Below are 54,384 nucleotides of genomic sequence, written 5' to 3'. Positions count from 1 at the left end.
ATGAAGCACGCGGTGGACTCCACCGGCCGGGTGTTGCGCGACAACGTCTGGGGCCCGCAGGAGGAAGACGCGACGCGGCGCGACTTCACCGTCAACGCCATGTACTACGACCCGGAGACGCAGATCGTGGTGGACTACCACGGAGGCATCCAGGACGCCAAGAAGAAGCTGCTGCGCATGATCGGCGACCCGGCCACGCGCTACCGCGAAGACCCGGTGCGCATCATCCGCGCCGTGCGCTTCTCGGCCAAGCTCAATCCTCTGGGTTTCAAGCTCGATGGCAAGACCGGCACGGCCTTGCTGCCCAGCCTGGGCCTGCTGGCCGACGTGCCGCAAAGCCGGCTGTTCGACGAGATGCTCAAGCTGCTGCAGACGGGCCACTCGCTGGCGACCATCGAGCAGCTCAAGACGCTGGGCCTGGCGCGCGGCATCTACCCGTTGCTGGATGTGGTGGTCGAGCGCGCCGATGAGCCCTTCGTCAAGGCCGCGTTGCAGGACACCGACCGGCGTGTCGGCGAAGGCAAGCCGGTGGCGCCCAGCTTCCTGCTGGCCTGCGTGCTGTGGTCCGACGTGCGCGACGGCTGGGCCGAGCGCCTGAACAAGAAGCAGCATCCCTTTCCGGCGCTGCAAGATGCCATCGACGACGTCTTCAACGCGCGCATCGGCGACGTCTCGGGCCGCGGCAAGCTGGCGGCCGACATGCGCGAGACCTGGATGATGCAGCCGCGCTTCGAAAAGCGCACTGGCAACACGCCCCACAGCCTGGTCGAGCAGCCGCGTTTTCGTGCCGCCTTCGACTTCATGCGCCTGCGCGCCGATGTCGGCGAAGTCGACGTGGTGCTGGCCGACTGGTGGCAGGAGTTCAGCCTGGCCAGCGATGCCGGCCGCGAGGACCTGCTGGCGCAGGCCCGCGACGAGCAGGGCAAGGGCCAGCGCCGGGTGCGCGTGCCCAAGCCGCCGGCCGACCGCGTGGCAGCCGACGGTGTGCTGCCGCCCGCCGGCGAGGACGACGGCGCCGACGCTGGTGAAGGCCAGGAGGCCGGGCCTGGCGGTGAAGCGCCGCGCAAGCGCCGCCGGCGCCGCCGCAAGCCCACGGGCGAAGGCGGCGGCAGCCAGCCGGCAGGCGACACGGACGGTCAGTAGCCGCGCGCCATGGGTGAGCCCGTGCTGGCCTATGTCGGCGTCGGCGCCAACCTGGGCGATGCGCAGCAGGCAGTGCGCCAGGCCATTGACGCCCTGGCCGCCTTGCCGGGCTGCCGCCTTGCCGCATGCTCGTCGCTGTATGGCAGCGCGCCGGTCGATTCCAGCGGTCCCGACTACGTGAACGCGGTGGCCGCAGTGGCCACCACATTGGCGCCGCACGCACTGCTGCAGGCCCTGCAAGGCATCGAGCAGGCGGCGGGCCGGCAGCGGCCCTACCGCAATGCGCCGCGCACCCTGGACCTGGACATCCTGCTGTTCGGCGGCGAGCGCATCGCCGATGCCGTGCTCACCGTCCCCCATCCGCGCATGGGCGAGCGGGCCTTTGTGCTGCAACCCCTGGCCGAGATCGCGCCGGACTTGGTGACGCCCCAACAATTGCAGGCCGTGGCCGAGCAACGCGTCCGGCGCATCGCGTGAGCACGCTGGGCTTTGCCGACCTGCTGCGCCAGCGCGGCTTCATGCGCTTCTGGCTTGCCCGCATCGCCAGCGTCATGGGCAGCCAGATGCTGATGGTGGCCATTGGCTGGCAGATGTACGAGCTGACCGGCAGCGCCTGGGACCTGGGCCTGGTGGGACTGCTGCAGTTCGCGCCGGCCCTGGTACTGACTCTGCCCGGCGGCCACCTGGCCGACCGCCTTCCGCGCGCGCGCATCACGGCGGCCTGCATCGCCCTTTCCACCGGTGTGGTGGTGGTGCTGGGTGCCGCCACCTGGCGGGGCTGGGCCAACCGCGAACTGCTGCTGGCCATGTCCGTCCTGCTCGGTGCGGTGCGGGCCTTCCAGATGCCGGCGCAGCAGGCGCTGCTGCCCCTGCTCGTGCCCCGCCTCCTGCTGGCGCGCGCCACGGCCTTCGGTTCGGCTGGCCTGCAGGCCGCCGTCATCGCCGGCCCGGCCCTGGGCGGCCTGCTCTTCGTCGGCGGCACGGAGGCGGTCTACGCGGTCTGCGCCACGCTGTTTTGCGTGGCCTTCGCCCTGATGCTGGGCCTGCGCATCGCCCACGCACCGCCACCGCACGAGCCCGCGTCGATGCGGGTGCTGCTGGCCGGCGTGCGCTTCATCTGGCAGCGCAAGGCCTTGCTGGGCGCGGTCTCGCTCGATCTCTTTGCCGTGCTGCTGGGCGGCGCCGTCGCCTTGCTGCCGATCTTTGCGCGCGACATCCTGCATGTGGGCGCCTGGGGCCTGGGCCTGCTGCGCTCGGCACCGGCGGTGGGTGCGCTGGCCATGTCGGTGGCGCTCACGCGCTGGCCGATGGAGCGCCGCGTCGGCCACAAGCTGCTGGCCGCCGTCGCGGTGTTCGGCGTCGCCACCATCGTCTTCGGTCTGTCGCCCTGGTTCTGGCTGTCGCTGGTGGCGCTGGCCGTCTCGGGCGCCGCCGACATGGTCAGCGTGGTGGTGCGCCAGACCCTGGTGCAGCTGGAGACACCCGACGCGATGCGTGGCCGCGTCGCCGCGGTCAACTCCATCTTCATCGGCGGCAGCAACCAGCTGGGCGAGTTCGAGTCCGGCGCCACCGCCCAGTGGTGGGGCCCGCGCGTCGCCGTCGTGGTGGGCGGCATCGGCACCATCGTGGTCGCCGCGGCCTGGTTCAGGCTCTTTCCCTCGCTGGCCGGCCGCGACCGCATGCTGCCGCCTCCTGCACTGCCGGTTGAGGAAGAAAAAGTCCTCTAGGCCGCGAAAAAAGGCCTTGGGGTGCTATCGATTGTGTAGCGCCAGGTCCGTTCATTACCCCCCACGTCATTGCCCGCATGACGCCGTTTGCAGACCATGGAGCCATTCACAACGGAGGTTCACATGACTGACACGGGATTGATTGCCATTGCCTGCGGACTGATCATCGGCATGGGCGCCATCGGCGCCTGCCTGGGCATCGGCGTCATGGGGGGACGGTTCATTGATGGCGCTGTGCGCCAGCCCGAAATGATGGAACCACTGCAGACCAAGATGTTCCTGCTGGCCGGCCTGATCGACGCCAACTTCCTGATCGGCGTGGGCGTGGCGATGATGTTCGTCTTCGCCAATCCCTTTGGCTAGAACCAGTCGACCAGGCCGGATTGCAGCGCGTTCTGCGGGTTCGAGCCCGCATCGCGCACCCATTGCAGGGCCTCGTCGGCCGGCAGGCCCAGGGCCTTGAGCACGCAGGCCGCGGCGGTGCCGGTGCGGCCGATGCCGGCGGCGCAGTGCAGCAGCACGGCGTCACCGCGCCGCAAGGCGGCGGCGATCTGCGCCACGTCGCGCCGGAAACCCGCGCCGTCTTCGGGCACACCGTAGTTGCGCGTCGGCAGGTGCAGCCAGCGAAAGGGCACGCGGCCCTCGGACACGGCGGCGTTGTAGGCCGGCGAGAGCTCGGTCATCTCGCTGCGCGGCGTCAGGCACACAACCAGGGCCAGTTTGGCGCGGGCGGCCTGCGCTTCGAAAGCCGGCCAGGGCTCGAGCCGCCCCGGCATTGCGTCCAGCAGCAGGCGGCCGGGCACATTGGCGGGCAGGATGACGTCGCGAAAAGTCATGCTTGGCTCAGGGACGGATGGAGCCGCGCTGCTGCGTGACATCGAATTCGCTGACCGGCGCGGCGCGGTTGCCCCAGGCACTGCGGATGTGGGTCAGCACGGCAGCGACCTCGGCGTCGCTGAGCACCGTGGCATAGGGCGGCATGCCGAAGGGCCGCGGGTTGCCCTCGGTGGCCGGGGCGAAGCCGCCGGCCAGCAGCACCTGCACCAGGTTGGCGGTGGAGTCCATGGTGACGGCGCGGTTGCCCGCCAGCGGCGGGTAGGCATGGGCCACGCCCTGGCCTTGCTCGCCATGGCATTGCGCGCAGTGCTCGCCGTAGAGACGGGCGCCGCGCTGCGCCAGCACCGGCGCCACGGCGGGCGTGGCCTGGGGCGGCGGGGCGGGGGTTTGCGGCAAGGCTTTGAGGAAGACCGCCATCGCCGTCAGGTCGGACGCGCTCATGTGCTGGGTGCTGTTGAGAACCACCTCGGCCATCGGGCCCAGCACGGCGCCGCCGGGCGCCACGCCGGTGCGCAGCAACTGGGCGATGTGGGCCGTCTCCCAGCTGGCCACGCCGGCTTCGCTGGGCGAGGCCAGCGAGGGCGCGTACCAGTTCTGCATGGGAATCAGCCCACCGGACAGGTCCATGGTGTCGCTGTTGGCGCCCAGGGCGTTGCGCGCCGTGTGGCAGGCCGAGCAATGGCCCAGGCCGCGCACCAGGTAGGCGCCGCGGTTCCAGTCAGCGCTCTTGCCGGCCTCGTGCTCGTGCACGCCGGGCTTGAAGTACAGGGCGCGCCACACGCCCAGCGCGGCCTGGGTGCTGTAAGGCCAGCGCAACTGGTGTTCACGGTTGGCGCGCTCCACCGGCGCCAGGCTGCGCAGGTAGTCGAACAGCGCGTCCGAATCGGCACGCGTGACCTGGGTGTAGTTGGGATAGGGGAAGACCGGGTAGAGCAGGCGCCCATCCTTGGAGCGGCCATGGTGCAGGGCGCGCCAGAAATGGTCGGCCGACCAGCTGCCGATGCCGGTGCGGGCATCGGGCGTGAGATTGCCCGCATAGACGGTGCCAAACGGCGTCTCCAGGCCGCGGCCGCCGGCATACAGGGGGCCGCCTCGCTCGGTGTGGCAGGCCATGCAGTTGCCGGCGCGTGCCAGGTAGGCGCCGCGCGCCACGCTCTGGGCGGTGGGCGCGGGCGGCGGTGCGTCGTCGATGCGGCCCTCGCCGCGCAGGTTGAGCCAGGCGATCCAGGCGGCGCCCGCTGCCAGGGTGGCCAGCACGGTGAGCAGGGCGCGCTTCATGGCTGCCTCCCGGCGGGCAGCACGGCGCTGCCGCAGGCGATCTGCGGTGGCTGCGCGAGGCGGGCCGCCGGCTTGCTGTCGTCCGGCAGCGGCTGGGCCGCCAGCCAGGCCGAGACGGCGCTCAGATCCTCGGGCGCCAGCTGGCGCGCGATCACCGCCATGCAGTCGGGCGCGTGGGCGCGGCGCTGCCCGGTGGTCCAGGCGCCCAGCTGGGCGTTGAGATAGTCGCGTGGCAGGCCCAGCAGGCCGGGCGTGTTGGGCTGCACGCCGGTCAGCGCCTGGCCGTGGCATTGCACGCAGGCCGGGATCTTGCGCGCCGGGTCGCCGTGCTGGGCGATCTGCTGGCCGCGCTGCAGCTGCGCTGGCGACGCCTTGCTGGCCGCCGGCGGCGGATAGGGCAGGTCCAGGCCGGCGAAGTACTGCGCCATTTCCTGCAGATAGGCATCGGACAGCGGGTCCAGCAGGGCCGTCATCAGGCCGTAGTGGCGCCGGCCGTCGCGAAAGTTCAAAAGCTGGTTGTACAGGTAGCCGGCCGGCTTGCCGGCCAGGCGCGGGTAGAAGCCGTCGGGGCCGGCCCGGCCCTCGCGGCCGTGGCAGGCCGTGCAGGCGAGGGCGCGTTGGGCCATGCTGTCTTCGAAGGGGGCGAAACCGGGTGTCGCGGCAGCCGCGCCCAGGGTGGCGGCGGCGAGAAAAAACGGGATGAGAAACTTCACGCCCGCCATCATGCACTGCCCACGGCGTCCATTTGCGCAGGCGTCCTACAGCTGCGTGCAAGGGAGGGCGGGCCCGGCGCTTTATCATCAGCGCCTTCTATTGAACGATTCCCATGTCCAGTTACCAGGTCCGCCCCGCTGCCATCGCCGACGCAGCCCAAGTCGCCGAAATCCACGCCTCCTCGTCCCAGGCCATCTACAGCGCCGTGCTGCCCGAGCAGCCGGTCGCCATGCCGATGGACAAGCGCAAAACCCTCTGGCGTGAGGCCATCGAGTTCGGCGACCCCCAGGTCCACGTGGTGGTCCAGGGCGCGCAGATCGTCGGTTTTGTCGGCTTCGACCGTTCACGCGATCCCAAGTCCAAGCCCACCACGGGCGAGATCTGGGCGCTGTACGTGCTGCAGGCGCACTGGGACCAGGGCGCCGGCCTGGCCCTGTGGGACGCCGCCCGCGAAGAGCTGATCGAAGAGGGCTGCACCGAAGTGACCATGTGGGTCCCGCTGCGCAACGAGCGCGCCCTGCGGTTCGCCGAGCTGGCCGGCTTCAAGCGCGAGCTCACCACCGCCAAGACCTCGGCCATCGGCGGCGTCAAGATCGAGGAAATCCGTCTCAAGCGCAAGCTCGACTGACGCGCATGGCCTCCAGCTTCTTCGCCCTGCTCGACGACATCGCCACGCTGCTGGACGATGTCTCGGTGATGACCAAGGTGGCGGCCAAGAAGACCGCTGGCGTGCTGGGTGACGACCTGGCGCTCAATGCCCAGCAGGTTTCGGGTGTGCGCGCCGAGCGCGAGCTGCCGGTGGTCTGGGCGGTGGCCAAGGGCTCCTTCGTCAACAAGGCCATCCTGGTGCCGGCGGCGCTGGCCATCAGCGCCATCGCGCCCTGGGCAGTGACGCCGCTGCTGATGGTGGGCGGCGCCTTCCTCTGCTACGAAGGGGTCGAGAAGCTGGCCCACAGGTTTCTGCACAGCAAGGCCGAAGACGACACCCACGACGCGGCCCTGGCCCAGGCGCTGGACAACCCGGTGGTTGATGTGGTGGCACTGGAAAAAGACAAGGTCAAGGGTGCCGTGCGCACCGACTTCATCCTGTCGGCCGAGATCATCGTGATCACCCTGGGCACGGTTGCCGACAAGCCCCTGACCGAGCAGGTCGCGGTGCTGGTGGGCATTGCCATCCTGATGACCGTGGGCGTGTACGGCCTGGTCGGCGCCATCGTCAAGCTTGACGACCTGGGCCTGTACCTGGCCCGCCGTGGCTCGGCGGCCGCGCGCGCCACCGGCGTCTTCATCGTGCGCGCCGCGCCCTGGCTGATGCGCGGCCTGTCGGTGGCCGGCACGGCCGCCATGTTCCTGGTCGGCGGCTCCATCCTGGGCCACGGCTTCGCGCCGCTGCACCATGCGGTCGAGCACTTCACCAGCGCACTGCCCGGTGTCCTGGGCGTGCCGGCCTCGCTGGTGGCCGACGCGCTGATCGGCCTGGTCGCCGGCGCGCTGGTGCTGGGCGCCGTGCTGCTGGTGCAGCGCGCCTTCGGCCGTCGGGCCACAGCGTGAGCGACGCGCAGCCTCTGCTGCACTGGCAGGAGCAGGGCCTGGAGCGCAGCGTGCGCTGGCGCTCCGAGGCTGGCCTGGCGCCGCCCAGGCGCGTGCAACTGGCCGACGACACCCTCAATGCCGACACTGCCTACAAGCTGGCCTGCGAAGGCACGGCCCTGCTCTGGCGCGGCGACTTCCACAACGCGCGCCAGCTGCTGCAGGCGCTGGCCCGCCGCGCTGAGCGCAAACCGCGCAAAGCCGCGCCGGTCCAGGCCCCCGCGCCCGACCAGGCTTTCCACCTGCACCGCCAGGCCCAGGGCCAGCGCGCCCGTGTGCTGGCGATGGTGCTGGTCGAACTGGAGGGCGACTACGGCATCGCCTTGCGGCGCGCGCCCGACCTGCGCCAGGCCTGCAGCGAAGGCTGGGGGCCGGCCGATGGCCAGCCCTGCGTGGCCTCGCTGCGCGAACTGCTGGGCCTGGTGGGCGCCCATGAATGGCGCAAGAAAGGCGTGGAGATCGCTGCGCTGGGCACAGCGCCGGCCAATCGCATCCACGCGCACTATGGCGTGTTCTCGCCGGTGCGCGGCGAGTACCTGGACCTGATCGCCAAAGCGCCGCTGCCCTCGACCGAACTGGCCTTCGACATCGGCACCGGCACCGGCGTCATCGCCGCCGTGCTGGCGCGGCGCGGCGTGCGCCGCACGGTCGCCACCGACCAGGACCCGCGTGCCCTGGCCTGCGCGCGCGAGAACCTGCAGCGCCTGGGCCTCCAGGACAAGGTCGAGGTGCTGCAGGCCGACCTGTTCCCGACCGGCCAGGCGCCGCTGGTGGTCTGCAATCCGCCCTGGTTGCCGGCGCGCCCGAGCTCGCCCATCGAACACGCGGTCTACGACGAGGACAGCCGCATGCTGCGCGGCTTCCTGCAAGGCCTGGCCGCCCACCTGGCGCCCGGCGGCGAAGGCTGGCTCATCCTGTCCGACCTGGCCGAGCACCTGGGCCTGCGCGCGCCCGGCGAGCTGGCGGCTCTGATCGCTGGCGCGGGGCTGAAAGTGCTGGGCCGCAGCGACATCCGGCCGCGCCATCCCAAGGCCTCTGATCCCGGCGATCCGCTGGCCGCTGCCCGCACGCGCGAACGCACCTCGCTGTGGCGACTGGCCGCCGCATGAAGGGACCGTAGGCCCGCGCCTACGGCAGGAAGGGACGGCGGCGGATACAGCTGAGCGGTGGCGCCCGCGACCATGGTTGGACTTTCACAGCCCTGCCATCCGGAGGTCCCATGCCCACCCCGTCCGAGCCCAACGCCTCTTTCGCCCCAGCCCTGGCCGCCTCGGCCGTCGATGCCGCCTCGCGCTGGCTGGACCAGGACAACGACGAAGCCATGCTGGGCTGCGAATGCGCCCATCCCGCGCTGCAGATCGAACGCTGGGGCCAGGAGGGCCAGAGCGCACACGCGCTCAATGCCTGAGCCCCGTGCATTTCGTGACAGGGCTGGTCCTACAGGCTGGTCCGTCATCTCCCCACTCCAGCTCGCCAGTCGCCACCCTAAGGTTGAAACCAGCCGGCAACGCTGCCGGTGGTTCTTCCAACCTGAAGCCCTAGTGGCTTGCACACCAAGGAGTGAAACATGAACGCAACCAAGAAAACCCTCACCACGCTGACCGCCGCCGCGGCCATGGCCATCGGTGGCCTGGCGATCGCCCAGACCGCCGCCACCGACACCGCCCCGGCAGGCGTAGCCGTGGGCAGCAGCACCACGGTGGACAGCAGCGCTTCCACCATGGGCGCGGCACCGGCCGTCGACACGACCACCACGCCGTCCAGCGACACCACCCTGAGCGCGCAGGTGGACCGCAACTAAATCCGCAGCGCAGGACCATGGCATGAGCGACACACCACAGACCAGCGGGCGCGAAGAGCGTTCCGATTTCCTCAACGCACTCCTCAAGGGCGTGCTGCTGGGGGCCGTGGTGCTCGCCATCGTCCTGCCGTGGCGGCTGGGCTACTTCTCGAAGCAGCCCGCTCCCCCATCCCCCGCCGTCGCCACCGCGCCGGCCCCTTCGCAGGCACTGCCACCGACAGTGCCGCCCCCTCCCAAAATCCTGGCCGACTTCGGCCGGGAACCGGCTTCGGATGACGCGCGCCAGGTGGCCAACTGGGCCCTGTACAGCGGCGACAACGCCGGCAAGTCCGTTGTCATCGTCGACAAGCGCCAGGCCAAGGTCTACCTGTTCAGCCCGCAGGGCGAACTCAAGGGCGCGACGCCCGCGCTACTGGGCTTGGCCCATGGCGACCATACCGTGCCGGGCATCGGCGATCTGCCCCTGTCCCAGGTCACGCCCGACATGCGCACCACACCGGCCGGCCGCTTTGTCGCCGAGGCCGGCGTGAACACGCACAACGAGGACATCGTCTGGGTCGATTACAACGCTGCGGTGTCCATGCACCGCGTGCGCCCCCTGGTCAAGGCCGAGCGGCGGCTGGAGCGCCTGGCCTCGGCCACGGCCGATGACAACCGCATCTCCTACGGCTGCATCAACCTGCCGGTGGCGTTCTATGAAAAGGTTCTCAGCCCCACCGTGCGCGGTGGTGGCGGCGCCATCATCTACGTGCTGCCGGAAACCCAGACTGCGGCCGCCCTGTTCGGCTCTTACAACCCACCGGTCACACAGCAGGTCGCCCAGCGCTAAAACCCCACGGCGCGCTTGTTACCGTTACAAATCGTCTGCTGCGGTAACTCCCTGCGCTAGCATGTCCCCAAGCTGAGCCGGGCTCTCCAGCCCGGCTTTTTTCGTGCCTTGCCGGCACGGGCCAATGGGGACTCGGATGGGCTGGACAAGCAGGGCCGCCGCCTTTGCGTGCGCGGCAGGGACAGCGGCGGCGCTCGCGCAGGCGCCGCTGCCGCAAGGGGTTCGCAGTGTCGAGCGCTGGGCTGCACAGGACGCCCATGGCATGCCATTTGCCATCGTCGACAAGCAGCACGCGCGCATCCACGTCTTTGAAGCGGGCGGCCGCCTGCTGGCCAGCAGCGCCGTGCTGCTGGGCGCCGACCGCGGTGACCACTCGGTTCCCGGTGTTGGCCAACGCGCCCAGACCGGCGAGGTGGCGCGCGGCGAGCGCACCACGCCCGCGGGCCGCTTTCTCACGCAGCCGGGGCGCAACCTGCAGGGCGAGCACGTGGTCTGGGTGGATTACGCCTCGGCCTTTGCCATCCACCGCCTGCGCCCTGGCCCGGCCTTGCGCCAGCGCCAGGCGCAGCTGGTTTCCGCCACACCAGACGACAACCGTGCTTCGCTGGGCTGCGTGGTGGTGCCGGTGGCGTTCTACGCCTCCGTGGTGCAGCCCGTGCTCGGGCAACGGCGCGCGGTCGTCTATGTGCTGCCCGAAAGCGGGCAGATCGGCGAGGCTGCGTTCGCGCTGTGAGTGCGCCTGCCCAGGCAGGCGCTGTCCCACATGCGCTGGGGGATGGCACTGACGAGGCCGTTTTGCAGAGCCTCTAGTCTGGAGACAGCTGGCGATTTTGCTGGCGACAACCCTCCCATCCAATATTCAGGAGTCATCGCATGAACGCATCGCACATCAAGGGCCTGCTGGCCGGTCTCGCTGCCGTCGCCGTTGTCGGTACCGCCGTCGCCCAGAGCACGCCGCCCAACAGCAACGTCACCAATCCCGCCGTCGGCGCAGGCCAGCAAAGTTCGCAGGGCACGCCCATGGGAACGACCGGCGTGCAAAGCTCGACCGGCTCCACCGCGGGTTCCACTGCCGCCGCCCCGGCCGGCTCGAGCACAACCTCCAGCTCCACCATGGGCGCGAGCTCGGATACGACCACCACCCCGCGCGCGCAGCGTGCCGACCGCAACTGAGTTGCGACGGGCAATCAAAAAAACCGGGCATTGCCCGGTTTTTTTGTCAGTGCAACGCAGCGGTCAGACCGACTGCCAGTGGTTTTCGGCCACCAGGCAGCCGCTGATGCGCCAGGAACTGTCGGGTTGCTGCTCCAGCGCGAACAGGGCCAGCCAGGACTTGGCGTTGCCGTCGGTGATCTCGACCAGCTGCAGCACGCTGCCTTCATCCGCGTCGGGCTTGTGGAAGCTGACCGAGGCCGGGCGGTAGACCATGGGGTAGGCGCCGCGCACCATGGCCAGGAAGCGGCCCGAACTGCCGATGGCTGCGCGCACCTCGGGCGTCGCGGTCTGGAAGGCGGTTTCGGCATCGTCGTCGGCAAAGGCAGCGATCTGCGCCACGATCACACCGCGCACCTTCTCGGCGTCCGCGTCGTTCATCGGGCCCGCCCCCGCCTGCAGGTGCACCGTGGCGCACAAGGCCGCGGCAAACAAGGTGAAGAAGCGTGTGAAGCGTGTTGGCATCTTGCTCTCCCTGCAGGGTGGTGGATGGAGTGTATGAATCCAGAGTAGGCAAGGGTGGTCCCCAATGCTGTAGGCGCACTGCGCGGCGCACCGTCGGACGCGGTTCAGTCAAACAGCGCCGCGAAGCCGCCTGCCGGCTCGAAGCGGCGGTTGCGGTAGTACAGCCGTGTCGGGCCGGGCAGGGCGCGGCCGGCAACGGAATGCCGGGTGTCGCCGGGATAGCACAGCACGCGCACCTCGTCCTGCACGAAGGCCTCGGGCTGGATCACCGGTGGCGCGCGGCGCCGGGCCTCGTCCATCAGATCCTGCACGCTGGCATGGCGCGCCAGGTGGACCAGGCTCATGATCTGCGGCGGCGCCAGCTCCATGTGCCCGTCCCAGTATTGCTGCAACGCCTGGCGCGCCGACAGCCACGTGCCTTCCGTTGCCTCGTGGTTGTCATGCACCGCCTGCTGGCCGGCCGGCATGGCGGCGACGAAGAAGCGCGTGTCGAAGCGCTTGCGGATCACACCGCCCACCAGGGGCGTGATCCAGCGCGACCATGGGACCAGGGCGCTGGCCTGCAGCTGCAGGTCCAGCAGGGCCAGCACCTCGCCGAAACTGCGGCCCTCGCGCAGCAGGGCCGAAGCACGTGCCGCCTCGGCCGCCTGCGCGCCGTGGGCGAACAGCACGCCGGTTTCCTCGAAGGCCTCGCGCAGCGCCGCCACATACAGGCCGGCGGCAGCCGGCGCTTCCAGTTGCGGCTCTCCCAGTGCGGCATGCAGCGCGTCGGGATGGCAGTCCGTGCGCCCGGCCAACGCGTCCTGCGCGTCCTCGCGGTCCACCTTGCCGCCGGGGAACACATGGGCGCCTCCCAGAACGTCGGACAGGCCATGGCGCTTGACCATGAACACTTGCGGGCCAGGCCTGCCGTCGCGCAGCATCAGCAGCGTGGCGGCAGGCCTGGCCTCGCCCTCGATCGCGTCGTTGTGCGGTACCATGCCTGGAGGCTAGCAGACGCGGGCCGGGCGAGAATGGCGACATGAGCACACCTGATTTTTCCGATGCCATCGCCTGGGCCCAGCAGCACGAGGTCGACTGGCCGCGCGACCCCGCTGCCGATCCGCCGCGCTGGGGCGTGCACCATGTGGACCCGCCGCCCTACAACCGCCTGCGCGGCCTGGTCCATGCGCGCGGCCCGGTGTCGGGCGTGGTCTGGCAGCACGGCAAGGAGCTGGCGGCCTGGGGCGAGCCCGAGCGCGCCGACCTGACCTTCAGCGTGGCCAAGACCTACCTGGCCGTGCTGGCCGGCGTGGCCCAGGCACGCGGCCTGCTGCCGGACGCCGACGAGCCGGTGGTGCGCCGCCTGCCGGGCATCGGCTTCGACGACGCGCACAACCGCCAGGTGACATGGGCCCATCTGCTGGAGCAGACCAGCGAATGGCAAGGCATCTGCCTGGGCATGCCCGACCAGGTCGAGCATTACCGCCGCGTGTCCCACGACCCCAAGCCGCCGCAGGGGCGCAAGGGCGATGCGCGCCCCCTGCAGGCGCCGGGCAGCTACTGGGAATACAACGACGTGCGAATCAACCAGCTGTCGTTGGCGCTGCTGCACCTGTTCGGCCGGCCGCTGCCGCAGGTGCTGCGTGAGGCCGTGATGCAGCCCATCGGCGCCAGCGACAACTGGCAGTGGGTCGGCTACGACGACGCCTGGGTCGAGGTCGGCGGACAGCGCGTGCAGTCAGTGCCGGGCGGCTCGCACTGGGGCGCCGGCCTGTCCATCGGCGCAAGGGACCAGGCCCGCTTGGGCCAACTGTTGCTCGATGGCGGCCGCCATGCGGGGTCGCAGCTGCTGCCACAGGACTGGATCGAGCGCATGCAGCAGCCCTGCGCCATCGCGCCCTTCTACGGCCGCCTGGCCTGGTTGAACCGTGGTGGCAGCATGTTTGCCGATGCCTCGCACACGAGCTGGTTCATGGTCGGCGCCGGCGGCCACTATGTCTGGATCGATCCGCAGCACCAGGCCGTGGTGGTCGTGCGTTGGCTGGGTGGGGCTGGGGCTGCCGGTTTTGTCAGCCGCATGGCCGCAGTTTTGAAGTCAATCGGCAGCTAGAACCCGCCCATTGGCCCTGGAATGCTATTGAAAGGATAGCGTCACGGGGTCGTGCATGGGCGTTTACCGGCGGGCGGGGCCCCGCACGAAGTGCGGGTCGCGGCAGTCCAGCTCAAACGGCGGGTATTCAATCCACCAGCGCCACCGACTTCACCTGCGCCCACACCTGCATCCCAGGCGCCAGCGCCAGCGCATCGGCAGCGCGCGCCGTCACACGGGCCAGCAGGTAGTCCGTGCCGCAGGCCAGACGCACCAGCACCTGGGAGGGGTGGGCGTCGGCGGCGATGCTGTCCACGGTGCAGGGCAGGATGTTCTGGATGCTGGTGGCCTGCGGCGGCTGGGTGGCGATGCTGATGTCGCGCGCCAGCACGCGCAGGCGCACGGCGTGGCCCAGGGCCAGGCCGCTGTCACGCAGCCACAGGCTGCCGCCGCTGAAGTCCACCTTGGCCAGCTGCCAGCGCGCATCGCGCTCGCTCAATGTGCCTTGCAGCAGGGCGCCGGCGTCCTCGCCCAGCACCACCGGCGTATCGATGCGTGCCAGCACTTGCGCGGTCGGGCCGGACGCCACCACCTTGCCCTGGTCCAGCACCACCAGGGTGTCTGCCAGGCGCGCCACCTCGTCGGCCGAGTGCGTCACGTACAGCATGGGGATCTGCAGGCCGTCGCGCAGCCGCTCCAGCCAGGGCAGGATCTCCTGGCGGCGCGCGTGGTCCAGCGAGGCCAGGGGCTCGTCCAGCAGCAGCAGGCGCGGCTGCGTGGCCAGGGCGCGGGCGATGGCCACACGCTGGCGCTCGCCGCCCGAGAGTTCATGCGTGCGTCGCGCCAGCAGATGGCCGATCCCCAGCAGCGCGATCACCGCGTCCAGGGCGATGGCCTGGCTGCCGCTGCTGGCGCGCTTGCGGCCGTAGTCCAGGTTGCCTTGCACGTCCAGGTGCTCGAACAGGCTGGCCTCCTGGAAGACATAGCCCAGGGGGCGCTGCCATGTCGGCAGGAAGACGCCTGCTGCTTCGTCCTGCCAGAGCTCGCCGCCGATGCGCACGATGGCATCGCTGGCCCGCTCCAGGCCGGCCACGCAGCGCAGCACCGTGGTCTTGCCCGAGCCCGAGGGGCCGAACAGCACGGTGATGCCGCGTGCCGGCAGGTCCAGGTCCACTTGCAGGCGGAACTCCGACCGCGCCAAGGCCAGGCGGATGTGGCTGGCGTCGCTCACATCAGCACCCGCGGCGCGCGCCGGTTCAACAGCGCCAGTCCCAGCAACACGGCAAACGAGAAGGCCACCATGGCGCCGGCCAGCCAATGGGCTTGCGTGTAGTCCATGGCTTCCACGTGGCCGTAGATCTGGGTCGAGACCACGCGCGTCTGCTGCGGGATGTTGCCGCCGATCATCAGCACCACACCGAACTCACCCACCGTGTGGGCGAAGCTGAGGATGGCGGCGGTGATGAAGCCGGGCCGGGCCAGCGGCAGGGCCACGCTGAAAAACGCATCCAGCGGCCGCGCACGCAAAGTCGCAGCAACCTCCATCGGCCGTGTGCCGATGGCGCTGAAGGCATGCTGCAGCGGCTGCACGGCGAAGGGCAGGGAGTAGATGACAGATCCGAGCACCAGGCCGCCGAAAGTGAAGGGCAGCAGGCCCAGGCCCAGGGCCTGCGTCAACTGGCCGCCCCAGCCCTGCGGGCCCAGGCTGACCAGCAGGTAAAAGCCCAGCACCGTGGGCGGCAGCACCAGGGGCAGGGCCACCACCGCGCCGACCGGCGCGCGCCAGCGCGAGCCCGAGGTGGCCAGCCACCAGGCCAGGGGCGTGGCCAGCAAGAGCAGTAGCACGGTGCTGAGGCTGGCCAGCTTGAGCGTGAGCCAGATCGCTTGCAGGTCGTCGGCGCTGAAGGGCATTCAGATCTCGTAGCCGTAGGAGCGCAGGATGGTACGCGCCTTGTCGCCCTTCAGATACGCTGTCAGGGCCGCGGCGGCGGGGCTGTCCTTGCCGGGGTTGAGGACGATGGCGTCTTGCCGGACCGGTCTGTGCAGGTGGGCCGGCACGACCCAGGCCGAGCCCTTGCTGATCGTGCCGTCCACCATCACCTGCGACAAGGCGACAAAGCCCAGTGGCGCGTTGCCGGTGGAGACGAACTGGAATGCCTGGGCGATGTTCTCGCCCTGGACGAATTTCGTTTGCAGCTTGTCCAGGAGATGGAGCCTGGCCAGGGTTTCGATGGCGGCCGCACCATAGGGGGCGAGCCTGGGGTTGGCGATGGCGATGCGCTCGAAACTACCCATGGCCAGCACCTCGCCCTTGGCGTCGACCACGCCGGCTTGCGCGCTCCACAGCACCAGGCGGCCGGTGGCGTAGGTGAAGCGGGTGTGGGCCACAGCCAGGCCTTCCTTCTCCAGTTGGGCCGGCGTTTCGTCGTCGGCCGACAGCAGTAGCTGGAAGGGCGCGCCGTTGCGGATCTGCGCGTGGAAGGCGCCGGTGGCGCCAAAGGCCAGCACCGCCTTGTGGCCCGTGTCCTTCTCGAACTGCGGCGCGATTTTGCGCATGGGGGCGCTGAAGTTGGCGGCGACCGCCACCTGCACGTCGGCGGCGTGGGCGCTGCCGCAGACCCACGTCGCTACGAAAAGTATAGCTACTAGGGTAGTATTCACGGGGTCTGCAGTGGTTTTTTGCTGAGCAATCGGGCGGTGAATGGCGATCTGGAAGAATCGGCCCATGGAGAGACACCACAATACCATCGGGCTGTGCGGCCTGCTGGCCTGCTTGGCCGCACCGGTGCTGGCGCAGACCGGGCCCGGTGAACCCAGTCTCCGACCCATCACGGTCACCGTCACGCGCGGGGTCGCGCAATCGGCCTTCGACGCGCCGGCCTCGGTCGACATCATCGATGGCGCGGTGATCCGAAACAGCCAGCTGCAGGTCAATCTGTCGGAGACGCTGTCGCGCGTGCCCGGCCTGGTGGCGCAGAACCGCCAGAACTACGCGCAGGACATCCAGATCTCCTCGCGCGGCTTCGGCGCCCGCTCCACCTTTGGCGTGCGCGGTCTGCGCCTGTATGCCGACGGCATTCCGGCCAGCGGACCCGACGGCCAGGGCCAGGTCTCGCACTTCGACCTGGCCTCGGCCTCGCGCATCGAGGTGTTGCGCGGCCCCTTCTCTGCCCTGTACGGCAATTCCTCAGGCGGCGTCATCAGCATCTTCAGCGCCGACGGTGGGCCGCAGACTGAAGCCGAGGTGGCCACCAGCTTCGGCAGCGACGGCGTGCGGCGCACCGGGCTGCGCCTGGGCGGCCAGCAGGGCAAGCTGCAGTACAGCCTGAGCGCGGCCGACTTCAGCACTGACGGCTGGCGCGAGCACAGCGCTGCCTCGCGCGGCAGCTTCAACGGCAAGCTCACTTACAAGCAGAGCGAGGACACGCGCCTGAGCTTTGTGCTCAACAAGGTGACCATGCCCGATGTGCAGGACCCGCTGGGCCTGAGCCGCGCCGAGATGCAGGCCGATCCACGCCAGGCCACGCCGGTGGCCCTGCAGTTCAACACCCGCAAGTCGGTCGACCAGTTGCAAGGCGGCATGGTGCTGGAGCAGCGCCTGGGCGGCGGCCAGTCGCTGCAGTTCACGGTCTACACCGGCGAGCGCGCCACGCAGCAGTTCCAGGCCATCCCTGTGGCCACGCAGATCCCGCCCAGCCAACCGGGGGGCGTGATCGATCTCGAACGCAATTACCAGGGCCTGGACGCGCGCTGGACCAACAAGACCCGCTGGCTGGAACGGCCGCTGACCCTCACCGCCGGCCTGGCCGCCGACGAGATGAAGGAACAGCGGCGCGGTTACCAGAACTTCGTCGGCAGCACCCTCGGTGTGCAGGGCGCGCTGCGCCGCGATGAGAACAACAAGGTCAGCAACTTCGACCAGTATTTGCAGGCGCAATGGGAAATGGCCGAGCGCTGGAGCGCCTCGGCCGGCCTGCGCCACTCCAAGGTCTCGTTCCGCTCGCGCGACAGCTACGTCGCTGCGGGCAATGGCGACGACAGTGGCTCGACCAGCTACCAGGCGACCACGCCGGCCCTGGGCCTGGTCTTCCACGCCAGCGAGCAGGTCAATGTCTACGCTGCGCTGGGCCGGGGCTTCGAGACGCCCACGCTCAACGAGCTGGCCTACCGGCCCAGCGGCGCGACCGGCATGAACTTCGGCCTGGATGCAGCGAGCAGCCGGCAGTGGGAGCTGGGCGTCAAGACCCAGCTTGCGGACGGGGTGCAATTGAATGCCGCGTATTTCCGCGCCCGCACCGACGACGAGATCGTGGTCCTGTCCAACACCGGCGGGCGCAGCAGCTTCCAGAACGCCGGCAGCACGCAGCGCGATGGCGTCGAGGCCGTGCTGTCAGGCCAGTGGAGCAAGAGCTGGTCGGGCCTGTTGTCGGCCAGCTGGCTCGATGCCCGCTACACCAGCAGCTTCCTGACCTGCGTTGCCGCACCTTGCGCCACGCCCAACACCTTGATCGCCAGCGGCAACCGCATTCCCGGCATTCCGCAGGCCACGCTCTATGGCGAGCTGGCCTGGCAGCACAATCCCTGGGGTCTGGAGACGGCGCTGGAGTGGCGCTACGTGGGCAAGATCGCGGTGGACGACCTCAACAGCGACAACGCGCCGGCGGTCGGTGTCTTCAATCTGCGGGCTTCTCTCGTGCAGGCCATAGGCCGCTGGAGCTTCAAGGAGTTCCTGCGTGTGGACAATCTGGCCGACCGCATGTACTCGGGCTCGGTCATCGTCAACGAGGGCAACCGGCGCTTCTTCGAGCCGGCGCCGGGCCGCACATGGTTGGTGGGTCTGAACGCCAATTACCAGTTCTGAGGAGAAGGCGACGCGATGGAAAATCTGGACCTGCTTGTGCTGCGCACCTTGCGCGACTGGCGTGCCGCCGGCCGCCGTGCGCTGCTGGCCACCGTGGTGCGGACCTGGGGCTCATCGCCGCGGCCGGTGGGCTCCATCATGGCGCTGCGCGAGGACGGCGCCGTGGTTGGCTCGGTCTCGGGCGGCTGCATCGAGGACGACCTGATCTTCCGCTACACCGGGGCGCAACAACTGCCCACGGGCGCACCGGCCTTCGTCAAGTACGGCGTCAGCGCCGACGAAGCGCACCGCTTCGGCCTGCCCTGCGGCGGTACTCTGGAACTGCTGCTGGAATACGACCCGGATGCTGCCAGCTTGCAGCAGCTGGTGGCGCGGCTGGAAGCCGGCCAGCTGACGCGCCGCACGGTGCGGTTGGTGGATGGCGCCGTGACCCTGAGCGACAACAGCGAACCGCTGTGCGTGGGGGAGGGGGATGCGGTCAATGTGTTCGGTCCCGAGTACCGCATGCTCCTGATCGGCGCCGGCCAGCTCACCGAGTACCTGGCAACCATGGCCTTGTTCAGCGGCTTCGCGGTGACGGTGTGCGACCCGCGCGAGGAATACCGCGGCGCATGGAATGTCGCCGGCGCCACTTTGCTGACCGCCATGCCCGATGACGTGGTCAAGGCCTTCAAGCCCGACGCGCGCAGCTGCGTGGTGGCGCTCACGCACGATCCCAAGCTGGACGACCTGGCCCTGCTGGAGGCGCTGGAGTCGCCGGCCTTCTATGTGGGCGCCATCGGCAGCCGGCGCAACAACCAGGCGCGCCATGCGCGCATGGTGGAGCATTTCGGACAGACCGATGCTTCGCTGGCTCGTTTGCGCGGGCCGATCGGCATCTACATCGGCAGCAAGACACCGCCGGAGATCGCCGTCAGCGTGATGGCGGAAATCCTGGCGGTGAAGAACGGCGTCGCCTTGCCGCGCGCCGTGGATGTGGCGCAGGCCAAGGATGGCCTGGCGCCGGGCGCAGCCGGTTAGGGCTTCTTGTACGCGTCCTTGACGTCGTCGGCCGCGTCTTCGATGGCCTCGCGGGTGTCGCCCACGGTTTTTTGCACCTTGCCGGCCTGCTCGCGGGCATGGCCCTTGGCTTCCTGCTTCTTGCTGCCCACCAGCTTGCCGAACTGCTCCTGCACTTCGCCGGCGGCTTCCTTGGCGCGGCCCTTGACTTGGTCCTTGTTCATGCTGACTCCTTGGAAAGATCTGTGAAAGAAGCTTCAGGATAGGAGGGCAGCCGTGCGTGCTTCGCCAGTGCAGGGCGTGCGCGCGCGTGCGGGATGGACTACAGCAGAGGTTTCAATGAAAACGCAGGCCCCGAGGCGGCAGTCCAGCAAAAACGCCGCCCGGAGGCGGCGTTGTGACTCAGCAAGCCAGCCTTATTTGCGGAAGGCGTCGACCAGTTGCTTGCCCTCGGGGCCGGCCTTGTCCAGCCACTCGGTCAGCATGGTGTCGCCGACCTTCTTCATGTCGGCCTTGAGTGCGGCCGGCGGCGTGAGGATCTGCATGCCGTTGGCCTTGAGCTTTTCCAGCGTTTCGCCGTTGGCCTTCTGGCTGGCGGCCCAACCACGCACCTCGGCGTCGGCGGCGGCCTTGAGCAGGGCCTGCTTGGTCGGCGCATCCAGCGCGTCGAACGAGGCCTTGTTGACGATGACCGCGTTCTTGGGCAGCCAGGCCTGGGTGTCGTACCAGTTCTTGATGTGCTCGAAGGTCTTGCTGTCAAAGCCGGTGGAGCCCGACGACATGTAGCTGTCGATCACGCCGGTGGCCATGGCCTGGCCCAGTTCGGCGGCCTGCACCGTCACCGGCGTGGCGCCCACCAGCTCGGCGATGCGGGCGGTGGCGGGGCTGTAGGCGCGCCACTTCAGGCCCTTCATGTCGGCGGCCGAGGCCAGCGTGCGCTTGGTGTAGATGCCTTGCGGCGGCCAGGCCACCGCGTACAGAACCATCATGCCCTGCTCACCCAGCTTCTTTTCGAGCACGGGCTTTTGCACGCCCCACAGCTTTTTGGCCGAGTCGTAGCTGTCGGCCAGGAAGGGCACGCCGTCGACGCCGAAGACCTGCCATTCGTTCTGGAAGTTGGCCAGCAGGATCTCGCCGATCTGGGCCTGGCCGCCTTGGACGGCGCGCTTGATCTCGGGCGCCTTGAACAGCGAGGCGTTGGCATGGACCTGGATCTTGAGCTTGCCGCCCGAGGCCTTGTCCACGTCGGCGGCGAACTGCGTCAGGTTTTCGGTGTGGAAGTTGGTGGCCGGGTAGGCGGCGGGCAGGTCCCACTTGGTCTGGGCAAAACCCTGGGAAGTCAGCGCCAGCAGGGCGGCGGAAAGGGCGAACTTGAGTTTCATGCGGACTCCGGGACAATCGGTTTGTGAATGACGAGTTGAGAATAAGTGCAAATACCGCGCCAGCAGATGCGGTCTTACCCCAAGCGGCCTCTGGCGGCTTCCTGGGCATCGTCATGCTGGACACGCGCTTCCCCCGGCCGCTGGGCGATATCGGCCATCCCGACAGCTTTGGCGTCGCCACCCGCAGGGCCATCGTCCATGGCGCCTGGCCCGACAAAGTGGTGGCCAGCGCAGCCGGCCTGCGCTCGGCCGGGCTGCTGCCGGCATTTGCCGCCATGGCGCGCCAGCTCGAAAGCGATGGGGCACGTGCCATCACCACCAGCTGCGGCTTTCTGGTGCTGCTGCAGCGCGAGCTGCAGGCGCAGGTCAAGGTGCCGGTGGTCAGCTCCAGCCTGCTGCAGCTGCCGGACCTGCTGCAGCAGGACGAGCAGGTCGGGGTGCTGACCATCAGTGCCAGACACCTGGGCCCCGAGCACCTGCGCGCAGCCGGCGTCAAGCCAGACCAACTGGGCCGGGTGCTGGTGCAGGGCGTCGATCCTGCTGGCCCGTTCGCCACCGCCATCCTGGGCAACCTCGAGGCCATGGACCTGGACCAGGCCCGTGACGATGTGCTGAAGGCGGCGCTGGCGTTGCGCGCGCGTGCACCGGGCCTGCGCAGCGTGGTGCTGGAATGCACCAACATGCCGCCTTATGCACAGGCCATCGCCGATGCCACGGGCTGGCAGGTGCGCAGCCTGCTGGACTCGCAACGCCTGCTGGCGCCGTTCAAGCCGTTGCCGGCAGTCCCAGGCCGCTGAGGTAGGCGTCGATGCTGCGCTGGCCGCAGGAGCGCAGGTCGAAGGCCGTGGGGTCCAGCAACCAGTTGGAGATCAGGCCGTCGACCAGGGCGTGCAGGCCGCGCGCCGCCACTTCGGAGGGCAGGGCCAGGCGTTGGCCGCGGTGGCGCGCACTTTGCTTCAAGGTCTTTTGCATGCTGGCCAGGCAGTCGCTGCGCACCTCCAGGTGGCGGCCGCGCACGGCGCACAGGGCGTCGACGTACTCCACCTTCTGCGTTGCCACCTCGAACACCCGGCGGGTCTGTTCGTCGGTGGCCGTGCGGTGCAGGGCGTGCAGCAGGGCGGCGCGCATGGCTGGCAGGGGATCGCCCGCTTCGGGTGCGGCCGGCTTGTTGAGCGCGTCCTCCATCGGCAGGGTGACGCGGTCCATCATGGCGTTGAACAGGTCGGCCTTGTCCTTGAAGTGCCAGTAGATGGCGCCGCGCGTCGTGCCGGCCTGGTTTGCGATATCGTTCAACGAGGTCGCCGACACGCCCTTGGCCTGGAACACGCGCTCGGCCGCATCCAGCAGGCTGTGGCGGGTGGCGAGGGCGTCTTCCTTGGTGCGGCGAACCATGATGGGCGTCATCATACATTCATTGATGAATGTATACTGCGTGCTTCGCTTTTTCGCCTTCCCGTGAGGATTCCCCATGGCCGCCTTTCGCCTGCCCGCTCTGTCCCGCCCGTTTGTCCCGACCAGTGGACTCGTTTTGGCCGCCCTGCTGGCGGCCTGCGGCCAGGGCAATAACGCGCAGGCGCCCGGCGGCGGCATGCCGCCGGCCGAGGTCGGCGTGGTCACGGTGCAGCCGGGCGAGGTCAACCTGACCACCGAGCTGCCCGGCCGGCTGGAAGCCTCGCGCGTTGCCCAGGTGCGGGCGCGTGCCGCCGGCATCGTGCAAAAGCGATTGTTCCGTGAGGGCTCGGATGTGCGTGCCGGCCAGCAGCTGTTCGCGATCGACTCCGCGCCCTACCAGGCCCAGGTCGCCAGCGCCCAGGCCACGCTGGCCCGCGGCGAAGCCAACCTGAGCCAGGCCAAGGCCCTGGCCGAGCGCTACAAGCCCCTGGTCGAGGCCAATGCCATCAGCAAGCAGGACTACGCCAACGCGGTGGCCGCGCAGAAGGCGGCCGAGGCCGAGGTGGCGGCCGGCAAGGCCGCTGTGCAGTCGGCGCAGATCAACCTGAACTACGCCGCCGTGACCTCGCCGATCTCCGGGCGCATCGGCCGCGCGCTGGTCACCGAAGGCGCGCTGGTCGGCCAGGGTGAGGCGACGCCGCTGGCTGTGGTGCAGCAGATTCATCCCATGTACGTGAACTTCACGCAGTCGTCCGGCGAGCTGCTGGCGCTGCGCCGTGCCTTCGACGAGGGCAAACTCAAGCGCTCGGGCGGCGCCGATGGCGCCGTGGTGCACGTGGTGCTGGAAGACGGCAGCGAATACCCGCAAGCCGGCCGCCTGCTGTTCTCCGACCTGTCGGTCGACCCGACCAGCGGCCAGATCACGCTGCGCGCCGAGATCCCCAATCCGCGCGGACTGCTGTTGCCCGGCCTGTACGTGCGCGTGCGGCTGGAGCAGGCCAAGGCCGGCGGCGCGGTGCTGTTGCCGCAGCAGGCCGTGACCCGCTCGGCCGCCGGCGACAGCGTGATGGTGGTGGGCGCCGACGGCCAGGTGGCGCCGCGCAGCATCAAGGTCGCCACCTCGCAAGGCGCGCAATGGCTGGTGCTCGATGGCCTCAAGGCCGGCGAGCAGGTGATGGTCGACGGCTTCCAGAAGCTGCGGCCCGGGGCCCCGGTCAAGCCCGTGCCCTGGACCGACGGCAAGCCCTCTGCCCCCGGCGCCGCGGCGGCGCCTGCTTCTGCGGCGGCCGCTCCTGCGTCCGCCCCTGCCGCTGCTGCCTCGGCCGCCAAGTAAGGGAACAGCATGGCCAAGTTTTTTATCGATCGGCCCATCTTTGCCTGGGTGATCGCGCTGTTCATCCTGGTGGTCGGCGGGGTGTCCATCACCCAGCTCCCGGTGTCGCAGTACCCGCCGGTCGCGCCGCCGGCCATCGTGGTCTCGGCCTTCTACCCGGGCGCCTCGGCCCAGACCCTGGAAGACAGCGTGCTGTCGGTCATCGAGCGCGAGATGAACGGCTCGCCCGGCCTGATCTACATGGAAGCCGTGGCCCAGGCCGACGGCTCGGGCAACATCACCTTGTCGTTCCAGCCCGGCACCAACGCCGACCTGGCCCAGGTGGATGTGCAAAACCGCCTGTCGCGCGCCACGCCGCGCCTGCCCACGGCCGTGGTGCAGCAGGGCGTGCGCGTCGACAAGTCGCGCAGCAACTTCCTGCTGTTCACCATCCTGTCCTCCGACAACCCGGCCTTTGATCCGATCGCGCTGGGCGATTACGCGGCGCGCAACGTCGTGCCCGAACTGCAGCGCCTGCCTGGCATCGGACAGGCCCAGCTGTTCGGCACCGAGCGTGCCATGCGTGTGTGGATCGACCCGGCCAAGCTGAGCGGCTACAACCTCTCGTCGGCCGACGTCAGCAACGCCATCCGCGCGCAGAACGCCCAGGTCGCCTCCGGCACCATCGGCGACCTGCCCAACATCGCAGGCCAGGGCATCGCCGCCACCGTCATCGTCAAGGGACAGCTGTCCACCGTGGAGCAGTTCGGCAACGTCGTTCTGCGCGCCAACACCGACGGCTCATCGGTGCGCCTGAAGGACGTGGCCCGCATCGAGCTGGGCGGCCAGGCCTATTCGACCTCCGCGCGCCTGAACGGCAAGCCCTCGGTGGGCATCGGCGTGCAGCTCTCGCCCAGTGGCAACGCGCTGGCGGCGGCCAAGGAAGTGCGCAAGAAGATGGACGAGCTGCAACGCTACTTCCCTTCTGGCGTGAAGTACGTCATCCCCTACGACAGCTCACGCTTCGTCAGCATTTCCATCAGCCAGGTGGCCGAGACCCTGGTCGAGGCCGTGGTGCTGGTGTTCCTGGTGATGTTCCTGTTCCTGCAGAACTGGCGCTACACCATCATCCCGACCATCGTCGTGCCGGTGGCGCTGCTGGGCACCTTCGCCACCCTGCTGGCGCTGGGCTTTTCGATCAACGTGCTGACCATGTTCGGCATGGTGCTGGTGATCGGCATCGTGGTCGACGACGCCATCGTGGTGGTGGAGAACGTCGAACGCATCATGAGCGAGGAGGGCTTGTCGCCCTTGCAGGCCACGCGCAAGGCCATGGGCCAGATCTCCGGCGCCATCATCGGCGTGACGGTGGTGCTGATCTCGGTGTTCGTGCCCCTGGCCTTCTTCTCCGGCTCGGTGGGCAACATCTACCGGCAGTTCTCGGCGGTGATGGTCACTTCGATCGCCTTCTCGGCCTTCATGGCGCTGTCGCTCACGCCAGCCCTGTGCGCCACCTTGCTCAAGCCGGTGGAAGCTGGCCACCATCACGAAAAAAGCGGCTTCTTCGGCTGGTTCAACCGGGGCTTCTCGCGCACGGCCAAGGGTTACGAAGGCTGGGTCGCGCGCATCCTCAAGCGCTCGGCGCGCTACCTCATCATCTACGCGGCCATCATCGGCGCCGTGGTGGTGATGTACATGCGCCTGCCCACCTCCTTCCTGCCGGGCGAGGACCAGGGCAACATCATCGTCAACGTGCAGCTGCCGCCAGGCGCGACGCAGGAACGCACGCTGGCCGTGATGCAGCAGGTCGAGGGCTTCATCCTCAAGCAGCCCGAAGTGCAGAGCATGGTGGGCGTGCTGGGCTTCTCGTTCAGCGGCCAGGGGCAGAACGCCGCGCTGGCCTTCGTCACCCTCAAGGACTGGGATCAGCGCGAGGGCAAGGAGCATTCGGCGGAAGCCCTGGCCGGCCGCGCCTTCGGCGCGCTGTCGGGCATCCGCGATGCCTTCATCTACCCGCTGTCGCCGCCGCCGATTCCCGAGCTGGGTTCGGCCTCGGGCTTCAACTTCCGTCTGCAGGACCGCGCCGGCCTGGGCCATGAGGCCCTGCTGGCGGCGCGCAACCAGTTGCTGGGCATGGCCTCCAAGAGCCCGGTGCTGGCCCAGGTCCGGCCCAACGGCCTGGAGGACGCGCCGCAGCTGCAGATCGACATCGACCGCGACAAGGCCAATGCCCTGGGCGTGGGCTTCGACAGCGTCAACTCGGCGCTGTCCACAGCGTTGGGCTCGGCCTACATCAACGACTTCCCCAACGCCGGCCGGCTGCAGCGGGTGGTGGTCCAGGCCGATGCGCCGGCGCGCATGCAGCCGCAGGACCTGCTCAAGATCAACGCCAGCAACAACCGCGGCCAGCCCGTTCCGCTGTCGGCGTTTGCCACCACGCGCTGGGTCACCGGCGCGATGCAGACCGTGCGCTACAACGGCTATCCCGCCATGCGCATCGAAGGTGCGGCGGCGCCCGGCTACAGCTCGGGCGCGGCCCTGGCCGAGATGGAAAAGCTGGCGGCGCAGCTGCCGGCCGGTTTCGGTTTCGAGTGGACCGGCCAGTCGCGTGAGGAGAAGCTGGCCGGCTCGCAGGCCCTGATCCTTTACGGCTTCGCCATCCTGGCGGTGTTCCTGGCGCTGGCCGCCCTGTACGAGAGCTGGTCCATCCCGCTGGCGGTGATCCTGGTCGTGCCCCTGGGCGTGCTGGGCGTGCTGCTGGCCGTGCTGGCCCGGGGCATGAGCAACGACGTGTACTTCCAGGTCGGCCTGATCACCATCATCGGCCTGTCGGCCAAGAACGCCATCCTGATCATCGAGTTCGCCAAGGACCTGCAGGCGCAGGGCAAGAGCGCGGTCGATGCGGCGCTGGAAGCGGCCCATCTGCGTTTCCGCCCCATCGTGATGACCTCGCTGGCCTTCATCCTGGGCACGCTGCCCCTGTTCCTGGCCTCGGGCGCGGGTTCGGCCAGCCAGCGCGCCCTGGGCACGGGCGTGATCGGCGGCATGATCACCGCCGTCGGCCTGGCGGTGTTCTTCGTGCCTGTGTTCTTCGTGGTGGTGCGCTCCATCTTCAAGGTCAGCGAACGGCAACGGCGCAAGTACGCGCACGAGACCGAGCCCGAACTTCCCCGCGGCGCCAGCGCCGGAGACCAGGTATGACAAGCATGTTCAACGCACGCCTGACGGCGCTGGCAGCGGCGGCCCTGCTGGCCGGCTGCTCGATGATGCCCACCTACGAGCGGCCGGCTGCGCCGGTGGCGGTCGGCTGGCCCGCCGCAGCGCCCACGGCCGGAACGCCGGCCACCGAGCTGCAGTGGCAGGCCTTCTTCCCCGACGAGCGCCTCAAGCAGTTGGTGGCCATCGCGCTGCAAAACAACCGCGACCTGCGGGTGGCGGTGCTCAACATCGAGCAGGCGCGCGGCCAGTACGACATCCGCCGGGCCGACCGCTTCCCCACCGTCAACGCCGCCGCCGCAGGGACGCGCTCGCCGACGGCCAGTGGCGTCGACGTCTCGCTCTACACCGCGGGCATCGCCGTCTCGTCCTGGGAGATTGACCTGTTCGGCCGCGTTGCCTCGCTCAGTGAAGCGGCGCTGGCCCAGTACCTGGCGAGCGAAGAGGGGCGCAAGGCCGTGCAGATGAGCCTGGTCGCCAACGTGGCCAATGTCTGGCTCAGCCTGGTGGCCGATGACGAACTGCTCAAGCTCACACAGGAGACGCTGGCCACGCGCCAGGAGTCGCTGCGTTTGACGCGGCTGCGCTTCGAGAACGGTGTGGCTTCCGAGCTGGACTCGCGCCAGGCGCAGTCGCTGTACGAGTCGGCGCGCGTGTCGCTGGCCGTGCAGGAGCGCCAGCGCGCGCTGGACCGCAATGCCCTGGCCCTGCTGTTGGGCGGGCCGCTGCCCGCGGATTTCCTGGTCACGGCGACGACCGATTCCATCTCGCTGCCTGATGTGCCGGCGGGCGTGCCGTCCGAGGTGCTGGTGCGCCGTCCCGATGTGCGCCAGGCCGAGCAGCAGCTGATCTCAGCCAACGCCAACATCGGCGCGGCGCGCGCGGCCTTCTTCCCGCGCATCACGCTGACGGCCGGCTACGGCTCGGCCAGCACCGACCTGTCCAACCTGTTCACCGGCGGCACCTGGGGCCTGACGGCGGCGCCGCAGCTACTGCTGCCCATCTTCGACGCCGGTCGCAACCGCGCCGGCCTGGCCTCGGCCGAGGCCGGTCGCGACATCGCCGTGGCGCAGTACGAAAAGGCCATCCAGTCGGCCTTCCGCGAGGTGGCCGACGGCCTGGCGGCACGCACCACCCTGGTCGACCAGCAGCAGGCCCTGCGCAACGTGGTGGAGGCCGAGAGCGCGCGCCTGCGCCTGTCGCAGCTGCGCTATGACGGCGGCGTGTCCAGCTACCTGGAACTGCTCGATGCCCAGCGCACCCTGTTCAACGCGCGCCAGCTGGAGATACAGACCCGGCTGGCCCGCCTGCAAAACCAGGTGCTGCTGTACCGCGCCCTTGGCGGCGGCTGGGAAACGCCTTCAGATCAGCAGCAGGCGGTGCAGCTGCGCACCCCATAGCCAGAGCACCAGGACGGCGCTATGCGCCGCGGCTGACAGCCAGTAGGTTCTCAGGAAGGAGTGCTTGCGCGTCTTGTGGCGCAGGCCCTGCTGTGCCACCCAGGCACCGGGCCAGCCGCCGGCCAGGCTCCACAGGTGCAGCGCGTTCTCGCCGGTGCGCCAGCGGTCCTGGCCGGCGGCGTGCTTGTCCTGCCAATAGGCGAAGAAGGCCAGCAGGTTGAGCACCCAGGACAGTGGCAGCACCCACAAGGGGAGCTTGCCGTTCCACACGGCCCAGACCAGCACCACGGCATAGGCCAGGATCAACAACGGGGCGATGGCCTTGCCGGCGGCGCTGCGGCTTTGCGGGGGCTCAGCTACGCGGCTGCGCGGCGCGGGTTTGGGCAAGCCCCGCGGCTGCACCCTCACTGCCCGCGGCCCCCTGCCGCCGCTGCCGTCGACCTCTTCGTAGCTGACTTCCATGTCCTTGTGCGGCGGCTGCAGCTCGGCGCCGCGGAAGTCGCGCAGGTGGAAAAACAGGTCCCCCTGTGCATCCGCCGGGCGGATGAAGCCGAACGCGCGTTCGGGATACCAGCGGACGATGAAGCCTTTCTTGTGCATCGCTGGAATTGTCGCCGCCCGGCACGATGGGGTTAATTGCTATTGAATCGATAGCATTGGCGGCGTGCTGCAACGCACGCTATGTGCGGCGCCGCACATACGCCGCAAGCACAGCGGCCGACAATGCGGCCAGTTCACCGTTTGACCGTCGCCGGCGGCTCCTTGGACCCAAGGAACAGGCTTGACGCAAAACACGGGCATGGGCGCCATTCTGAAGTCCCACGAGTCGGAAATCCTGCGCGACTGGATCGCCTCCCAGCTGGCCGATACCAGCCTGCGCGAGCTGCTCAACGAAAACGAGGTCAACGAACAGTCGCGCAGTTTCCTGGCGCTGTTTTCCACCGCGGTGCGCGTCAGCTACGACGAGGAACTGGCCGGTCAGCACTGGGACGATGTGCGCGCCGCGCTGTCGAGCCTGTCGAAGAAGCGGGCCCTGGCCGGCTTCTCGCCCACCGAGACCGCCACCTTCGTCTTCTCGCTCAAGAAGCCGGTCTTCGCCGCGCTGCGCCGCGCCTTCGCCGACGATGCCCAGCGCCTGAACGAGGAGACCTGGCTGTCGTCCACCGTGCTGGACAAGCTGGGCATGGTGACCGTGGAGGCCTACCAGCGCAGCCGTGAAGAAGTCATCGTGCGCCAGCAGCAGGAACTGCTGGACCTGTCCACGCCCGTCATCAAGCTGTGGGACGGCATCGTCGCCGTGCCGCTGATCGGCACGCTCGACAGCGAGCGCACCCAGGTGGTGATGGAGAACCTGCTCGAGGGCATCGTGCAGCATGAGGCCACCGTCGCCATCATCGACATCACCGGCGTGCCCACGGTGGACACGCTGGTGGCCCAGCATCTGCTCAAGACCGTGGCCGCCACCCGCCTGCTGGGCGCCGAATGCATCATCAGCGGCATCCGGCCGCAGATCGCGCAGACCATCGTGCACCTTGGCGTGGACCTGACCAACGTGACCACCAAGTCCACGCTGGCCGACGCGCTGCGCGTGGCGCTGGCCAAGTGCGACCTGGCCGTCACCCGCAGCAGCCGGCTGGACGGCGCGGGCGGCTGATGGAGCAGATCCCGATCCTGAAGATGGGGGATTTCCTGCTGGTGACCATTCAGGTGGAACTGCACGACCAGCTGGCGCTGTCGCTGCAGGATGACCTGACGCAGAAGCTCTCGCGCACGCGGGCTCGCGGCGTGCTGATCGACATCTCCGCGTTGGAGATCGTCGACTCCTTCATCGGCCGCTCGCTGGCCCACATCGCCGGCGTGGCCCGCATCATGGACGCGACCACGGTGCTGGTGGGCATGCGCCCGGCTGTGGCGATCACGCTGGTGGAGCTGGGCATGTCGCTCAAGGGCGTGCGCACCGCGCTGAACATCGACAAGGGAATGCGGCTGCTGCGCGAAGCAGCGGGAGTCCCGCCATCGCGCCCCTAGCGCCGGACATCCTGGAGATCCGCTCCCAGGAGCAGCTGCAGCTGGCGCGGCGCGCCGTGCTGGCCTGGGTGACGCGGCTGGACTTCGGCGCCGTGGAGCGCACCAAGTTCGTCACCGCCGCCAGCGAGCTGGGCCGCAACGCCCTGGTCCACGGGCGGGGCGGCACCATGGCCATCGCCGAAGTGCTGCGCGACGGCCGCGCCGGCCTGCAACTGGTGTTCCGCGACCAGGGGCCCGGCATCGCCGACATCGACCGCGCCATGGTCGACGGCTTCAGCACCGCCAAGAGCATGGGCCTGGGCCTGGGCGGCGCGCGCCGGCTGGTCCATGACTTCGCCCTGGAATCCTTGCCCGGCCAGGGCACCACAGTGACGGTGACGCAATGGAAAAGACGCTAGAAGTCCACGAGAAAAGCCAGGTCGGCGAGGTGCGCCGCCTGGTGGCCGAGATGGCGGCGGCGCAGGGCCTGTCGGAGGCCGACCAGGGCCGGGCGGCGCTGGTGGCGACCGAGGCCTCGACCAACCTGGTCAAGTACGGCAAGCACGGCGTGATCAACCTGAGCCTGCAGGCCGAACGTGGCCTGCGCGGCGTGCAGATCGTCGCCATGGACAAGGGGCCGGGCTTCGCCAACTTCCAGGCCTCGGCGCGCGACGGCCACTCCACCGGCGGCAGCCTGGGCATCGGCCTGGGCGTGATCATGCGCGCCTCCGACGTGTTCGATGTCTACACCCAGCCGGCCCAGGGCTCGGCCTTCCTGTCGCGCATCCTGCCGCGCACGGCCGGCGCGCCGCCGCCGCCGCCGGTGCTGGCCGGCACCCTGTCGGTCGGCGTGCGCACCACGCCCAAGGCGGGAGAAACCGAGTGCGGCGATGCCTGGGTCTTCACCCAGGCAGGCCGCGTGCAGCGGCTGTGCGTGGTTGACGGCCTGGGCCACGGCCCGCTGGCCGCGCGCGCGGCGGCTGAAGCGGTGGAAACCGTGCGCGACGCCGCTGACGGCGACACGCCGGCAGCCATCCTGGCGCGTGCGCACGAGCGGCTGCAGCCCACGCGCGGCGCGGTGATGGCCGTGGTCGCCATCGACGCCATGGCCGGCAGCCTCAGCTTCTGCGGCATCGGCAACATCGCCGGTGCGGTGTATGCCGGCGACGACGCGCAGCACCTGCTGTCGGTGGAAGGCGTGGTGGGCTACAACGCGCGCGCTTTCCGCACCCAGGAGCTGCGCTGGACGGGCGGCTCGGTGGTCATCCTCAGCAGCGACGGCCTGAGCAACCGGCGCAGCCTGGCGCGCTACCCCGGCCTGCTGCAGCACCATGCCAGCCTGGTGGCGTCGGTGATGCACCGTGACTTCGCACGCGACGCCGACGACGCCACCGTGCTGGTGGCCAAGGGCACGCGATGATGCAGCAGGTGCTCACGACGCGGGTGTCGGCGGCCACCCTGGTGCTGCTGCGCGACCGCACCCGCCAGATCGGCGAGCTGTTCGGCCTGGACAAGACCCAGCGCACCCGCCTGACGACGGCGGTCTCGGAGATCGCGCGCAACACGGTGCAGTACGCGACCGAGGGCAGCGCCAGCTTCCAGTTCGACGCGGCCGGCCGCCACGGCCTGCAGCAGATCATCGTGCAGGTCACCGACAAGGGGCCCGGGATCGCGAACCTTCCGTCGGTGCTGGCCGGGACGGCCGACCGCAACGGCCGCGTGCCTCTGGGCATCGCCGGCAGCCGCCGCCTGGTGGACGAGTTGCGCGTCGAATGCCCGGCTGGTGGCGGCACCATGGTGACCATCGTCATGGCCCTGCCGCGCGGCGCGCCGCTGCTGACCGCCGCCGCCATGGCCGCCCTGGTCGGGCAACTGGGCGCGCGCAGGACGCAGACGCCGATGGAGGAACTGGAGCAGCAGAACCGCGACATGCTGTTCGCGCTGGACGAACTGCGCCTGCGGCAACTCGAACTGCAGCAGGCCGATGAGCGCAAGAACCAGTTTCTGGGCACGCTGGCGCACGAGTTGCGCAACCCGCTGGGCACGCTGAAGATGACGCTGTCCATCCTGACGCGCAAGAAGGAGGTGACCACTGCCGAACTGGCGCAGCGCTGCGAGGTGATGGAAAGGCAGGTGTCGCAGCTGGCCCGGCTGGTGGACGACCTGATGGACGTGTCCCGCGTGACGCACGGCAAGGTGGCGCTGGAGCGGCAGCCGCTGGAAGTCAATCTGCTGGTCAGCCAGGCGGTGGAAATGACGGGCGCGGCGACCGAAGCACGCCGCCATGCGGTGAGCGTTCAGCTGCACACCGACGCGCTGTGGATCCGCGGCGATGCCGCGCGTCTGATGCAGGTGCTGTCCAACCTGATCCACAACGCCGCGCGCTACACGCCCGAGGGCGGCAACATCACGGTGGGTGTGCGGCGCGAAAGCAGCAATGCGGTGGTGGACATCATCGACGATGGCATCGGCATCGCGGCGGATGTGCTGCCCACGGTGTTCGGGCTGTTCGTGCAGGCCGAGGCCGCGAGCGCCGGCCATGCGGGCGGACTGGGCGTGGGGCTGACCCTGGTGCAGCGCCTGACCGAGGACCACGGTGGCACGGTCACGGCATCCAGCGCGGGACTGGGGCAGGGCAGCCGCTTCACCGTGACCTTGCCGCTGGCCAGCGCGCCCGCCGCGCGGCACGCCATCGAGGTCCGCGAGGGCCTGCAAGCCCCGCAGCCGGCGCTTGCGCCGAACCTGCAGGCAGTGGACGGCCGGCCGGGGCTGGGCGTGGCCTGAGACGCGCCGGAGCGCCGCGGCCTTATGTGCGATACAGGACATACGCGGCCGGTGTGACTGCCTATACTGGCCAGCTTTCATGCCCGATTCCCCGGATCCCCGCCTCAACAGACTGCTCGCCGCGCTTCCCGACGGCGAGTGGAACCGCTGGTCGCCACTGCTGGAGCTGGTCGACATGCCGCTGGGCCAGGTGCTGTACGAGTCGGGCCTGACCCTCAGCCACGTCTATTTCCCGGTGGATTCCATCGTCTCGCTGCTGTACGTGATGGAGAACGGCGCCTCCGCCGAGATCGCCGTCGTCGGCAAGGAGGGCCTGGTGGGCATCTCGCTGTTCATGGGCGGCGAATCCACGCCCAGCCGCGCGGTGGTGCAAAGCGCCGGCAAGGGCTACCGGCTGGAAGCCCAGGCCATGAAGACCGAATTCAACCGTGGCGGGCCGGTTCTGCACCTGTTGCTGCGCTACACGCAGGCTCTGATCACGCAGATGGCGCAGACGGCGGTGTGCAACCGGCACCATTCGCTGGACCAGCAGCTGTGCCGCTGGCTGCTCCTGAGCCTGGACCGCCTGCCCGGCAACGTGCTGGTGATGACGCAGGAACTGATCGCCAACATGCTGGGCGTGCGGCGCGAGGGCGTGACCGAAAGCGCGCTCAAGCTGCAGGCCAGCGGCCTGATCCGCTATTCGCGTGGCCGCATCACCGTGCTGGACCGCGATGGCCTGGAGCGGCGCACCTGCGAATGCTATGCGGTGGTGAAGAAGGAATACGAGCGCTTGCTGCCGGCCATCGCCGGCTGAGCGCATACTCGCCACTCGCGCATGCGCTGGCCCTGTCGCTTCGACGGGCCTGCATCGGCAGCCGCACCAAAGGTCGTTTGACCGCTTTCCAGAACCAGTTGATCGACGCGCTGCCGGCCCGGGCGCGGGCCAGCCTGCTCGCGCTGTGCGAGCAGGTGGAGCTGACGCTGTCCGAGGTGCTGTGCAACCCGGGCGAGCGCATGCGCCATGTCTACTTCCCGCTCGACGGCTTCATTTCGCTGGTCGCCGTCACCGGCGACAGCCCCGGCATCGAGGTCGGGATGATCGGCTTCGAGGGCATGCTCGGCGCGTCCCTGGCCCTGGGCGTCAAGACCGTGCCGCTGCGCGCCCTGGTGCAGGGGGCTGGGTCGGCCTGGCGCATGGACGCCGCTGCCTTTGCCGTGGAACTCGGGCGCAGCCCCGCGCTCAAGCGCAACGTGGACCGCTATCTCTATGTGCTCATGGGGCAGCACGCGGCCTCGGCAGTCTGCCTGCGCTTCCACCTGATCGTCCCGCGGCTGGCGCGCTGGCTGCTCATGAGCCAGGACCGGGCGCATTCGCCACGCTTTCACATCACGCATGAATTCCTGGCCTACATGCTGGGCGTGCGCCGGGTGGGCATCACCAATGCGGCCACCGTGCTGCAACGCAGCGGGCTGATCGCGTACCGCCGCGGCGAGCTGCAGGTGCTCGACCGGCCGGGCCTGGAGGCGGCCGCCTGCGGGTGCTACGCCGCCGACTGCAAGGTCTACGCCGACCTGCTCGGCTGACGGCCCGGGGCCTTGCGGCCCACGGCTACTTCTGCACGCCCATCACCACGTCGGGCAGCCAGGTGACGATCTGCGGGAACACGGTGACCAGGGCGATGCACAGCACCAGGCAGCCGAAGAAAGGCAGGGCGGCGCGGGCCACGGTGTTGCTGTCCTTGCCCGTCATGTTCTGCAGCACGAAGAGGTTGAAGCCCACCGGCGGCGTCACCTCGGCGATTTCCACCAGCAGCACGATGAAGATGCCGAACCAGATCAGGTCGAAGCCGGCCTTCTGGATCATGGGCAGGACCACGGCCGAGGTCAGCACGATCATGCTGATGCCGTCCAGTGCCGTGCCCAGCACCAGGTAGACCACCACCAGGGCTGTGATCAACGCGTAGGGCGACAGCTGCATGGCGTTGACCCATTCGGCCAGTTCGCGCGGCACGCCGGTGAAGGCCATGGTCTTGGTCAGGAAGGCCGCGCCGGCCAGGATGAACATGATCATGCAGCTGGTGCGGGTGGCGCCCATCAGGCCTTCGCAGAAGTTCTTCCAGGTCAGCGAGCGGCCGTACGCGGCGATGGCCAGCGAGCCTGCCACGCCGTAGGCTGCGCATTCGGTGGCGGTGGCGTACCCGGTCACGAGCACCCAGACGATGAAGACGATCAGCGCGCCGCAGGGGATGAGGCTGCCGCTTTTTTTGACTTTCTCCATGAAGGTCGAGGGCGCGTCCGGCGGCGGCACCTTGGACGGGTTGCGGATGGACCACCAGGCGATGTAGCCCATGAAGATGGCCATCAGCAGGAAGCCGGGCAGAAAGCCGGCCAGGAAGATGCGGATGATGGACGCATCGGCCGCCACCGCGTAGACCACCATGGTGATGGACGGCGGGATCAGGATGCCCAGGGTGCCGCCGGTGGCCAGCGCGCCCAGCGCCAGGTTCTCGTCGTAGCCGCGCCGCTTGAGCTCGGGCAGGGCCACCTTGGAAATGGTGGCGCAGGTGGCGGCCGAGGAGCCGCTGACCGAGCCGAAGATGCCGCAGCCCAGGATGGTGGTGTGCATCAGCCGGCCGGGGATGCGGTTGAGCCAGGGCGAGAGGCCCTCGAACATCTCCTCGGACAGCCGGGTGCGAAACAGGATCTCGCCCATCCAGATGAACAGCGGCAGGGCCGCCAGCTCCCAGGAGGCGTTGCTTTCCCAGAAGGCCGAGAACAGGTTCTTGCCCGGCTGGGTGGTGGTGAAGAAGGCCTGGCCGACCCAGCCGCAGATGGCCAGGGTCATGGCGATCCAGACTCCGCCGGTCAGCAGGAACAGCATGATGACGAGCAGGAACAGCCCGATGCCCAATGTTTCCATGGTGCGCTTTCTTTTCTTGTGTGTTGTTGTTCTGGTGGCAGGGGGTCAGATGTCGGACGAGAAGTCGCCATGCGCATGTCGCTCTTCGACGGCGGTGACATAGGTCGGCCGCGCCCCGCGCAGCACCAGCACCATCTCGTCGAGCACCGCGATGAAGAACAGCCAGGCGCCGGCGACGAAGCTGGTCTGCGGGATCCACAGCGGCAGGGCCAGCAGGCCGTTGGCCATGTCGTTGAAGACGTAGCTCTCCCAGGCGAACTTCGTGGCCCAGAAGGCCAGGTAGCCGATGGCCAGGCAGGCGATGGCCAGCGAAGCGATCTCGAAAGCGCGGCGCCTGGGCGGCGCCAGCTTTTCCAGCAGCAGGGTCACACGCACGAAGTCGCCGTGCTTGAAGGCGTGGGCCATGGCCAGGAAGGAGGATGCGGCGCACAGCCAGGCGACGACGTCGTTGGTGGCGCCGGTGCGCACGCCCATCTCGCGCAGGATGCTCTGGCCGATCATGAGAACGCAGATGAGGAGCACGCAGCAGGCGGCGAGGGCAGCCGCCCCCAGGTAGAGGCGGTCGAGAAGTTTTCTCATTTTCTGGTTTCTTTGGCCGCGGGTGCGGCGATGACGGGGGCGAAGGCCGGTGTCTTCAGGTAGGCGGACACGATGGATTCTCCTTCAGCGCCGGCCTTTTTCCGCCAGTCTTCCAGCATGGTCCATCCGAGCTGTTTCATGTCCGACACAAGCTTGCCCGAGGGCTGAGCAACCTTCATGCCTTTGCCGGTCAGCGCCTGCTTGGCGGCCTCGTTCTTTTCCTGGCTGAGGCGCCAGCCGCGCTCCTCGGCGGCGGCCGCGGCCTTGAGCACGGCCTCCTGCTGCCCCTTGTCCAGGGCCTGGAAAGCCCTGGCGTTGACCAGCACGGCGTTCTTGGGCAGCCAGGCCTGGACGTCGTAGAAATTCTGGATGTGCTCGTAGATGCGGCTGTCCACACCGGTGGTGCTGGAGGTCATGAAGGCCTCGACCACGCCGGTGGCCATGGCCTGGCTCAATTCCGCAGCCTGCACGGTGACGGCCTGCGCACCCATCAGCTCGCCCATCCGGGCGGTGGCGGGGGAGTAGGCGCGCCACTTGATGCGGCGCATGTCGGCCATCGCGTCCACTGGCTTCTTGCTGAACAGGCCCTGGGCCGGCCAGGGCACGCTGAACAGCAGCAGCATGCCCTGCTTGTCCAGGTAGCGCCCGAGCACCGGCTTTTGCGCCTCGTACAGGCTGCGCGCGTTCTTGTAGCTGGTGGCCAGGAAGGGCACGCCGTCGACGCCGAACAGCGGGCTTTCGTTCTCGTAGTTGGCCAGCAGCACCTCGCCCGCTTGCGCCTGCCCGCCCTGCACCGCGCGCTTGATCTCCGGCGCCTTGAACAGCGAGGCGTTGGGGTGGACCTGGATCTTCAGCTGGCCGGCCGTGGCTTTCTCGACATCGGCGGCGAACTGGCTGATGTTTTCGGTGTGGAAGTTGGTGGGCGGGTAGGCGGTGGCGAGATCCCATTTGGTCTGGGCCGCGAGGCCCAGGGAGAGGCTGCTGGCAAGCAGGGCGAGGGCGGCGCGGGGCAGGAGATGCATCTCAAGGCCTTTCAAACGAGTTGTTTAGAAAATACCGACAAATTATTGAAATAATGTTTTGGAAATGTCCACATGATGTTTTTTAATATGGTTTATTTACAACAAGTAGATAAAACATCTGATGATTTGTCGATATAGTGCGATCGTCAACCAAGGAATCCGTCCATGTCCGACTCGCAAAACGCCATCGTTTCGTCCTCGCACCTGGTCTCGCCGCGCAGCGCCGAGATGAGCGAACTGGAGTTCGGCCTGATCGTCAGCTGGAACGCCTTCAGCCGCTGGGCCGTGCGCTGCATGGCCGCGGCCGGCGTGCCCGACCTGACCATCACCGACGTGCTGGTGCTGCACCACATCAACCACCGTGCCCGCAACAAGAAGCTGGCTGATGTCTGCTTCGTTCTCAATTACGAGGACACGCACGTCGTCAACTACGCGTTGAAAAAGCTGGTGAGCGCCGGCCTGGCGCAGGGCGACAAGGTCGGCAAGGAGGTCTTCTACAGCCCCACGCCGCGCGGCGAGGAGGTGGTGGCCAACTACCGCCAGGTGCGCGAGAAATGCCTGATCGACAGCGTCGACGGCGACATGAACACCCACATCGGCGAGCTCGCGCGCTTCCTGCGCCTGATGAGCGGCATGTACGACCAGGCGGCCCGCGCGGCCTCCTCCCTCTAAAACAATCGGAGTTATGCAATGAGCAAGTGGCAGTTCTGGATCGACCGTGGCGGCACATTCACCGACATCGTGGCGCGCAAGCCCGATGGCACGCTGGCCACCCACAAGCTGCTGTCGGAAAACCCCGAGCAGTACAAGGACGCGGCCGTGGCCGGCATCCGCCATCTGCTGGGCCTGCAGCCCGGTGAAGCGGTCACGCCGGAACAAGTTGAGTGCGTGAAGATGGGCACGACGGTGGCCACCAATGCCTTGCTCGAGCGCAAAGGTGAGCCCACCCTGCTGGTGACCACGGCTGGCTTTCGCGACGCCTTGCGCATCGCCTACCAGAACCGGCCGCGCCTGTTCGACCGCCGCATCCTCTTGCCCGAGCTGCTGTACAGCGAAGTGATCGAATCGCAGGAGCGCGTCACCGCCCAGGGTGAAGTGCTCACGCCGCTGGACGAGGCGGCCTTGCGCAGCGAGCTGCAGGCGGCTTACGCACGCGGCCTGCGCAGCGTGGCGGTGGTCTTCCTGCACGGCTACCGCTTCACCGCCCACGAGGAAGCGGCAGGCCGCATCGCCAGGGAGCTGGGCTTTGGCCAGGTCAGCACCTCCCACGCCACCAGCCCGATGATGAAGTTCGTCAGCCGCGGCGACACCACGGTGGTCGACGCCTACCTGTCGCCCATCCTGCGCCGCTACGTCGACCAGGTGGCCGGGCAGATGCCGGGCGTGCCGCTGTACTTCATGCAGTCCTCCGGCGGCCTGACCGACGCCCATGCCTTCCAGGGCAAGGACGCCATCCTCTCAGGCCCGGCCGGCGGCATCGTCGGCATGGCACGCACGGCGGCGTTGGGCGGTCACGCCAAGGTGATCGGCTTTGACATGGGCGGCACTTCCACCGACGTTTCCCATTACGCCGGCGAGTTCGAGCGCGAGTTCGAGACCCAGGTGGCGGGCGTGCGCATGCGGGCCCCCATGATGAGCATCCACACCGTGGCGGCCGGCGGCGGTTCCATCCTGGAGTTCGACGGCGCCCGCTTTCGCGTCGGGCCGCAAAGCGCCGGCGCCAACCCTGGGCCGGCCAGCTACCGGCGTGGCGGCCCGCTGGCCGTCACCGATGCCAACGTCATGGTCGGCAAGATCCAGCCGCGCCACTTCCCCAAGGTCTTTGGCCCCAAGGCCGATGAAGCCCTGAGCAAGGAGGCAGTGCAAGCCAAGTTCGGCGAGCTGGCGCAGCGCACCGGCCGTAGCGCCGAGGAGGTGGCCGAGGGCTTCATCGACATCGCCGTGCAGCAGATGGCCAATGCCATCAAGAAGATCTCGGTGGCGCGCGGCTACGACGTCACGCGCTACACCTTGCAGTGCTTTGGCGGCGCCGGCGGCCAGCACGCCTGCCTGGTGGCCGACGCGCTGGGCATGGAGCGGGTCTTCGTCCATCCGCTGGCCGGCGTGCTGTCGGCCTATGGCATGGGCCTGGCCGACCAGAACGTGATCCGTGAGCAGGCGGTGGAGCTGCCGCTGGCCGCGGACGCGCTGCCGCAGGTGGCGCGCAAGCTGGAGGCCCTGGCTGCCACGGCCCGCGCCGACCTGGAACGCCAGCAGGCTGGTGGCGGCGCCATCAGCGTGCACCAGCGCGTCCATGTGCGCTACGAGGGCAGCGACTCAGCCCTCGTCGTTCCCTTCGGCAGCGCCGAAGCCATCACCGCGGCCTTCGAGGCCGCTTACCGCCAGCGCTTTGCCTTCCTGATGCAGGGCAAGCGCCTGGTCGTCGAGGCGGTGTCGGTGGAGGCCGTGGTCGCCGGTGACGCGCCGGCCGAACCGCTGCACGCCGTCCATCCTGTGCGCGAAGTGCCGCGCCGCGAGACCGTGAGCATGTACTCCGGCGGCCAGTGGCATGACGCCGCCCTGGTGGTGCGCGAGGACCTGCGCGCCGGCGATCGCATCAGCGGCCCGGCCATCATCGCCGAGAAGAACGCCACCACGGTGGTGGAGCCGGGCTGGGAAGCCCAACTCACGGCGCTGGACCACATCGTGCTGGACCGGCGCGTGCCACGCGCCCAGAAGTTCGCCGCCGGCACCACGGTGGACCCGGTGCTGCTGGAGGTCTTCAACAACCTGTTCATGAACATCGCCGAGCAGATGGGGCTGCAGCTGCAGAACACGGCCTACTCGGTCAACATCAAGGAGCGGCTGGACTTCAGCTGCGCGCTGTTCGACACCCAGGGCAACCTGATCGCCAATGCGCCCCACATGCCGGTGCATCTGGGTTCCATGGGCGAGAGCATCAAGACCGTCATCCGGGAGAACGCCGGCAAGATGGCGCCGGGCGATGTCTATGTGCTCAACGACCCCTACCACGGCGGAACCCACCTGCCGGACGTGACGGTGATCACGCCTGTCTACCTGGATGCGCAGGTCGGCGACCAACCGATCTTTTACGTGGGTTCGAGGGGACACCACGCGGACATCGGCGGCATCACGCCGGGCTCCATGCCGCCGTTTTCGACGCGCATCGAGCAGGAGGGCGTGCAGATCAACAACGTCAAGCTGGTCGAGCGCGGCGTGCTGCGCGAGCAGGCCATGCTGGACCTGCTGGCCAGCGGCGAGTATCCGAGCCGCAACCCGCAGCAGAACATGGCCGACCTGAAGGCACAGCTCGCCGCCAACGAGAAGGGCGTGCAGGAGCTGCGCAAGATGGTGGCGCAGTTCGGCCTGCCCGTGGTGCAGGCCTACATGGGCCATGTGCAGGACAACGCCGAGGAGTCGGTGCGCCGCGTCATCACGAAGTTGAAGGATGGCGACTTCACCCTGCCGTTGGACAACGGCGCCCAGATCCAGGTGGCGATCCGGGTCGATGCCGCCGGCCGCAGCGCCGAGATCGACTTCACGGGCACCTCGGCCCAGCAAAGCAATAACTTCAACGCGCCCACCGCCGTGTGCATGGCGGCCGTGCTCTACGTCTTTCGCACCCTGGTGGACGACGACATCCCGCTCAACGCCGGGTGCCTGAAGCCGCTGAAGGTCATCATCCCGCCGGGATCGATGTTGAATCCCAATGCGCCGGCCTCGGTGGTGGCGGGCAATGTGGAGACATCGACCTGCATCACCAACGCGCTGTACGGCGCGCTGGGCGTGATGGCGGCCAGCCAGTGCACCATGAACAACTTCACCTTCGGCAACGCGCGCCACCAGTACTACGAGACCATCTCGGGTGGCGCGGGTGCAGGCGAAGGATTCAACGGGACCAGCGTGGTGCAGACCCACATGACCAACTCGCGCCTGACCGACCCCGAGGTGCTGGAGTTCCGCTTCCCGGTGCGGCTGGACAGCTACGCCATCCGCGAGGGCTCGGGCGGCGCCGGCCAGTGGAGCGGCGGCAACGGCGGCATCCGGCGCGTGCGCTTCCTGGAGGACATGACGGCCAGCATCCTGTCCAATGGCCGCATCCACGGCGCTTTCGGCATGGCCGGCGGCCAGCCGGGTGCGGTCGGCATCAACCGGGTGGTGCGCGCCGACGGCAGCGTCGAGGAACTGGCCCACATCGGCCAGGCGCAGATGCATGCCGGCGACTGGTTCGAGATCCACACACCCGGCGGCGGCGGTTACGGCAAGCCGCAGTAGCAGGAGAACGACCCATGGACGAAGCATTGCGCGACAACTACCGTTTCCTGGCGCGCTACAACCGCTGGTTCAACCAGCGGTTGTACGACGCCTGCGAGCAACTCAATGACGCAGAGCGCAAGCGCGACCGCGGCGCTTTCTTCGGCAGCCTGCACCAGACTCTGACCCATCTGGTGCTGGCCGACAAGATGTGGCTGGAGCGCTTCACCCGCCAGGGCGTGGTGTTTGCCGCGTTGCCCGCGCAACTGGTGGCCCTGCCGCCGGGATCGGACTACACCAGCGACCTGCACCCGGACTGGGCGGACCTGCGCCGCACACGCGCCGCGCTCGATGAGGCCATCGAGGCCTGGACCCAGGAGATGGCGGCGGACTTTCCCGTGAGCACCATGCGCTACGCCAACACCAAGGGCGTGCAGCGCGAACACGCGGCCTGGAAGGCGCTGACGCATTTCTTCAACCACCAGGCGCACCACCGCGGCCAGGTCACGACCTTGCTGATGCAGGCCGGTATCGACCCGGGGGTCACCGATCTCGTTGCCCTGCTTTGAGTCGCTATTGATTCAGTAGCATCTCAGGTCCATGGGACGGGGGCTACAGGCCGATTCTCCAAAGAAAAAGCCCGCCGGAGCGGGCTTTGCGCCGTGCGGCGGCGCTTACTTCTTGGCGCTGGCAGCAGGCTTGGCTGCCGATGCGGCGGGCGCCGCTGCTGCCGCGGGCTTGGCGGCAGCGGCAGCAGCCGATTTGGCGGCATCGGCCTGCTTGTCTTCCTTCTTGGCGGCAGTGGCCTTGTAGAGGCTGCCATTGACCGTCAGGCCTTCGGCCGACAGCTGGGTGGCTTTGGCGTCGCCGACGCCCTTGACGCGGGCGATGAAGTCTTCCCAGCTCTTGAACTCGCTCTTCTTGCGCTCGGACAGGATCAGCTTGGAGGTCACGGGACCGATGCCCTTGACGCCATCGAGTTCGGCCTCGCTGGCCTTGTTCACATCGACAGCGGCCATCGCCACGGCTGCATACAGCATCACCAGCACGGCCAGAATCTTCTTGAGCATGGGGTCTCCTCAGTGGGTTGAGAGCCGGCGCCTGTTGGCACCGGGCCCTGCCATAACGGCAGGGCCGCGCCGGCGGTTGACCGTGCAGATCCCTAGACCTTGCGCAGGAGTTCTTCCATGTAGCGCGTCACACCGCTTGTGACGTCGGCAAACACGTGCTCACAACCGACCGCCCGCAGCGCCGTCAGATCGGCCTGGGTGTAGCTCTGGTACTTGCCGCGCAAGGCATCGGGGAAGGGGATGTAGTCGATCAGGCCCTGGGCGGCGGCCGCTGCCGTGTCCAGCGCGCTGCTGCCAGGTGCACGCAGCGCGTTGACCACGGCGGTGGCAACGTCGTTGAAGGGTTGGGCCCGGCCCGAACCCAGATTGAAGATGCCGCGCGCCTGCGGGTTGTCGAAGAACCAGAGGTTGACGGCCACCACGTCGTCGACGAAGACGAAGTCGCGCATCTGCTGGCCGGGGCCATAGCCGCCATACTCGCCGAACAGCTTGACCTTGCCCAGCTCACGAAACTGGTTGAACTGGTGGAAGGCCACGCTGGCCATGCGGCCCTTGTGCTGCTCGCGCGGACCATAGACATTGAAGTAGCGAAAGCCCGCCACCTGGTGCTTGGCGCCCGTGAACTGGGGCCCCAGCTCGCGTCGCATCTTCTGGTCGAACAGCAGCTTGCTCCAGCCGTAGACGTTCAGGGGCTGCTCGCAGGCGGGCTCTTCGCGGAAGCTGTCGGAGCCGCCATAGGTGGCGGCCGACGAAGCGTAGAGCAGGCGCGTGGCACGTTCGCGGCAGGCGTTGAACAGGCCGACGGACAGGCTGTAGTTGTTCTCCATCATGTACTTGCCGTCGGTCTCCATGGTGTCGCTGCAGGCGCCCTCGTGGAAGACCGTGTCGACGCGGCCATAGTGGTTCTGGGCGAACAGGCCGTAGAACCTGTCCGCATCCACGTAGTCGGCGATCTGCAGGTCGGCCAGGTTGCGGAACTTGTCGCCCTGGCGCAGGTCGTCCACCGCGATGATGTCGTCGATGCCGCGCTCGTTCAGGCCCTTGACGATGTTGCTGCCGATAAAACCGGCGGCGCCGGTGACGACGACTCTGGTCATGTGAACAGTTCCTCGTAGGAGACGGTGGCGGTGCCGAACTTGCCCACCACGATGCCGCCGGCCTTGTTGGCAAGGGGCATGGCGTCACGCAGTGGCAGTCCGGCGGCCACCAGGGCTGCCAAGGTGGCAATGACGGTGTCGCCGGCGCCGGTGACGTCGAAGACCTCGCGCGCCTGGGCCTGCACATGCGAGTGGCCCTGCGCGTCGAACAGCGTCATGCCGTCCTCGCTGCGCGTGACCAGCACGGCGTCCAGCCGCAGGGACTGGCGCAGGTTCTGCGCCTTCTCGTGCAGTTCGGCCTCGCTGCGCCAGGCGCCCACCACCTGCTGCAGCTCGGCGCGGTTGGGCGTAATGACGCTGGCGCCGGCATAGCGCGAATAGTCCGAGCCCTTGGGATCGATCAGCACAGCCTTGCCGGCGGCGCGGGCCGCCGCGATCATGGTGCCCACGTGGGCCAGGCCGCCCTTGCCGTAATCGGAGAACAGCACGGCCTGGTGGGCCGGAACCAGGGCAGCGAAGCTTTCGTTTTGCAGCGCCAGGGCCTCGTGGTCGGGCTCGTTCTCGAAGTCCATGCGCAGCAGCTGCTGCTGGCGGCCGATCACGCGCAGCTTGACCGTGGTCTTGAGGCCCGGGTCGCGCTTGAGGTGGGTGGCGATGCCGGTGCCCAGCAGCAACTGCTCGAGCTTGTGGCTGGCCTCGTCGTCGCCCACCACGCCCAGGAAACTGGCGCGCGCGCCCAGTGAGGCGACGTTATAGGCCACGTTGGCGGCGCCGCCGATGCGCTCTTCTTCGCGCGTGATGCGCACCACCGGCACCGGCGCCTCGGGCGAGATGCGGTCGACCGCGCCGTGCCAGTAGCGGTCCAGCATGGCGTCGCCGACCACCAGCACGTGGGCGTTGGCGAGTTGTTGTTTGGACAGGGTCATAGTTCTTCGACTCGCCTCGGGGGATAGCTGTCCCAGGACTGGCAGCCCGGGCAGTGCCAGAAATGCTGGCGCGCCTCGAAGCCGCAGGCGGCGCAGCGGTAGCGGGTCAGCGGCTTGACGGCGTGGTCGAGCGCGCGCTGCACCTGGGGATGGAACTGCTCGTGTTCGAGCTTCTCGCCGGCGATCCACTTGGCGGCGGCCACCAGGGAGGGCTCGCGCTGCAGGTGGCGCACATACCAGTCGCGCTGCGCGGCGGCATCGGTTTCCAGGGCGGCGATGCCGTCGAGCACGTCCAGCGAGGGCAGGGCGTCGTAGCTGGCCTGCAGGATTTGCCTGGCCTGGTCCTGGCGGCCGCTGGCCAGGGCGCTCTCGGCCAGTGGCCGGGCCGCCAGCGGCAAGGCGACCGGTGCGGCCGCGGCCAGGGCGCGCAGGGTCTCGAAGGCGGCCAGCTGGTCGCCGGCGCCACGCTGCCAGGCCGCCATGTCCAGGGCTGGCCGCGCCGCTGTCGGGGCGATGCGCATGGCTTCGCGCAGCAGCTGCGCCGCGGGCTCGCCCGAAGCCTGGGCGGCCTGCTCGCACAGGTAATGGGCGCGGCGGCCGTTGAAGTCGCCCTGGCCCAAAGCCTCCAGGCGGGCGGCGATGACCGAGGCCTGCGGCCAGTCACGCGAGCGCTCGTAGATGGCCAACAGGGCCAGCAAGGCCTCGCCCTCGAAGCTGGTGCCGTCAAGCTTGCGCAGGGCGTCCTCGGCGCGGTCGAGAAGGCCGGCCTTGAGGAAGTCCAGTGCCAGCGCGTGCTGGGCGCGGTCGCGGTCCTCGCGGCTCAAGTCGGCGCGCGACAGCAGGTGCTCGTGCACGCGCACGGCCCGCTCGTATTCGCCGCGCCGGCGAAACAGGTTGCCCAGGGCGAAGTGCAGCTCGGAGGTGTCGGGGTCGTTCTGCACCGCCTCGATGAAGGCGTCGATGGCCTTGTCCTGCTGCTCGTTGAGCAGGAAATTGAGGCCGCGGAAATAGGCCTTGGGCGCCTGGCGGTTCTCGATGCGCAGCTGGCGCAGGTCCAGCCGCGAGGCCAGCCAGCCCAACACGAAGGCGATGGGCAGGCCCCACAGGACCCAGCTGAGATCAAAGTCCATGGTGGGTGCTGGCCGGGTCGTCCGCCGTCAGGGTGGACAGGCCGCGCCTGCGCCGCTTGGCGGCGGCGCGCTGCTGCAGCCAGCGCGGCACCATGCCCAGGGCGCCTATGGCCAGGCCCAGGGCGAACGCCGACAGCACCACCAGCACCAATGGCGCGCGCCATTGCGTGCCAAAGAAAAAGTGCACGGTGGCGTCCTGCTGGTTGTTCAGGGCGAATGCGAACAGGGTAAAAAAAATGGCTGCCTTGAGCAGCCACATGAGGTATTTCAACGGCATCCCCAGGTGGAGGAGCCGATTTTAGCGGTCACGCCGGTGTGGACCCGGCCTCGATTTCGGCCGTGCGCCTGTCCACTGCCTCGCGCAGGGCCTTGCCCGGCTTGAAGTGGGGGACGCGCTTTTCCGGAATCTGCACGCTTTCGCCGGAACGGGGGTTGCGCCCCATGCGCGGCGGCCGCCGGTTGATCGAGAAGCTGCCGAAGCCGCGGATCTCGATGCGGTGCCCGCGCACCAGTGCTTCGCCCATCGCGTCAAGAATGGTCTTGACGGCGTATTCGGCGTCGCGGTGCGTGAGCTGGCCAAAGCGTGCTGCCAGTTCTTCGACGAGATCGGATCGGGTCATGGAGGAAGCGACAAAACACGGCAGAACTTGCGTCCTGCCGTGTCCTTGGCTTTACTTTTCGCTGTTGTCCAGCTTGGCGCGCAGCAGGGCGCCCAGGCTGGTCGTGCCGGCGTTTTCACGCGACGACTGCTGGCTCAGGTTGGCCATCGCGCCTTGCTCGTCGGCCATGTCCTTGGCCTTGATCGACAGCTGGATGTTGCGCGTCTTGCGGTCGACGTTGACCACCACGGCCGAGACTTCGTCGCCTTCCTTGAGCACGTTGCGGGCGTCTTCCACGCGGTCGCGGGAGATTTCCGAGGCGCGCAGGTAGCCGATGATGTCTTCGCCCAGGTCGATCTCGGCGCCCTTGGCGTCGACGGTCTTGACCTTGCCGGAAACGATCGCGCCCTTGTCATGCACCGAGGTGAAGGTGGCAAACGGGTCGCCGTCCAACTGCTTGATGCCCAGGGAGATGCGCTCGCGGTCCACGTCGACGGCCAACACGATGGCATCGACTTCCTGGCCCTTCTTGTAGTTGCGCACGGCGGCTTCGCCGGTTTCGTTCCAGGACAGGTCGGACAGGTGCACCAGGCCGTCGATGCCTGCTGCCAGGCCGACGAACACGCCGAAGTCGGTGATCGACTTGATCGGGCCCTTGACGCGGTCGCCGCGCTTGGTGTTTTGCGCGAATTCCTGCCAGGGGTTGGCCTTGCATTGCTTCATGCCCAGGGAGATGCGGCGCTTGTCTTCGTCGATTTCCAGGACCATGACTTCGACTTCGTCACCCAGGGAGACGATCTTCGAAGGAGCGACGTTCTTGTTGGTCCAGTCCATTTCGGAGACGTGCACCAGGCCTTCGATGCCGGGCTCGAGTTCCACGAACGCGCCGTAGTCGGCGATGTTGGTGATCTTGCCGAACATGCGCGTGCCTTGCGGGTAGCGGCGGTTGACGCCCATCCAGGGATCGTCGCCCATCTGCTTGAGACCCAGCGAGACGCGGTTCTTTTCGGTGTCGAACTTGAGGATCTTGGCGGTGATTTCCTGACCGGCTTGCACCACTTCGCTCGGGTGGCGGACACGGCGCCAGGCCATGTCGGTGATGTGCAGCAGGCCATCGATGCCGCCCAGGTCAACGAACGCACCGTATTCGGTGATGTTCTTGACGACGCCGCGCACGACGGAGCCTTCCTTGAGGGTTTCCATCAGCTTGGCGCGCTCTTCGCCCATCGAGGCTTCGACAACGGCGCGGCGGCTCAGCACCACGTTGTTGCGCTTGCGGTCCAGCTTGATGACCTTGAATTCCAGGGTCTTGTTCTCGTAAGGCGTCAGGTCCTTGATCGGACGCGTGTCGATCAGCGAGCCGGGCAGGAAGGCGCGGATGCCGTTGACCAGGACGGTCAGGCCGCCCTTGACCTTGCCGGAGGTGGTGCCGGTGACGAACTCGCCGGACTCCAGGGCCTTTTCCAGGCTCATCCAGGACGCCAGGCGCTTGGCCTTGTCGCGCGACAGGATGGTGTCGCCGTAGCCGTTTTCGATGGCGTCGATGGCCACCGAGACGAAGTCGCCGACCTGGACTTCGATCTCGCCCTTGTCGTTCTTGAACTCGTCGATCGGCACATAGGCTTCGGACTTGAGTCCGGCGTTGACGACGACGAAGCTGTGTTCGATGCGAACGACTTCGGCGGTGATGACCTCGCCGGTACGCATTTCGGAGCGTTGCAACGATTCTTCAAAAAGGGCGGCAAAAGATTCAGACATTGGGTTTCCTTGCACGTCGACAGGTTTCCATCCGCACTATTGCGAATGTTTCTAAGGCTGTGACGGCGTTGTGCGGCTTGGCACCGCGGTTAGGTTGTCGATCCACACGGCCTGGGCGCTGACGCGCGAGAGGGGCTGTGTGGGCCAGTCAGATCTTCAAGCGGACTTGAAAACCTGTTTGCCCTCCCACCACCGGAGCACCTGGCCAACCGATTCTTCAACCGTTTGGCCGGAGTTATCCAGCAGGAGGGCGTCTTGCGCGGGCTTCAAGGGGGCGGTGCTGCGGGACATGTCCCTGGCATCCCTGGCCTCAAGGTCAGCGCGAAGAGCGTCGATTGTAGTCGAAATACCCTTTGAAATCAACTGCTTATAGCGTCTTTGCGCGCGCTGGGCGGCGCTCGCCGTGAGGTAGATCTTGAGTGGCGCGTCCGGGAAGATCACTGTGCCCATGTCGCGGCCGTCGGCCACCAGGCCGGGCAGTTGCCGGAAGCTGTGCTGCAGGGCGACCAGGGCAGTGCGCACGGCCGGCAGGGCCGAGACCCGGGAGGCGTTCATGCCCGCTTCCTCGGTGCGGATCGCCGCGCCCACATCCTCGCCGTCCAGCAGCACCTGGCCACCAAGGAAGCGCACCGGCAGGGACCGGGCCAGGCTGGCGACGGCCTGCTCATCAGTGGTATCCAGCGCCAGGCCGGCGCGCAGGGCCGCCAGGGCGGTGATGCGGTAGAGCGCGCCGGAGTCCAGGTAGTGGTAGCCCAGCCGGTGTGCCAGCTCGGAGGCCAGCGTGCCCTTGCCCGACGCGGTGGGGCCGTCCACGCAGATGACCGGGATGCGGGTCGCTGGTGTCTGGACCACAGAGAACAGGGCCTCGAAGTAGTCCGGGAAGGTCTTGGCCACGCACTTGGGGTCTTCGATGCGCACCGGCAGGCCGGCCGGGTTGAAGGCGACCAGCGAGAAGCACATGGCGACACGGTGGTCGTCGTAGGTGTGGATACAGCCAGCCGTCCATGCCAGGGGCGGCGTGACGCGCAGGAAGTCCGCGCCTTCCTCCACCGTGGCGCCGAGCTTGCGCAGCTCGGTGGCCATGGCGGCGAGCCGGTCGGTTTCCTTGACGCGCCAGCTGGCGATGTTGCGCAGCGTGCTGGGGCCGTCGGCGTACAAGGCCATCACCGCCAGTGTCATGGCGGCGTCGGGGATGTGGTTGCAGTCCAGGTCGATGGCTTTGAGGGGCCAGGCGCCGCGCCGGATCTCCAGCCAGTTGGGGCCACCGCTGACCAGCGCGCCCATCTGGCGGGCCGCTTCCACGAAGCGGATGTCGCCCTGGATGGAGGTCTCGCCCACACCCTCGATCCGGATGCCATTTCGGCCTGGAGCACCCGCTGCCAGGGCTCCGAGCGCTATGAAATAGCTAGCAGACGAGGCGTCGGCCTCGACGTGGATGCTGCCGGGCGACTGGTAGCTGCTGCCGGCCGCAATGGTGAAGCGCTGCCAGCCTTCGCGCCGCACGGCGATGCCAAAGCGCTGCAGCAGGTTCAGCGTGATCTCGATGTAGGGCTTGGAGATCAGCTCGCCGACCACCTCGATCCCCACGTCCTGCTTCGCCACCAGGGGCAGGGCCAGCAGCAAGGCGGTGAGGAACTGGCTGGAGACGTCGCCGCGCACCGCGATGGGCTGGTCCAGCCGCAGGGCAGGGCGGCCGATGCGCAGCGGCGGGTAACCGTCGTTGCCCAGGTAATCGATGCTGCAGCCCAACTGGCGCAGGGCGTCGACCAGGTCGGCTATGGGCCGCTCGTGCATGCGTGCCACGCCGCTCAATTCGAAGTCGCCGCCCAGCACGGCCAGGGCGGCGGCCAGCGGCCGCATGGCGGTGCCGGCATTGCCCAGGAACAGCTTGGCCGGTGCATTGGGGGGCGTGCCGCCCAGGCCGGTGATCTCGACCAGGGCGCCGTCCTGGCGCACGCCGCAGCCCAGCGCGCGCAGCGCATCGAGCATCACGCGGGTGTCGTCGGAGTCCAGCAGGTCGTGGACCGTGGTTGTGCCGCCGCTGAGCGCGGCCAGCAGCAGCACCCGGTTGGAGATGCTCTTGGAGCCGGGCAGCACCACCGTGCCGCCGGCGGACGCCAGCGGCGCAAGATCCAGGAACTCAGTGGCGAACATGGGGCCTCGCGCGGGAACTCATCCCTTTTTCGCGCCCATGCGCCAGTGGGCGCGGGTCTGGCTGGCGTGCTCGATCAGACTTTCCAGCGCCTCGGCATTGCCCTTGTCGATCATGGTCTCCAGCGCCTGCAGGCTGCGCCGGAACACCTCGGCCTGGGCCAGCAGTTCCTGGCGGTTGGCCATCAGCACGTCCCGCCACATCTTGGGGTCGCTGGCGGCGATGCGGGTGAAGTCGCGAAAGCCCGGGCCGGCTAGCGACAGGAAGTCCTTGCCCTGGGCCTGGCTGGTGATGCTGTTCATGAGCGCGAAGGAAATCAGGTGCGGCAGGTGGCTGACGGCGGCGAAGGCGGCATCGTGCGCCTCCGGCGACATCTTGAGCACATTGCAGCCCAGTGCCTCCCACAGTGCGGTGGCCTTGTTCAGCTGCACCACCTGGGTCCGCTCGATCGGTGTGAGGATGACCTGGCGGCCGCCATACAGGTCGGCGTCGGCGTGTTCCACGCCCGAGACTTCCTTGCCGGTGATGGGGTGGCAGGGCACGAAGGAGCCCACGTGCTCGCGCAGCACGCGGCGGCTGGCGTCGACCACGTCGCGCTTGGTCGAGCCCACGTCCATGATCAGCATGTCCTTGCTGACCAGGTGCTTGATGGCCTTGAGGGTGGCCTCGGTGGCGGCCACCGGCACGGCCAGCAGCACGATGTCGGCACCCGACACGGCCAGCAGGGCCGAGGGCGCCTCGACGTCGATCACGCCCATCTGGCGCGCGCGCTCGGTGGTCGAGGGCGACTTGCTGTAGCCGACCACGCGCTTGACCAGGCCGGCGCGCTTGAGCGCCAGCGCGAAGGAGCCGCCCATCAGGCCGCAGCCGATCAGACCAAGTTGCTCGAACATGCTTTATTCGCCCACCGGATAGGTACCGAGCACCTTGTAGAAGGCGCAAAGCCCCCGCAGGTCGGCCAGCGCCGCCGCCACATGCGGCTGCGAAGGATGGCCCTGGATGTCGATGTAGAAATAGTATTCCCACTGGCCCGAACGGGCCGGGCGGGATTCGAAGCGCGTCATCGACACGCCGTGCTGCTTGAGCGGCACCAGGATGTCGTGGACCGCGCCGGGCTTGTTGGGCACCGAGACCACCAGGCTGACGCAGTCGCTGCCCGAGGCCTGCGGCGCGGCCAGCACCTGGGGCAGGCAGACGACGGCGAAACGGGTGCGGTTGAAGGCGTCGTCCTGGATGGCCTGGACCACCGTGTGCAGGCCGAACTCGCTGCCGGCGCGTTCGCTGGCGATGCCGGCCCAGGCCGGGTTGCCCGCTGCCAGGCGCGCGCCCTCGGCGTTGCTGGAGACGGCGCGGCGCTCGGCCTTGGGCAGGTGCTTGGCCAGCCAGCCCTGGCATTGCGCCAGCGCCTGCGGATGGGCCAGCACCACCTCGATGCCTTCGAGCGAATCGCTCAGGCGCAGCAGGTGGTGGCGCACCAGCAGGCTGACCTCGCCGACGATGTGCAGAGGCGAGCCCAGCAGCAGGTCGAGCGAGCGCGTCACCACGCCCTCGGTGTTGTTCTCCACCGGCACCACGCCGAAGTCGGCTGTGCCGGCCGTGGCCGCATGGAAGACCTCGTCGAAATTGACGCAGGGCACGTGCTCGATGCTGGAGCCGAAGAACTGCAGCGCCGCCTGCTCGCTGAAGGTGCCGGCCGGGCCCAGGTAGGCCACGCGCTGCGGGGCCTCCAGGGCGCGGCAGGCCGACATGATTTCGCGCCAGATGGTGGCGACGTTGGCGGCCTTGAGCGGGCCGGGGTTGGCCGCCTGCAATCCGTTGATGACCTGCGCTTCGCGCTCGGGCCGGAACACCGGCGAGCCTTCCGCGCGCTTGACTTCGCCCACTTCATTGGCCAGTGCAGCGCGCTGGTTCAGCACGCGCAGCAGCTCACGGTCCGCGGCGTCGATTTCGGTCCGCAGTTGCGCCAGGTTCTTACCCATGTTGCCCATCAAATAAGCCTCAAGCCCCCGTCCAATGGGCTTGAGGCGCTATGAAAAAAGTAGCTGATCAGCTGCCTGCGGCGCCGGGCGTGTCGCCGGCGGCTTCGCCGTTCTCGGGGTCGCCCTCGGCTGCCTGCGCATCATTTTCCACGATGCGCTGCAGCCCGCTGAGTTTGGAGCCCTCGTCCAGGCCGATCAGGGTCACGCCCTGGGTGGCGCGGCCGAGTTCGCGGATCTCGCTGACACGGGTGCGCACCAGCACGCCCTTGTCGGTGATCAGCATGATCTCGTCGTCGGCGTGCACCAGGGTGGCGGCCACGACCTTGCCGTTGCGCTCGCTTTGCTGGATGGCGATCATGCCCTTGGTGCCGCGGCCGTGGCGGGTGTATTCGGAGATCGGCGTGCGCTTGCCATAGCCGTTGACGGTGGCGGTGAGCACGCTTTGCTGTTCGTCCTCGGCCACCAGCATGGCGATGACCGACTGGCCTTCGGGCAGGTCCATGCCGCGCACGCCGCGCGTGTTGCGGCCCAGTACGCGCACGTCGTTCTCGTCGAAGCGCACAGCCTTGCCGCCGTCGGAGAACAGCATCACATCGTGCTTGCCGTCGGTCAGCGCCGCGCCGATCAGGTAGTCGCCCTCATCGAGGTTGACGGCGATGATGCCGCCCTTGCGCGGATTGTTGAACTCGTCCAGTGCGGTCTTCTTGACCGTGCCCATGGAGGTGCCCATGAAGATGAAGTGGTCGGCCGGGAAGCTGCGGGTGTCGCCGGTCAGTGGCAGCACCACGTTGATCTTCTCGCCGTCCTGCAGCGGGAACATGTTGACGATGGGCCGGCCGCGCGAGCCCCGCGAGCCGGCGGGGACTTCCCAGACCTTGAGCCAGTACAGGCGGCCGCGGTTGGAAAAGCACAGGATCCAGTCGTGCGTGTTGGCGATGAACAGCTGGTCGACCCAGTCGTCTTCCTTGGTCGCCGTGGCCTGCTTGCCGCGGCCGCCGCGCTTTTGCGCCCGGTATTCGGACAAAGGCTGGCTCTTGATGTAGCCCGAATGGCTGAGCGTGACCACCATGTCGGTGGGCGTGATCAGGTCTTCGGTCGCCAGGTCCTGGGCGTTGTGCTCCACCAGGCTGCGGCGCGCGCCCAGTTTGGTCTGGCCGAACTCCTGCTTGATCGTGCTCAGCTCGTCGCCGATGATGGCGCCGACGCGCTCGGGCTTGGCCAGGATGTCCAGCAGGTCCTCGATCTCGCCCATCACTTCCTTGTACTCGGCGACGATCTTGTCCTGCTCCAGGCCAGTCAGGCGCTGCAGGCGCATCTGCAGGATTTCCTGGGCCTGGGTATCGGACAGGCGGTACAGGCCGTCGCTGCCCATGCCGTATGTGCGCTCCAGGCCATCGGGCCGGTAGTCGTCGGCGTTGACCACGCCGCCATCGGTGCGGGCGCGGGTGAGCATCTCGCGCACCAGCTTGCTGTCCCAGGGCCGCGTCATCAGCTCGGCCTTGGCCACCGGCGGGGTGGGCGACTCGCGGATGATGCGGATGAACTCGTCGATGTTGGCCAGTGCGACGGCCAGGCCTTCGAGCACGTGGCCGCGTTCGCGCGCCTTGCGCAGCGTGAATACCGTGCGGCGCGTCACCACTTCGCGTCGGTGCTCCAGGAAGACCTGGATCAGCATCTTCAGGTTGCACAGGCGCGGCTGGCCGTCGATCAGGGCCACCATGTTGATGCCGAAGGTGTCCTGCAGCTGGGTCTGCTTGTACAGGTTGTTGAGCACCACCTCGGGCACTTCGCCGCGCTTGAGCTCGATCACCAGGCGCATGCCGGACTTGTCGCTCTCGTCCTGGATGTGGCTGATGCCCTCGATCTTCTTCTCGTTGACGAGCTCGGCCATGCGCT

The 54,384-nt window shown here is 68.4% G+C and carries 55 protein-coding genes (2 of these 55 only partly in view); 29 read left to right on the top strand and 26 right to left on the bottom strand.

Translation table 11 applies throughout. The features are described from left to right. From pcnB to atpE, 4 genes are all read left to right on the top strand, one after another. Positions 1–1,143: the 3' portion of a polynucleotide adenylyltransferase PcnB gene (gene pcnB / locus Q0632_RS02740; protein ID WP_298924088.1), read on the top strand. It extends 435 nt beyond the left edge of the window; the window shows 1,143 of its 1,578 coding nt (coding positions 436–1,578); its start codon lies beyond the left edge, outside the window; its stop codon occupies positions 1,141–1,143. A 9-nt stretch (positions 1,144–1,152) separates the two neighbouring features. Further along, entirely contained in the window at positions 1,153–1,620 is a 468-nt protein-coding gene (gene folK / locus Q0632_RS02735; RefSeq protein ID WP_298924086.1) for a 2-amino-4-hydroxy-6-hydroxymethyldihydropteridine diphosphokinase, read from the top strand. Continuing rightward, on the top strand, positions 1,617–2,870 hold the full coding sequence (locus Q0632_RS02730; protein WP_298924084.1) for an MFS transporter: 1,254 nt from the start codon (positions 1,617–1,619) through the stop codon (positions 2,868–2,870). The genes folK and Q0632_RS02730 overlap by 4 nt, the downstream gene beginning before the upstream one ends. 123 nt (positions 2,871–2,993) lie before the next feature. Further along, the gene (gene atpE, locus Q0632_RS02725) at positions 2,994–3,233 is read left to right on the top strand and encodes a F0F1 ATP synthase subunit C (RefSeq protein WP_298924082.1); all 240 of its coding nucleotides are present in this window, start codon (positions 2,994–2,996) and stop codon (positions 3,231–3,233) included. On the opposite strand, the gene Q0632_RS02720 is transcribed toward atpE, so the two are convergent. The 3 genes from Q0632_RS02720 to Q0632_RS02710 are packed head-to-tail and all read right to left on the bottom strand — an operon-like array spanning position 3,230 to position 5,611. Continuing rightward, positions 3,230–3,706, bottom strand: a complete 477-nt coding sequence (locus Q0632_RS02720) for a tyrosine-protein phosphatase (RefSeq protein ID WP_298924080.1) — start codon at positions 3,704–3,706, stop codon at positions 3,230–3,232. The two genes, atpE and Q0632_RS02720, sit on opposite strands and share 4 nt — an antisense overlap. Positions 3,707–3,713: 7 nt before the next feature. After that, positions 3,714–4,985 carry a cytochrome c gene (locus tag Q0632_RS02715; protein ID WP_298924078.1) on the bottom strand — a complete coding sequence of 424 codons (1,272 nt, stop codon included), beginning with the start codon at positions 4,983–4,985 and terminating at the stop codon, positions 3,714–3,716. Beyond that, positions 4,982–5,611 (bottom strand): c-type cytochrome, encoded by a 630-nt coding sequence (locus tag Q0632_RS02710; protein ID WP_298924424.1) that lies wholly within the window; start codon positions 5,609–5,611, stop codon positions 4,982–4,984. Before Q0632_RS02710 ends, Q0632_RS02715 begins: the two co-directional genes overlap by 4 nt. 200 nt (positions 5,612–5,811) lie before the next feature. Between Q0632_RS02710 and Q0632_RS02705 the strand changes: the two genes are divergently transcribed. From Q0632_RS02705 to Q0632_RS02670, 8 genes are all read left to right on the top strand, one after another. Next, entirely contained in the window at positions 5,812–6,327 is a 516-nt protein-coding gene (locus Q0632_RS02705) for a GNAT family N-acetyltransferase (protein ID WP_298924076.1), read from the top strand. 5 nt (positions 6,328–6,332) lie between these two features. Beyond that, positions 6,333–7,250 carry a DUF808 domain-containing protein gene (locus Q0632_RS02700; protein ID WP_298924074.1) on the top strand — a complete coding sequence of 306 codons (918 nt, stop codon included), beginning with the start codon at positions 6,333–6,335 and terminating at the stop codon, positions 7,248–7,250. Next, a complete protein-coding gene (locus Q0632_RS02695) occupies positions 7,247–8,398 on the top strand; it encodes a class I SAM-dependent methyltransferase (protein WP_298924072.1) in 1,152 nt (383 codons plus the stop codon). The genes Q0632_RS02700 and Q0632_RS02695 overlap by 4 nt, the downstream gene beginning before the upstream one ends. A 110-nt stretch (positions 8,399–8,508) precedes the next feature. Then, positions 8,509–8,697, top strand: a complete 189-nt coding sequence (locus Q0632_RS02690; RefSeq protein ID WP_298924070.1) for a hypothetical protein — start codon at positions 8,509–8,511, stop codon at positions 8,695–8,697. A gap of 159 nt (positions 8,698–8,856) precedes the next feature. Next, a complete protein-coding gene (locus tag Q0632_RS02685; RefSeq protein WP_298924068.1) occupies positions 8,857–9,090 on the top strand; it encodes a hypothetical protein in 234 nt (77 codons plus the stop codon). Between the two features lie 22 nt (positions 9,091–9,112). Next, positions 9,113–9,919 (top strand): hypothetical protein, encoded by an 807-nt coding sequence (locus Q0632_RS02680; protein WP_298924066.1) that lies wholly within the window; start codon positions 9,113–9,115, stop codon positions 9,917–9,919. A 262-nt stretch (positions 9,920–10,181) separates the two neighbouring features. Further along, entirely contained in the window at positions 10,182–10,652 is a 471-nt protein-coding gene (locus Q0632_RS02675) for a L,D-transpeptidase (RefSeq protein ID WP_298924064.1), read from the top strand. Between the two features lie 140 nt (positions 10,653–10,792). After that, positions 10,793–11,092: a proteophosphoglycan ppg4 gene (locus Q0632_RS02670; protein ID WP_298924062.1), complete on the top strand. Its 300-nt coding sequence runs from the start codon at positions 10,793–10,795 to the stop codon at positions 11,090–11,092. Between the two features lie 63 nt (positions 11,093–11,155). Here the strand turns inward: Q0632_RS02670 and Q0632_RS02665 are convergent, their stop codons facing one another. Both Q0632_RS02665 and Q0632_RS02660 read right to left on the bottom strand, forming a co-directional pair. Beyond that, positions 11,156–11,596 (bottom strand): DUF4864 domain-containing protein, encoded by a 441-nt coding sequence (locus tag Q0632_RS02665; protein WP_298924059.1) that lies wholly within the window; start codon positions 11,594–11,596, stop codon positions 11,156–11,158. A gap of 104 nt (positions 11,597–11,700) precedes the next feature. Continuing rightward, on the bottom strand, positions 11,701–12,576 hold the full coding sequence (locus tag Q0632_RS02660) for an NUDIX hydrolase (RefSeq protein ID WP_298924057.1): 876 nt from the start codon (positions 12,574–12,576) through the stop codon (positions 11,701–11,703). 41 nt (positions 12,577–12,617) lie between these two features. Between Q0632_RS02660 and Q0632_RS02655 the strand changes: the two genes are divergently transcribed. Continuing rightward, positions 12,618–13,688 (top strand): serine hydrolase, encoded by a 1,071-nt coding sequence (locus Q0632_RS02655; RefSeq protein WP_298924056.1) that lies wholly within the window; start codon positions 12,618–12,620, stop codon positions 13,686–13,688. 127 nt (positions 13,689–13,815) lie between these two features. Here the strand turns inward: Q0632_RS02655 and modC are convergent, their stop codons facing one another. The 3 genes from modC to modA are packed head-to-tail and all read right to left on the bottom strand — an operon-like array spanning position 13,816 to position 16,328. Beyond that, positions 13,816–14,898: a molybdenum ABC transporter ATP-binding protein gene (gene modC, locus Q0632_RS02650; protein ID WP_298924054.1), complete on the bottom strand. Its 1,083-nt coding sequence runs from the start codon at positions 14,896–14,898 to the stop codon at positions 13,816–13,818. Then, the gene (gene modB, locus Q0632_RS02645) at positions 14,895–15,578 is read right to left on the bottom strand and encodes a molybdate ABC transporter permease subunit (RefSeq protein WP_298924052.1); all 684 of its coding nucleotides are present in this window, start codon (positions 15,576–15,578) and stop codon (positions 14,895–14,897) included. Before modB ends, modC begins: the two co-directional genes overlap by 4 nt. Then, positions 15,579–16,328, bottom strand: a complete 750-nt coding sequence (gene modA / locus Q0632_RS02640; protein WP_298924050.1) for a molybdate ABC transporter substrate-binding protein — start codon at positions 16,326–16,328, stop codon at positions 15,579–15,581. Positions 16,329–16,392: 64 nt separating this feature from the next. Between modA and Q0632_RS02635 the strand changes: the two genes are divergently transcribed. Then, positions 16,393–18,528, top strand: coding sequence for a TonB-dependent receptor (locus tag Q0632_RS02635; RefSeq protein WP_298924048.1), 2,136 nt, complete (start codon positions 16,393–16,395; stop codon positions 18,526–18,528). 15 nt (positions 18,529–18,543) lie between these two features. Further along, positions 18,544–19,548 (top strand): XdhC family protein, encoded by a 1,005-nt coding sequence (locus Q0632_RS02630; protein ID WP_298924046.1) that lies wholly within the window; start codon positions 18,544–18,546, stop codon positions 19,546–19,548. Here the strand turns inward: Q0632_RS02630 and Q0632_RS02625 are convergent. Together Q0632_RS02625 and Q0632_RS02620 are read right to left on the bottom strand one after the other, a co-directional pair. Further along, on the bottom strand, positions 19,545–19,751 hold the full coding sequence (locus tag Q0632_RS02625; protein ID WP_298924044.1) for a CsbD family protein: 207 nt from the start codon (positions 19,749–19,751) through the stop codon (positions 19,545–19,547). The genes Q0632_RS02630 and Q0632_RS02625 overlap by 4 nt on opposite strands. Before the next feature lie 192 nt (positions 19,752–19,943). After that, positions 19,944–20,909, bottom strand: coding sequence for a TRAP transporter substrate-binding protein (locus Q0632_RS02620; protein WP_298924042.1), 966 nt, complete (start codon positions 20,907–20,909; stop codon positions 19,944–19,946). Positions 20,910–20,932: 23 nt separating this feature from the next. Here Q0632_RS02620 and Q0632_RS02615 point away from each other — a divergent pair, with 23 nt between their 5' ends. Further along, on the top strand, positions 20,933–21,706 hold the full coding sequence (locus tag Q0632_RS02615) for an aspartate/glutamate racemase family protein (protein WP_298924040.1): 774 nt from the start codon (positions 20,933–20,935) through the stop codon (positions 21,704–21,706). Here Q0632_RS02615 and Q0632_RS02610 read toward each other — a convergent pair. Continuing rightward, entirely contained in the window at positions 21,675–22,316 is a 642-nt protein-coding gene (locus Q0632_RS02610; RefSeq protein ID WP_298924038.1) for a TetR family transcriptional regulator, read from the bottom strand. The genes Q0632_RS02615 and Q0632_RS02610 overlap by 32 nt on opposite strands. Positions 22,317–22,377: 61 nt before the next feature. Between Q0632_RS02610 and Q0632_RS02605 the strand changes: the two genes are divergently transcribed. The 3 genes from Q0632_RS02605 to Q0632_RS02595 are packed head-to-tail and all read left to right on the top strand — an operon-like array spanning position 22,378 to position 28,229. Then, positions 22,378–23,634, top strand: a complete 1,257-nt coding sequence (locus Q0632_RS02605) for an efflux RND transporter periplasmic adaptor subunit (protein WP_298924036.1) — start codon at positions 22,378–22,380, stop codon at positions 23,632–23,634. Positions 23,635–23,643: 9 nt separating this feature from the next. Further along, positions 23,644–26,814, top strand: a complete 3,171-nt coding sequence (locus tag Q0632_RS02600) for an efflux RND transporter permease subunit (RefSeq protein WP_298924034.1) — start codon at positions 23,644–23,646, stop codon at positions 26,812–26,814. Between the two features lie 5 nt (positions 26,815–26,819). Further along, on the top strand, positions 26,820–28,229 hold the full coding sequence (locus Q0632_RS02595) for an efflux transporter outer membrane subunit (RefSeq protein WP_298924422.1): 1,410 nt from the start codon (positions 26,820–26,822) through the stop codon (positions 28,227–28,229). Here the strand turns inward: Q0632_RS02595 and Q0632_RS02590 are convergent. After that, a complete protein-coding gene (locus tag Q0632_RS02590; protein ID WP_298924032.1) occupies positions 28,191–28,829 on the bottom strand; it encodes a cold shock and DUF1294 domain-containing protein in 639 nt (212 codons plus the stop codon). The genes Q0632_RS02595 and Q0632_RS02590 overlap by 39 nt on opposite strands. Positions 28,830–29,028: 199 nt before the next feature. Here Q0632_RS02590 and Q0632_RS02585 point away from each other — a divergent pair, with 199 nt between their 5' ends. From Q0632_RS02585 to Q0632_RS02555, 7 genes are all read left to right on the top strand, one after another. Further along, the gene (locus Q0632_RS02585; RefSeq protein WP_298924030.1) at positions 29,029–29,883 is read left to right on the top strand and encodes an STAS domain-containing protein; all 855 of its coding nucleotides are present in this window, start codon (positions 29,029–29,031) and stop codon (positions 29,881–29,883) included. Beyond that, a complete protein-coding gene (locus Q0632_RS02580; RefSeq protein WP_298924028.1) occupies positions 29,883–30,257 on the top strand; it encodes an STAS domain-containing protein in 375 nt (124 codons plus the stop codon). Before Q0632_RS02585 ends, Q0632_RS02580 begins: the two co-directional genes overlap by 1 nt. After that, positions 30,245–30,655 (top strand): anti-sigma regulatory factor, encoded by a 411-nt coding sequence (locus Q0632_RS02575; protein ID WP_367181165.1) that lies wholly within the window; start codon positions 30,245–30,247, stop codon positions 30,653–30,655. The genes Q0632_RS02580 and Q0632_RS02575 overlap by 13 nt, the downstream gene beginning before the upstream one ends. Then, positions 30,640–31,656, top strand: coding sequence for a SpoIIE family protein phosphatase (locus tag Q0632_RS02570; protein ID WP_298924026.1), 1,017 nt, complete (start codon positions 30,640–30,642; stop codon positions 31,654–31,656). The genes Q0632_RS02575 and Q0632_RS02570 overlap by 16 nt, the downstream gene beginning before the upstream one ends. Further along, on the top strand, positions 31,653–33,020 hold the full coding sequence (locus Q0632_RS02565) for a sensor histidine kinase (protein ID WP_298924023.1): 1,368 nt from the start codon (positions 31,653–31,655) through the stop codon (positions 33,018–33,020). Before Q0632_RS02570 ends, Q0632_RS02565 begins: the two co-directional genes overlap by 4 nt. A gap of 79 nt (positions 33,021–33,099) precedes the next feature. After that, positions 33,100–33,816: a Crp/Fnr family transcriptional regulator gene (locus tag Q0632_RS02560; protein WP_298924021.1), complete on the top strand. Its 717-nt coding sequence runs from the start codon at positions 33,100–33,102 to the stop codon at positions 33,814–33,816. Positions 33,817–33,893: 77 nt separating this feature from the next. Next, positions 33,894–34,586 (top strand): Crp/Fnr family transcriptional regulator, encoded by a 693-nt coding sequence (locus tag Q0632_RS02555; protein WP_298924019.1) that lies wholly within the window; start codon positions 33,894–33,896, stop codon positions 34,584–34,586. Positions 34,587–34,611: 25 nt separating this feature from the next. On the opposite strand, the gene Q0632_RS02550 is transcribed toward Q0632_RS02555, so the two are convergent. The 3 genes from Q0632_RS02550 to Q0632_RS02540 are packed head-to-tail and all read right to left on the bottom strand — an operon-like array spanning position 34,612 to position 37,523. Next, positions 34,612–35,922: a TRAP transporter large permease subunit gene (locus tag Q0632_RS02550; RefSeq protein ID WP_298924017.1), complete on the bottom strand. Its 1,311-nt coding sequence runs from the start codon at positions 35,920–35,922 to the stop codon at positions 34,612–34,614. A gap of 45 nt (positions 35,923–35,967) precedes the next feature. Next, a complete protein-coding gene (locus tag Q0632_RS02545) occupies positions 35,968–36,501 on the bottom strand; it encodes a TRAP transporter small permease (protein WP_298924016.1) in 534 nt (177 codons plus the stop codon). Continuing rightward, a complete protein-coding gene (locus Q0632_RS02540) occupies positions 36,498–37,523 on the bottom strand; it encodes a TRAP transporter substrate-binding protein (protein WP_298924014.1) in 1,026 nt (341 codons plus the stop codon). The genes Q0632_RS02545 and Q0632_RS02540 overlap by 4 nt, the downstream gene beginning before the upstream one ends. A gap of 165 nt (positions 37,524–37,688) precedes the next feature. Here Q0632_RS02540 and Q0632_RS02535 point away from each other — a divergent pair, with 165 nt between their 5' ends. Genes Q0632_RS02535 through Q0632_RS02525 form a run of 3 tightly spaced genes read left to right on the top strand, consistent with a single transcriptional unit; the run spans position 37,689 to position 42,346 of the window. Further along, positions 37,689–38,195, top strand: coding sequence for a winged helix DNA-binding protein (locus Q0632_RS02535; protein WP_298924012.1), 507 nt, complete (start codon positions 37,689–37,691; stop codon positions 38,193–38,195). 18 nt (positions 38,196–38,213) lie between these two features. Then, positions 38,214–41,798, top strand: coding sequence for a hydantoinase B/oxoprolinase family protein (locus tag Q0632_RS02530; RefSeq protein ID WP_298924010.1), 3,585 nt, complete (start codon positions 38,214–38,216; stop codon positions 41,796–41,798). Between the two features lie 14 nt (positions 41,799–41,812). After that, on the top strand, positions 41,813–42,346 hold the full coding sequence (locus Q0632_RS02525) for a DinB family protein (protein ID WP_298924007.1): 534 nt from the start codon (positions 41,813–41,815) through the stop codon (positions 42,344–42,346). A gap of 105 nt (positions 42,347–42,451) precedes the next feature. Here Q0632_RS02525 and Q0632_RS02520 read toward each other — a convergent pair whose 3' ends face one another. The 11 genes from Q0632_RS02520 to gyrA form a co-directional block, all read right to left on the bottom strand. Next, positions 42,452–42,847: a helix-hairpin-helix domain-containing protein gene (locus Q0632_RS02520; protein WP_298924005.1), complete on the bottom strand. Its 396-nt coding sequence runs from the start codon at positions 42,845–42,847 to the stop codon at positions 42,452–42,454. 92 nt (positions 42,848–42,939) lie between these two features. Continuing rightward, positions 42,940–43,944, bottom strand: coding sequence for an ADP-glyceromanno-heptose 6-epimerase (gene rfaD, locus Q0632_RS02515; RefSeq protein WP_298924003.1), 1,005 nt, complete (start codon positions 43,942–43,944; stop codon positions 42,940–42,942). Then, positions 43,941–44,870, bottom strand: a complete 930-nt coding sequence (rfaE1, locus tag Q0632_RS02510; RefSeq protein ID WP_298924001.1) for a D-glycero-beta-D-manno-heptose-7-phosphate kinase — start codon at positions 44,868–44,870, stop codon at positions 43,941–43,943. The genes rfaD and rfaE1 overlap by 4 nt, the downstream gene beginning before the upstream one ends. Further along, positions 44,867–46,000, bottom strand: coding sequence for a lipopolysaccharide assembly protein LapB (lapB, locus tag Q0632_RS02505; RefSeq protein WP_298923999.1), 1,134 nt, complete (start codon positions 45,998–46,000; stop codon positions 44,867–44,869). Before lapB ends, rfaE1 begins: the two co-directional genes overlap by 4 nt. Next, positions 45,990–46,271, bottom strand: coding sequence for a lipopolysaccharide assembly LapA domain-containing protein (locus Q0632_RS02500; protein WP_298923997.1), 282 nt, complete (start codon positions 46,269–46,271; stop codon positions 45,990–45,992). Before Q0632_RS02500 ends, lapB begins: the two co-directional genes overlap by 11 nt. A gap of 34 nt (positions 46,272–46,305) precedes the next feature. Then, positions 46,306–46,620 carry an integration host factor subunit beta gene (locus Q0632_RS02495; protein ID WP_298923995.1) on the bottom strand — a complete coding sequence of 105 codons (315 nt, stop codon included), beginning with the start codon at positions 46,618–46,620 and terminating at the stop codon, positions 46,306–46,308. A gap of 51 nt (positions 46,621–46,671) precedes the next feature. Next, entirely contained in the window at positions 46,672–48,357 is a 1,686-nt protein-coding gene (gene rpsA / locus Q0632_RS02490) for a 30S ribosomal protein S1 (protein WP_298923993.1), read from the bottom strand. Positions 48,358–48,513: 156 nt separating this feature from the next. After that, entirely contained in the window at positions 48,514–50,511 is a 1,998-nt protein-coding gene (locus tag Q0632_RS02485) for a bifunctional 3-phosphoshikimate 1-carboxyvinyltransferase/cytidylate kinase (RefSeq protein WP_298923991.1), read from the bottom strand. Between the two features lie 18 nt (positions 50,512–50,529). Continuing rightward, a complete protein-coding gene (locus tag Q0632_RS02480) occupies positions 50,530–51,402 on the bottom strand; it encodes a prephenate dehydrogenase/arogenate dehydrogenase family protein (protein WP_298923989.1) in 873 nt (290 codons plus the stop codon). 3 nt (positions 51,403–51,405) lie between these two features. After that, positions 51,406–52,488 carry a prephenate dehydratase gene (pheA, locus tag Q0632_RS02475; RefSeq protein ID WP_298924418.1) on the bottom strand — a complete coding sequence of 361 codons (1,083 nt, stop codon included), beginning with the start codon at positions 52,486–52,488 and terminating at the stop codon, positions 51,406–51,408. Between the two features lie 67 nt (positions 52,489–52,555). Beyond that, positions 52,556–54,384, bottom strand: the 3' portion of a protein-coding gene (gene gyrA, locus Q0632_RS02470; protein WP_298923987.1) for a DNA gyrase subunit A. The gene runs 823 nt beyond the window's last position; the window shows 1,829 of its 2,652 coding nt (coding positions 824–2,652); its start codon lies off the right edge, out of view — the gene reads right to left on this strand; the stop codon is at positions 52,556–52,558.

Origin of the sequence: uncultured Ramlibacter sp., from assembly GCF_936925435.1 — a bacterium.
GTDB lineage: Bacteria > Pseudomonadota > Gammaproteobacteria > Burkholderiales > Burkholderiaceae_C > Ramlibacter.
This window is presented reverse-complemented; position numbering and strand designations above follow the sequence as displayed.

Excerpts from the sequence above, each read along its gene's own strand:
- folK (WP_298924086.1), top strand. The coding sequence starts at position 1,153 with ATGGGTGAGCCCGTGCTGGCCTATGTCGGCGTCGGCGCCAACCTGGGC.
- atpE (WP_298924082.1), top strand. The coding sequence starts at position 2,994 with ATGACTGACACGGGATTGATTGCCATTGCCTGCGGACTGATCATCGGC.
- Q0632_RS02720 (WP_298924080.1), bottom strand. The coding sequence starts at position 3,706 with ATGACTTTTCGCGACGTCATCCTGCCCGCCAATGTGCCCGGCCGCCTG.
- Q0632_RS02715 (WP_298924078.1), bottom strand. The coding sequence starts at position 4,985 with ATGAAGCGCGCCCTGCTCACCGTGCTGGCCACCCTGGCAGCGGGCGCC.
- Q0632_RS02710 (WP_298924424.1), bottom strand. The coding sequence starts at position 5,611 with ATGGCCCAACGCGCCCTCGCCTGCACGGCCTGCCACGGCCGCGAGGGC.
- Q0632_RS02705 (WP_298924076.1), top strand. The coding sequence starts at position 5,812 with ATGTCCAGTTACCAGGTCCGCCCCGCTGCCATCGCCGACGCAGCCCAA.
- Q0632_RS02700 (WP_298924074.1), top strand. The coding sequence starts at position 6,333 with ATGGCCTCCAGCTTCTTCGCCCTGCTCGACGACATCGCCACGCTGCTG.
- Q0632_RS02690 (WP_298924070.1), top strand. The coding sequence starts at position 8,509 with ATGCCCACCCCGTCCGAGCCCAACGCCTCTTTCGCCCCAGCCCTGGCC.
- Q0632_RS02685 (WP_298924068.1), top strand. The coding sequence starts at position 8,857 with ATGAACGCAACCAAGAAAACCCTCACCACGCTGACCGCCGCCGCGGCC.
- Q0632_RS02680 (WP_298924066.1), top strand. The coding sequence starts at position 9,113 with ATGAGCGACACACCACAGACCAGCGGGCGCGAAGAGCGTTCCGATTTC.
- Q0632_RS02675 (WP_298924064.1), top strand. The coding sequence starts at position 10,182 with ATGCCATTTGCCATCGTCGACAAGCAGCACGCGCGCATCCACGTCTTT.
- Q0632_RS02670 (WP_298924062.1), top strand. The coding sequence starts at position 10,793 with ATGAACGCATCGCACATCAAGGGCCTGCTGGCCGGTCTCGCTGCCGTC.
- Q0632_RS02665 (WP_298924059.1), bottom strand. The coding sequence starts at position 11,596 with ATGCCAACACGCTTCACACGCTTCTTCACCTTGTTTGCCGCGGCCTTG.
- Q0632_RS02660 (WP_298924057.1), bottom strand. The coding sequence starts at position 12,576 with ATGGTACCGCACAACGACGCGATCGAGGGCGAGGCCAGGCCTGCCGCC.
- Q0632_RS02655 (WP_298924056.1), top strand. The coding sequence starts at position 12,618 with ATGAGCACACCTGATTTTTCCGATGCCATCGCCTGGGCCCAGCAGCAC.
- modB (WP_298924052.1), bottom strand. The coding sequence starts at position 15,578 with ATGCCCTTCAGCGCCGACGACCTGCAAGCGATCTGGCTCACGCTCAAG.
- Q0632_RS02635 (WP_298924048.1), top strand. The coding sequence starts at position 16,393 with ATGGAGAGACACCACAATACCATCGGGCTGTGCGGCCTGCTGGCCTGC.
- Q0632_RS02630 (WP_298924046.1), top strand. The coding sequence starts at position 18,544 with ATGGAAAATCTGGACCTGCTTGTGCTGCGCACCTTGCGCGACTGGCGT.
- Q0632_RS02625 (WP_298924044.1), bottom strand. The coding sequence starts at position 19,751 with ATGAACAAGGACCAAGTCAAGGGCCGCGCCAAGGAAGCCGCCGGCGAA.
- Q0632_RS02620 (WP_298924042.1), bottom strand. The coding sequence starts at position 20,909 with ATGAAACTCAAGTTCGCCCTTTCCGCCGCCCTGCTGGCGCTGACTTCC.
- Q0632_RS02610 (WP_298924038.1), bottom strand. The coding sequence starts at position 22,316 with ATGATGACGCCCATCATGGTTCGCCGCACCAAGGAAGACGCCCTCGCC.
- Q0632_RS02605 (WP_298924036.1), top strand. The coding sequence starts at position 22,378 with ATGGCCGCCTTTCGCCTGCCCGCTCTGTCCCGCCCGTTTGTCCCGACC.
- Q0632_RS02600 (WP_298924034.1), top strand. The coding sequence starts at position 23,644 with ATGGCCAAGTTTTTTATCGATCGGCCCATCTTTGCCTGGGTGATCGCG.
- Q0632_RS02595 (WP_298924422.1), top strand. The coding sequence starts at position 26,820 with ATGTTCAACGCACGCCTGACGGCGCTGGCAGCGGCGGCCCTGCTGGCC.
- Q0632_RS02590 (WP_298924032.1), bottom strand. The coding sequence starts at position 28,829 with ATGCACAAGAAAGGCTTCATCGTCCGCTGGTATCCCGAACGCGCGTTC.
- Q0632_RS02585 (WP_298924030.1), top strand. The coding sequence starts at position 29,029 with ATGGGCGCCATTCTGAAGTCCCACGAGTCGGAAATCCTGCGCGACTGG.
- Q0632_RS02580 (WP_298924028.1), top strand. The coding sequence starts at position 29,883 with ATGGAGCAGATCCCGATCCTGAAGATGGGGGATTTCCTGCTGGTGACC.
- Q0632_RS02570 (WP_298924026.1), top strand. The coding sequence starts at position 30,640 with ATGGAAAAGACGCTAGAAGTCCACGAGAAAAGCCAGGTCGGCGAGGTG.
- Q0632_RS02565 (WP_298924023.1), top strand. The coding sequence starts at position 31,653 with ATGATGCAGCAGGTGCTCACGACGCGGGTGTCGGCGGCCACCCTGGTG.
- Q0632_RS02560 (WP_298924021.1), top strand. The coding sequence starts at position 33,100 with ATGCCCGATTCCCCGGATCCCCGCCTCAACAGACTGCTCGCCGCGCTT.
- Q0632_RS02550 (WP_298924017.1), bottom strand. The coding sequence starts at position 35,922 with ATGGAAACATTGGGCATCGGGCTGTTCCTGCTCGTCATCATGCTGTTC.
- Q0632_RS02545 (WP_298924016.1), bottom strand. The coding sequence starts at position 36,501 with ATGAGAAAACTTCTCGACCGCCTCTACCTGGGGGCGGCTGCCCTCGCC.
- Q0632_RS02540 (WP_298924014.1), bottom strand. The coding sequence starts at position 37,523 with ATGCATCTCCTGCCCCGCGCCGCCCTCGCCCTGCTTGCCAGCAGCCTC.
- Q0632_RS02535 (WP_298924012.1), top strand. The coding sequence starts at position 37,689 with ATGTCCGACTCGCAAAACGCCATCGTTTCGTCCTCGCACCTGGTCTCG.
- Q0632_RS02530 (WP_298924010.1), top strand. The coding sequence starts at position 38,214 with ATGAGCAAGTGGCAGTTCTGGATCGACCGTGGCGGCACATTCACCGAC.
- Q0632_RS02525 (WP_298924007.1), top strand. The coding sequence starts at position 41,813 with ATGGACGAAGCATTGCGCGACAACTACCGTTTCCTGGCGCGCTACAAC.
- Q0632_RS02520 (WP_298924005.1), bottom strand. The coding sequence starts at position 42,847 with ATGCTCAAGAAGATTCTGGCCGTGCTGGTGATGCTGTATGCAGCCGTG.
- rfaD (WP_298924003.1), bottom strand. The coding sequence starts at position 43,944 with ATGACCAGAGTCGTCGTCACCGGCGCCGCCGGTTTTATCGGCAGCAAC.
- rfaE1 (WP_298924001.1), bottom strand. The coding sequence starts at position 44,870 with ATGACCCTGTCCAAACAACAACTCGCCAACGCCCACGTGCTGGTGGTC.
- lapB (WP_298923999.1), bottom strand. The coding sequence starts at position 46,000 with ATGGACTTTGATCTCAGCTGGGTCCTGTGGGGCCTGCCCATCGCCTTC.
- Q0632_RS02495 (WP_298923995.1), bottom strand. The coding sequence starts at position 46,620 with ATGACCCGATCCGATCTCGTCGAAGAACTGGCAGCACGCTTTGGCCAG.
- rpsA (WP_298923993.1), bottom strand. The coding sequence starts at position 48,357 with ATGTCTGAATCTTTTGCCGCCCTTTTTGAAGAATCGTTGCAACGCTCC.
- Q0632_RS02485 (WP_298923991.1), bottom strand. The coding sequence starts at position 50,511 with ATGTTCGCCACTGAGTTCCTGGATCTTGCGCCGCTGGCGTCCGCCGGC.
- Q0632_RS02480 (WP_298923989.1), bottom strand. The coding sequence starts at position 51,402 with ATGTTCGAGCAACTTGGTCTGATCGGCTGCGGCCTGATGGGCGGCTCC.
- pheA (WP_298924418.1), bottom strand. The coding sequence starts at position 52,488 with ATGGGTAAGAACCTGGCGCAACTGCGGACCGAAATCGACGCCGCGGAC.